This is a genomic window from Enterobacter genomosp. S (assembly GCF_001631805.1).
Lineage (GTDB): Bacteria > Pseudomonadota > Gammaproteobacteria > Enterobacterales > Enterobacteriaceae > Enterobacter > Enterobacter quasihormaechei.
In genome coordinates this window covers 517,361-575,031 of sequence record NZ_LVVA01000012.1, presented here as the reverse complement: position 1 = coordinate 575,031, position 57,671 = coordinate 517,361, and the positions used below count along the sequence as shown (strand labels likewise).

The 57,671-nt window shown below is 57.1% G+C and carries 48 protein-coding genes and 1 pseudogene (1 of these 49 cut by a window edge); 24 read left to right on the top strand and 25 right to left on the bottom strand.

All coding sequences use genetic code 11. The features are described 5' to 3' along the window. Positions 1-282: 282 nt before the first annotated feature. Together A3466_RS10305 and oqxB are read left to right on the top strand one after the other, a co-directional pair. Positions 283-1,458, top strand: a complete 1,176-nt coding sequence (locus A3466_RS10305; RefSeq protein WP_063450501.1) for an efflux RND transporter periplasmic adaptor subunit — start codon at positions 283-285, stop codon at positions 1,456-1,458. Positions 1,459-1,481: 23 nt separating this feature from the next. Beyond that, on the top strand, positions 1,482-4,634 hold the full coding sequence (gene oqxB / locus A3466_RS10300; RefSeq protein ID WP_063450500.1) for a multidrug efflux RND transporter permease subunit OqxB: 3,153 nt from the start codon (positions 1,482-1,484) through the stop codon (positions 4,632-4,634). 64 nt (positions 4,635-4,698) lie between these two features. On the opposite strand, the gene A3466_RS10295 is transcribed toward oqxB, so the two are convergent. From A3466_RS10295 to A3466_RS10285, 3 genes are all read right to left on the bottom strand, one after another. Then, entirely contained in the window at positions 4,699-5,178 is a 480-nt protein-coding gene (locus A3466_RS10295) for an RrF2 family transcriptional regulator (protein WP_063450499.1), read from the bottom strand. A gap of 153 nt (positions 5,179-5,331) precedes the next feature. After that, the gene (locus A3466_RS10290; protein WP_063450498.1) at positions 5,332-6,720 is read right to left on the bottom strand and encodes a sensor histidine kinase; all 1,389 of its coding nucleotides are present in this window, start codon (positions 6,718-6,720) and stop codon (positions 5,332-5,334) included. After that, entirely contained in the window at positions 6,720-7,397 is a 678-nt protein-coding gene (locus tag A3466_RS10285) for a response regulator (RefSeq protein WP_063450497.1), read from the bottom strand. The genes A3466_RS10290 and A3466_RS10285 overlap by 1 nt, the downstream gene beginning before the upstream one ends. A gap of 203 nt (positions 7,398-7,600) precedes the next feature. On the opposite strand from A3466_RS10285, the gene A3466_RS10280 reads away from it, so the two are divergent. Continuing rightward, positions 7,601-8,437, top strand: a complete 837-nt coding sequence (locus tag A3466_RS10280) for a MipA/OmpV family protein (protein WP_063450496.1) — start codon at positions 7,601-7,603, stop codon at positions 8,435-8,437. 111 nt (positions 8,438-8,548) lie between these two features. Here A3466_RS10280 and A3466_RS10275 read toward each other — a convergent pair whose 3' ends face one another. Continuing rightward, positions 8,549-9,016 (bottom strand): DUF6130 family protein, encoded by a 468-nt coding sequence (locus A3466_RS10275; protein WP_063450495.1) that lies wholly within the window; start codon positions 9,014-9,016, stop codon positions 8,549-8,551. A 156-nt stretch (positions 9,017-9,172) separates the two neighbouring features. Continuing rightward, entirely contained in the window at positions 9,173-9,343 is a 171-nt protein-coding gene (locus A3466_RS23695; RefSeq protein WP_064910267.1) for a YfgG family protein, read from the bottom strand. 368 nt (positions 9,344-9,711) lie between these two features. Between A3466_RS23695 and A3466_RS10270 the strand changes: the two genes are divergently transcribed. Beyond that, on the top strand, positions 9,712-11,952 hold the full coding sequence (locus A3466_RS10270; RefSeq protein ID WP_063450494.1) for an EAL domain-containing protein: 2,241 nt from the start codon (positions 9,712-9,714) through the stop codon (positions 11,950-11,952). 4 nt (positions 11,953-11,956) lie between these two features. On the opposite strand, the gene ppx is transcribed toward A3466_RS10270, so the two are convergent. The 4 genes from ppx to purM all read right to left on the bottom strand — a co-directional run bounded on the left by ppx (position 11,957) and on the right by purM (position 17,439). Beyond that, entirely contained in the window at positions 11,957-13,495 is a 1,539-nt protein-coding gene (gene ppx / locus A3466_RS10265) for an exopolyphosphatase (RefSeq protein ID WP_063450493.1), read from the bottom strand. Positions 13,496-13,498: 3 nt separating this feature from the next. Next, positions 13,499-15,559, bottom strand: coding sequence for a polyphosphate kinase 1 (gene ppk1, locus A3466_RS10260; RefSeq protein ID WP_006811494.1), 2,061 nt, complete (start codon positions 15,557-15,559; stop codon positions 13,499-13,501). Positions 15,560-15,763: 204 nt separating this feature from the next. Next, positions 15,764-16,405, bottom strand: a complete 642-nt coding sequence (gene purN, locus A3466_RS10255; protein WP_063450492.1) for a phosphoribosylglycinamide formyltransferase — start codon at positions 16,403-16,405, stop codon at positions 15,764-15,766. Next, positions 16,402-17,439, bottom strand: coding sequence for a phosphoribosylformylglycinamidine cyclo-ligase (purM, locus tag A3466_RS10250; protein ID WP_063450491.1), 1,038 nt, complete (start codon positions 17,437-17,439; stop codon positions 16,402-16,404). Before purM ends, purN begins: the two co-directional genes overlap by 4 nt. Positions 17,440-17,705: 266 nt before the next feature. On the opposite strand from purM, the gene A3466_RS10245 reads away from it, so the two are divergent. From A3466_RS10245 to A3466_RS10230, 4 genes are all read left to right on the top strand, one after another. Then, positions 17,706-19,136 carry a 6-phospho-beta-glucosidase gene (locus tag A3466_RS10245; protein ID WP_063450490.1) on the top strand — a complete coding sequence of 477 codons (1,431 nt, stop codon included), beginning with the start codon at positions 17,706-17,708 and terminating at the stop codon, positions 19,134-19,136. A 217-nt stretch (positions 19,137-19,353) separates the two neighbouring features. Further along, positions 19,354-19,980: a uracil phosphoribosyltransferase gene (gene upp / locus A3466_RS10240; RefSeq protein ID WP_040074548.1), complete on the top strand. Its 627-nt coding sequence runs from the start codon at positions 19,354-19,356 to the stop codon at positions 19,978-19,980. Positions 19,981-20,062: 82 nt separating this feature from the next. Beyond that, on the top strand, positions 20,063-21,352 hold the full coding sequence (gene uraA, locus A3466_RS10235; protein WP_063450489.1) for a uracil permease: 1,290 nt from the start codon (positions 20,063-20,065) through the stop codon (positions 21,350-21,352). 96 nt (positions 21,353-21,448) lie between these two features. Continuing rightward, entirely contained in the window at positions 21,449-22,150 is a 702-nt protein-coding gene (locus tag A3466_RS10230) for a DnaA inactivator Hda (RefSeq protein ID WP_211482948.1), read from the top strand. On the opposite strand, the gene A3466_RS10225 is transcribed toward A3466_RS10230, so the two are convergent. From A3466_RS10225 to celB, 3 genes are read right to left on the bottom strand one after another with little or no spacing between them, the layout of a single operon-like run. Next, a complete protein-coding gene (locus A3466_RS10225; RefSeq protein ID WP_063450488.1) occupies positions 22,151-23,599 on the bottom strand; it encodes a leucyl aminopeptidase family protein in 1,449 nt (482 codons plus the stop codon). Beyond that, positions 23,599-24,555, bottom strand: a complete 957-nt coding sequence (locus tag A3466_RS10220; RefSeq protein WP_063450487.1) for a N(4)-(beta-N-acetylglucosaminyl)-L-asparaginase — start codon at positions 24,553-24,555, stop codon at positions 23,599-23,601. The genes A3466_RS10225 and A3466_RS10220 overlap by 1 nt, the downstream gene beginning before the upstream one ends. Before the next feature lie 3 nt (positions 24,556-24,558). Beyond that, on the bottom strand, positions 24,559-25,878 hold the full coding sequence (gene celB, locus A3466_RS10215; protein ID WP_063450486.1) for a PTS cellobiose transporter subunit IIC: 1,320 nt from the start codon (positions 25,876-25,878) through the stop codon (positions 24,559-24,561). A gap of 147 nt (positions 25,879-26,025) precedes the next feature. On the opposite strand from celB, the gene A3466_RS10210 reads away from it, so the two are divergent. After that, entirely contained in the window at positions 26,026-26,850 is an 825-nt protein-coding gene (locus A3466_RS10210; protein WP_063450485.1) for a helix-turn-helix domain-containing protein, read from the top strand. Here A3466_RS10210 and arsC read toward each other — a convergent pair. Together arsC and bepA are read right to left on the bottom strand one after the other, a co-directional pair. Next, the gene (arsC, locus tag A3466_RS10205; RefSeq protein WP_063450484.1) at positions 26,847-27,203 is read right to left on the bottom strand and encodes an arsenate reductase (glutaredoxin); all 357 of its coding nucleotides are present in this window, start codon (positions 27,201-27,203) and stop codon (positions 26,847-26,849) included. The genes A3466_RS10210 and arsC overlap by 4 nt on opposite strands. A 13-nt stretch (positions 27,204-27,216) precedes the next feature. Next, a complete protein-coding gene (gene bepA, locus A3466_RS10200) occupies positions 27,217-28,680 on the bottom strand; it encodes a beta-barrel assembly-enhancing protease (RefSeq protein ID WP_063450483.1) in 1,464 nt (487 codons plus the stop codon). 220 nt (positions 28,681-28,900) lie between these two features. Between bepA and A3466_RS10195 the strand changes: the two genes are divergently transcribed. Next, on the top strand, positions 28,901-29,965 hold the full coding sequence (locus tag A3466_RS10195) for an AI-2E family transporter (RefSeq protein WP_003860546.1): 1,065 nt from the start codon (positions 28,901-28,903) through the stop codon (positions 29,963-29,965). Between the two features lie 82 nt (positions 29,966-30,047). Here the strand turns inward: A3466_RS10195 and bcp are convergent, their stop codons facing one another. Together bcp and A3466_RS10185 are read right to left on the bottom strand one after the other, a co-directional pair. Further along, positions 30,048-30,518: a thioredoxin-dependent thiol peroxidase gene (gene bcp, locus A3466_RS10190; RefSeq protein ID WP_063450482.1), complete on the bottom strand. Its 471-nt coding sequence runs from the start codon at positions 30,516-30,518 to the stop codon at positions 30,048-30,050. Then, positions 30,518-31,087, bottom strand: coding sequence for a glycine cleavage system transcriptional repressor (locus tag A3466_RS10185; protein ID WP_046619006.1), 570 nt, complete (start codon positions 31,085-31,087; stop codon positions 30,518-30,520). The genes bcp and A3466_RS10185 overlap by 1 nt, the downstream gene beginning before the upstream one ends. A gap of 145 nt (positions 31,088-31,232) precedes the next feature. Between A3466_RS10185 and dapA the strand changes: the two genes are divergently transcribed. The 6 genes from dapA to ypfH all read left to right on the top strand — a co-directional run bounded on the left by dapA (position 31,233) and on the right by ypfH (position 37,690). Then, a complete protein-coding gene (dapA, locus tag A3466_RS10180) occupies positions 31,233-32,111 on the top strand; it encodes a 4-hydroxy-tetrahydrodipicolinate synthase (protein ID WP_063450481.1) in 879 nt (292 codons plus the stop codon). 16 nt (positions 32,112-32,127) lie between these two features. After that, positions 32,128-33,162: an outer membrane protein assembly factor BamC gene (bamC, locus tag A3466_RS10175; protein WP_063450480.1), complete on the top strand. Its 1,035-nt coding sequence runs from the start codon at positions 32,128-32,130 to the stop codon at positions 33,160-33,162. Between the two features lie 109 nt (positions 33,163-33,271). Beyond that, entirely contained in the window at positions 33,272-33,985 is a 714-nt protein-coding gene (purC, locus tag A3466_RS10170) for a phosphoribosylaminoimidazolesuccinocarboxamide synthase (protein WP_001171626.1), read from the top strand. Positions 33,986-34,105: 120 nt separating this feature from the next. After that, positions 34,106-34,975 carry a KPN_02809 family neutral zinc metallopeptidase gene (gene ypfJ, locus A3466_RS10165; protein WP_063450479.1) on the top strand — a complete coding sequence of 290 codons (870 nt, stop codon included), beginning with the start codon at positions 34,106-34,108 and terminating at the stop codon, positions 34,973-34,975. Beyond that, positions 34,975-36,921 carry a tRNA(Met) cytidine acetyltransferase TmcA gene (locus A3466_RS10160; protein WP_063450478.1) on the top strand — a complete coding sequence of 649 codons (1,947 nt, stop codon included), beginning with the start codon at positions 34,975-34,977 and terminating at the stop codon, positions 36,919-36,921. The genes ypfJ and A3466_RS10160 overlap by 1 nt, the downstream gene beginning before the upstream one ends. 73 nt (positions 36,922-36,994) lie before the next feature. Beyond that, on the top strand, positions 36,995-37,690 hold the full coding sequence (gene ypfH / locus A3466_RS10155) for an esterase (protein WP_063450477.1): 696 nt from the start codon (positions 36,995-36,997) through the stop codon (positions 37,688-37,690). A gap of 64 nt (positions 37,691-37,754) precedes the next feature. Here ypfH and A3466_RS10150 read toward each other — a convergent pair whose 3' ends face one another. The 3 genes from A3466_RS10150 to A3466_RS10140 are packed head-to-tail and all read right to left on the bottom strand — an operon-like array spanning position 37,755 to position 39,464. After that, on the bottom strand, positions 37,755-37,952 hold the full coding sequence (locus A3466_RS10150; RefSeq protein ID WP_000383991.1) for a YpfN family protein: 198 nt from the start codon (positions 37,950-37,952) through the stop codon (positions 37,755-37,757). 24 nt (positions 37,953-37,976) lie between these two features. After that, on the bottom strand, positions 37,977-39,104 hold the full coding sequence (gene dapE / locus A3466_RS10145; protein ID WP_063450476.1) for a succinyl-diaminopimelate desuccinylase: 1,128 nt from the start codon (positions 39,102-39,104) through the stop codon (positions 37,977-37,979). A 3-nt stretch (positions 39,105-39,107) separates the two neighbouring features. After that, entirely contained in the window at positions 39,108-39,464 is a 357-nt protein-coding gene (locus A3466_RS10140; protein ID WP_063450475.1) for an ArsC family reductase, read from the bottom strand. A 387-nt stretch (positions 39,465-39,851) separates the two neighbouring features. Between A3466_RS10140 and ypfM the strand changes: the two genes are divergently transcribed. Then, on the top strand, positions 39,852-39,911 hold the full coding sequence (gene ypfM / locus A3466_RS23140) for a protein YpfM (RefSeq protein ID WP_102751470.1): 60 nt from the start codon (positions 39,852-39,854) through the stop codon (positions 39,909-39,911). Between the two features lie 108 nt (positions 39,912-40,019). Here ypfM and acrD read toward each other — a convergent pair whose 3' ends face one another. Beyond that, positions 40,020-43,133, bottom strand: coding sequence for a multidrug efflux RND transporter permease AcrD (gene acrD / locus A3466_RS10135; protein WP_063450474.1), 3,114 nt, complete (start codon positions 43,131-43,133; stop codon positions 40,020-40,022). 141 nt (positions 43,134-43,274) lie between these two features. Next, a complete protein-coding gene (gene narQ / locus A3466_RS10130) occupies positions 43,275-44,969 on the bottom strand; it encodes a nitrate/nitrite two-component system sensor histidine kinase NarQ (protein ID WP_063450473.1) in 1,695 nt (564 codons plus the stop codon). A gap of 152 nt (positions 44,970-45,121) precedes the next feature. Here narQ and aegA point away from each other — a divergent pair. The 3 genes and pseudogenes from aegA to A3466_RS10110 all read left to right on the top strand — a co-directional run bounded on the left by aegA (position 45,122) and on the right by A3466_RS10110 (position 48,911). Continuing rightward, positions 45,122-47,099: pseudogene (gene aegA / locus A3466_RS10120) on the top strand (formate-dependent uric acid utilization protein AegA). A gap of 67 nt (positions 47,100-47,166) precedes the next feature. Further along, on the top strand, positions 47,167-47,757 hold the full coding sequence (nudK, locus tag A3466_RS10115; protein WP_063450471.1) for a GDP-mannose pyrophosphatase NudK: 591 nt from the start codon (positions 47,167-47,169) through the stop codon (positions 47,755-47,757). A 110-nt stretch (positions 47,758-47,867) separates the two neighbouring features. Next, positions 47,868-48,911 (top strand): DUF1176 domain-containing protein, encoded by a 1,044-nt coding sequence (locus tag A3466_RS10110; RefSeq protein ID WP_063450470.1) that lies wholly within the window; start codon positions 47,868-47,870, stop codon positions 48,909-48,911. A 93-nt stretch (positions 48,912-49,004) separates the two neighbouring features. Here the strand turns inward: A3466_RS10110 and tkt are convergent, their stop codons facing one another. Both tkt and tal read right to left on the bottom strand, forming a co-directional pair. Next, positions 49,005-50,993, bottom strand: coding sequence for a transketolase (tkt, locus tag A3466_RS10105; RefSeq protein WP_063450469.1), 1,989 nt, complete (start codon positions 50,991-50,993; stop codon positions 49,005-49,007). 19 nt (positions 50,994-51,012) lie between these two features. After that, positions 51,013-51,963 carry a transaldolase gene (tal, locus tag A3466_RS10100; RefSeq protein ID WP_063450468.1) on the bottom strand — a complete coding sequence of 317 codons (951 nt, stop codon included), beginning with the start codon at positions 51,961-51,963 and terminating at the stop codon, positions 51,013-51,015. 286 nt (positions 51,964-52,249) lie between these two features. Between tal and maeB the strand changes: the two genes are divergently transcribed. Continuing rightward, positions 52,250-54,529, top strand: coding sequence for an NADP-dependent oxaloacetate-decarboxylating malate dehydrogenase (maeB, locus tag A3466_RS10095; protein ID WP_063450467.1), 2,280 nt, complete (start codon positions 52,250-52,252; stop codon positions 54,527-54,529). Positions 54,530-54,593: 64 nt separating this feature from the next. Here the strand turns inward: maeB and hemF are convergent, their stop codons facing one another. After that, complete coding sequence (hemF, locus tag A3466_RS10090) at positions 54,594-55,493, bottom strand: oxygen-dependent coproporphyrinogen oxidase (RefSeq protein WP_063450466.1); 900 nt, start codon at positions 55,491-55,493, stop codon at positions 54,594-54,596. Then, complete coding sequence (amiA, locus tag A3466_RS10085) at positions 55,493-56,368, bottom strand: N-acetylmuramoyl-L-alanine amidase AmiA (RefSeq protein ID WP_063450465.1); 876 nt, start codon at positions 56,366-56,368, stop codon at positions 55,493-55,495. The genes hemF and amiA overlap by 1 nt, the downstream gene beginning before the upstream one ends. 212 nt (positions 56,369-56,580) lie before the next feature. On the opposite strand from amiA, the gene A3466_RS10080 reads away from it, so the two are divergent. From A3466_RS10080 to A3466_RS10070, 3 genes are all read left to right on the top strand, one after another. Continuing rightward, entirely contained in the window at positions 56,581-57,006 is a 426-nt protein-coding gene (locus tag A3466_RS10080; protein ID WP_003861292.1) for a GNAT family acetyltransferase, read from the top strand. Beyond that, positions 56,993-57,442, top strand: coding sequence for a DUF2919 domain-containing protein (locus tag A3466_RS10075; protein WP_063450464.1), 450 nt, complete (start codon positions 56,993-56,995; stop codon positions 57,440-57,442). Before A3466_RS10080 ends, A3466_RS10075 begins: the two co-directional genes overlap by 14 nt. 63 nt (positions 57,443-57,505) lie before the next feature. Further along, on the top strand, positions 57,506-57,671 hold the start of the coding sequence (locus A3466_RS10070) for an RpoE-regulated lipoprotein (RefSeq protein WP_063450463.1). Its footprint extends 410 nt past the window's final position; 166 of the gene's 576 nt are visible here — the first part of the coding sequence; its start codon is at positions 57,506-57,508; its stop codon lies off the right edge, out of view.

The following is a 57,671-nucleotide window of genomic DNA, read 5'->3' as shown; positions in this document are numbered from 1 at the left end:
AAGTGGTCCGTTTTTGCATAAATTGCAAGTATTATTGTTACATTTAAATCCCTTCTAAAAACAGGTTATTTACCTTCACCGCAAATAGCACATAAAGTGCAACAATTATTCTTGCACTTAATTAAGCGCCTTCCTACAATCGCCGCGATAGTGTATTCACAACTGTTACAGTTTTGTGGCGATGAACGACACAAATGGCCTTCAGCCAGACCGGACAAAGGAAGTGGCGCGGCGCCTCCCGCTGCGTCTTGCCCGGCGGCTACAATAACCGGAATAAAAATAATGAGCCTGCAAAAAACCTGGGGCAACTTTCATCTGAGCGCGATGGGGGTGATATTACTCTCCGTGCTGCTGGTCGGGTGCGATGACAGCGTCGCGCAAAATGCCGCGCCGCAGGCGCCCGCCGTCAGCGCCGCTGACGTGGTTGTGAAATCCATTAGCCAGTGGGACAGCTTTAACGGTCGCATTGAGGCGGTGGAAAGCGTCCAGCTGCGCCCGCGCGTCTCCGGCTACATTGATAAAGTGAATTACACCGACGGCCAGGAGGTGAAAAAGGGCGAGGTGCTGTTCACGATTGACGACCGAACCTATCGTGCCGCGCTGGAACAGGCGCAGGCGGCGCTGGCGAGAGCCAAAACGCAGGCCAGCCTGGCGCGAAGCGAGGCTAACCGGACCGATAAACTGGTCAACACTAACGTGGTTTCCCGTGAAGAGTGGGAGCAGCGTCGTTCGGCCGCCACCCAGGCGCAGGCCGACATTCGCGCAGCGCAGGCGGCGGTTGATGCCGCGCAGCTTAACCTGGACTTCACCAAAGTGACCGCGCCCATCGATGGCCGCGCCAGCCGTGCACTGATCACCAGCGGTAATCTGGTCACCGCCGGCGACAGCGCCAGCGTGCTCACCACCCTGGTTTCGCAGAAGACGGTTTACGTCTACTTCGACGTGGACGAGTCAACCTACCTTCACTATCAAAACCTTGCCCGCAGCGGGCAGGGGGCGTCCAGTCATCATACGGCGCTGCCGGTGGAGATCGGCCTGACCGGTGAAGAGGGTTATCCCCACCAGGGCAAAGTGGATTTTCTTGATAATCAGCTCACACCGAGTACCGGAACGATCCGCATGCGCGCCCTGTTAGATAACGCGCAGCGTCAGTTCACGCCGGGTCTTTTTGCCCGCGTGCGCCTGCCGGGCAGCGCGGAATTTAAAGCCACGCTTGTTGACGATAAAGCGGTGCTGACCGATCAGGATCGTAAATATGTTTATGTCGTTGATAAAGAGGGAAAAGCGCAGCGTCGCGATATCACGCCCGGGCGTCTGGCCGACGGTTTACGCATCGTACAGCAGGGACTGAATCCTGGGGATAAAGTCATCGTCGATGGGTTACAAAAAGTGTTTATGCCGGGTATGCCGGTTAACGCGAAAACCGTTTCCATGACCGCCAGCACCGCCCTCAACTGATCCCTTACCTGAGAATCCAACCCATGGACTTTTCCCGTTTTTTCATCGACAGGCCGATTTTTGCCGCCGTACTGTCGATTCTGATTTTTATCACCGGATTAATCGCTATCCCGCTGCTGCCGGTGAGCGAATATCCTGACGTCGTCCCGCCAAGCGTGCAGGTACGCGCGGAGTATCCGGGCGCCAACCCGAAGGTGATTGCCGAGACCGTGGCGACGCCGCTGGAAGAAGCGATCAACGGCGTTGAAAACATGATGTACATGAAGTCCGTTGCGGGTTCCGACGGCGTGCTGGTGACCACCGTCACCTTCCGTCCAGGTACCGACCCGGATCAGGCGCAGGTTCAGGTGCAAAACCGGGTAGCGCAGGCTGAGGCGCGTCTGCCGGAAGATGTGCGGCGTTTGGGCATCACCACTCAGAAGCAGTCCCCGACGCTGACGCTGGTGGTGCATCTGTTTTCGCCCGGCGGTAAGTACGATTCACTGTATATGCGTAACTACGCCACGCTGAAGGTGAAGGACGAGCTGGCGCGCCTGCCCGGCGTGGGGCAGATTCAGATTTTCGGCTCGGGCGAATACGCGATGCGCGTCTGGCTGGATCCGAACAAGGTGGCGGCACGCGGGCTGACGGCCTCGGACGTAGTGACGGCGATGCAGGAGCAGAACGTGCAGGTGTCCGCCGGACAGCTTGGTGCCGAACCGCTGCCGAAAGAGAGCGATTTCCTGATCTCCATTAACGCTCAGGGCCGGCTGCATACCGAAGAAGAGTTTGGCAATATTGTCCTGAAAACAACGCAGGATGGGACGGTCGTCCGCCTGCGCGACGTGGCGCGCATAGAGATGGGGTCTGGCAGCTATGCGCTGCGTTCACAACTCAACAATAAAGACGCGGTCGGGATTGGTATCTTCCAGTCTCCCGGGGCAAACGCCATCGATCTGTCTAACGCGGTGCGTGCGAAAATGGACGAACTGTCCACCCGTTTCCCGGATGATATGAAATGGGCGGCGCCTTACGACCCGACCGTTTTCGTTCGCGATTCCATCCGCGCGGTGGTGCAGACGCTGCTGGAAGCGGTGGTGCTGGTCGTGCTGGTGGTGATCCTGTTCCTGCAAACCTGGCGGGCGTCGATCATCCCGCTGATCGCGGTGCCGGTATCTGTCGTGGGCACGTTCAGTATTCTCTATCTGCTGGGCTTTTCGCTTAATACCCTGAGTTTATTCGGGCTGGTGCTGGCGATTGGTATCGTGGTGGACGATGCCATCGTGGTGGTTGAGAACGTCGAGCGAAATATTGAAGAGGGGCTCGCCCCGCTTGCGGCAGCGCATCAGGCTATGCGGGAAGTGTCCGGGCCGATTATCGCCATAGCGCTGGTGCTGTGCGCGGTGTTTGTGCCGATGGCATTCCTCTCTGGCGTTACCGGCCAGTTCTACAAGCAGTTTGCAGTAACGATAGCCATTTCAACGGTGATCTCCGCGATCAACTCGCTGACGCTCTCGCCAGCGCTGGCCGCGCTGCTGTTGAAGCCGCACGGCGCGCCAAAAGATTTCCCGACCCGGCTTATCGATCGTCTGTTTGGCTGGATTTTCCGTCCGTTTAACCGCTTTTTCCACCGCAGCTCGACCGGCTATCAGGGGCTGGTGGGCAAAACGCTTGGCCGACGCGGGGCGGTATTTGCGGTTTATCTGCTGCTGCTTTGTGCTGCGGGCGTGATGTTTAAAGCCGTACCCGGCGGGTTTATTCCGACGCAGGATAAGCTGTACCTGATCGGCGGCGTGAAAATGCCGGAAGGCTCGTCGCTGGCGCGTACCGATGCGGTGATCCGCAAAATGAGCGAAATCGGTATGAATACCGAAGGCGTGGATTATGCGGTTGCGTTTCCTGGCCTGAATGCGCTCCAGTTCACCAATACGCCGAACACCGGGACGGTATTTTTTGGCCTGAAGCCGTTTGACCAGCGTAAACACTCTGCGGCGGAAATTAACGCGGAGATCAACGCGAAAATCGCGCAAATCCAGCAGGGCTTCGGCTTCTCGATTCTGCCTCCGCCGATTCTGGGGCTGGGACAGGGATCTGGCTATTCCCTGTATATTCAGGATCGCGCAGGTCTGGGTTATGGCGCCCTGCAAAATGCGGTGAACACCATGTCCGGTGCAATTATGCAGACGCCGGGGATGCACTTCCCCATCTCAACCTATCAGGCTAACGTTCCGCAGCTGGACGTGCAGGTCGACCGTGATAAGGCGAAAGCGCAGGGCGTGTCGCTCACCGATCTGTTCGGTACGCTGCAAACGTATCTGGGCTCGTCATACGTAAACGACTTTAACCAATTTGGCCGCACCTGGCGCGTGATGGCGCAGGCCGACGGGCAGTTCCGCGACAGCGTGGAAGATATTGCGAATTTACGTACCCGCAATAACCTCGGCGAAATGGTGCCGATCGGCAGCATGGTGAATATCAGCACCACCTACGGGCCGGACCCGGTGATCCGCTACAATGGTTACCCGGCGGCGGATCTGATTGGCGATGCCGACCCGCGCGTGCTCTCGTCCACGCAGGCCATGACGCAACTGGACGCCATGTCTAAACAGGTCCTGCCGAACGGAATGAATATTGAATGGACGGACCTGAGCTTCCAGCAGGCTACGCAGGGCAGCACGGCGCTGATCGTCTTCCCGGTCGCGGTACTGCTGGCGTTCCTGGTGCTGGCGGCGCTGTATGAGAGCTGGACGCTGCCGCTGGCGGTGATCCTCATCGTGCCGATGACCATGCTCTCCGCGCTGTTTGGCGTCTGGCTGACCGGGGGCGATAACAACGTCTTCGTGCAGGTGGGTCTGGTGGTGCTGATGGGGCTGGCCTGTAAGAATGCGATTCTTATCGTAGAGTTTGCCCGCGAGCTGGAAATGCAGGGCAAAGGCATTATGGAAGCCGCGCTGGAAGCGTGCCGCCTGCGTTTACGCCCGATTGTGATGACCTCTATCGCCTTTATTGCCGGGACGATCCCTCTCATCCTCGGCCACGGCGCGGGTGCCGAAGTGCGCGGCGTCACCGGGATCACCGTGTTCTCCGGTATGCTGGGCGTGACGCTGTTTGGTCTGTTCCTGACGCCGGTCTTTTACGTCACGTTGCGTAAGTTCGTGACGCGCGGCAAAGCGGAAAGAGAAGTGTTGCCTGCGTAGGACGTAGCAGACAATTAAAACCGTCTTCACTGTGAAGGCGGTTTTTTTCGCCGTCCGTAAAGGATTAAGGCGCTTTTTTATGCTGCGTACAGATTTCCGGCACCGGATCGCACCCGCTGGTGTCGGCTTTTTTTACCTCTTCCAGCGCGCTGACGACGGTATGGCGCGCTAAAACCTCCAGCGAAGCCTGCTCCGCTTCATCAGCAATGGATTTGAAATACCAGCAGGCGTTGGCGCTGACCACGCAGCGGGCCGGGACGTCAGGACGGGACGCCCACAGCTTTTTATCTTCCGTGACGGAGAGGTAGATATCACGCAGGGTAATCTCTTCCGCCGGGCGGCCAAGGTGAATAGAGCCGTTGCGGCCAAGCGTGGAGACAATAATACCGTCGCGAGCGAGCGGAACCATTAACTTGCGGATAAAGCTCGGATTCGCCTCCAGGCCGTAGGCCAGGATTGCACTCGTCGAACGTTCACCCGATTGCTCCGCCATCGCTACGCTGAGAACCATCTGCAAAGCTGTCGGGAAGCGGTAATCTAGCATTTTTCTGTCCTGGGTCGCGGTGAATCTTGTTCTTTTTGGCACCGCAGAGGTGAATAATCAATAAGTAACAATATAACAAATACGGTAATTTTATTGAAGCAATCTGCGGCATGCGAAAAATAACGCTGTCGTGCGGGAGCGCCGCGTTTCCGTTCATGCGAACGCGGGGGGCGGAAAGTCAACGGTCACCATCAGGCCACCTTCTGCTGACGTGCTCAGATTGACCCTGCCGTTGTGCTGCTGCGTAACGGCTTTGACGATGGCAAGCCCTAAGCCACTCCCGCTCTGGATCTGATTGGGATCGCGGAAAAACCTGTCGAACACCCGCTCCCGTAGTTCAACCGGAATGCCGGGCCCCGCGTCGGAGACGCGCAGCTGAGCGGAAGTCTCTCTCGATTGCAGCTGCACCTCTATGCGTCCCCCCTCGGGGCTGTACTTCACGGCATTTTCGATCAAATTGTCGATCAGTGACACCAGCCGTTCCCGGATGCCTGCGATCCGGATTTCATCGTCGGCGAAAAACTCAAGCTCAATACTGCGCGCCGACGCCAGCGGCTCCAGGGCCGCCATGCGCTCCTGAATAAGCGTTGTCAGCGGTACAGGCTCCCTGACCATGTCGATGTGCGCTTCGCTGTGCTGCATCAGCAGAAGCTGATTGACGAGACGAGCAGCACGGCTATTGCTGCGAACAATGCCTGCAAGCAGCTCCTGCTGGCTTTCGCTGATGACCCAGGACTGCAACGCTTCGACGTTGATCCGCATCGCGGCCAGAGGTGTTCGCAGCTCGTGTGCGGCATCGGCAATAAAAATTCTCTCCCTTTCGGCGCTTTCCCGCACCCTGGCGAGAAAGTCATTAATCGCGTCCACCGTCTGGCGAAGCTCCCTGTGCCTCGGGACGGACTTTAAAGGAGAGAGATCGTCCGGCGTGCGCAATGAAATTTCATTCACCACCCTGTTCCAGGGGCGCATCGCGATGCGGATTGACAGCCACGCCGGAAACAGAAGAAAAGGGATACATATCATCAGCGGCATGACGTAGTAGCCGCGCGAGTTCAGGTAGATAAAGAAATTCCAGCTCCCGGCCGGGGTGAAGAGGGTGACTTCCACGTCGGAGCGCGCGGATTTGAGCGTACGGCTCGTCCAGGCGTGGTCCTCAGTCTCGACACGCTGCATTTCCCCCAGGCGGCTATTTTTCACCTCCGTTGGCGCGCCAGGCGATGAATAAATAACCTCATTATGCTTGCGAACAATGAGGTTGATGGACAGCTCCGGATCTTCGCCGCCGCCATATCCCTCCCGCAGCGCCTTGCTGAACGCTGCCAGCACAACATCACGCGCCTGCGGGCGATCGTCCATGCTCTCGACAAGGGAAAAAACGGTTTCGTAAGTCTCACTGCCCGTGAGGATCGGCGGGCTGCGCAGGTCCTCCAGCAAAATGAAGGTCAAAAAAAGACACCACAGCAGCGTAAGCAGCAGCATCTGGGCGACCATCATTCGCCTGACCAGCGTAGGGAGCCTGAGGTGATACCAAACTTTACGCATCAGCCTGCCGCCTTCTGAACCGGTACGGTATCAATAACGTACCCAACGCCTCGCACCGTTCGCACAAAGCCCTCGCCAATCTTTCGCCGGAGGTTACCCATATGCACGTCGAGCGCGTTGCTGAGGTTTTCTTTTGTGCCGAATATTCTTTCTTCCAGATAACTCCGCGTAAGCACGCGGTCGGCGCGTAGCATTAAGGTTTCAAGCAGCGCATATTCACTGGCCGTCAGCTCTACGTGACGTGCGCTTACGGTCACGCGACGCGTCGGCACATGAAGCGATAAACCGCGAATTTCGATTGCTTCATTCTCAAAGCCATAGCTGCGCCGCGCAAGGGCCCGAACGCGCGCCAGCAGCTCGGCGAGAACAAAAGGTTTGACCAGATAGTCGTCAGCACCTGCATCCAGCCCGCACAGGCGGTCCTGTAGCGTGCCCCGCGCCGTCAGGATAATGACGGGGACGCCCTTAAGCTGTTGACGCAGGCGCGTCATCAGGCTCATGCCATCACCATCGGGCAGCCCCAGGTCGAGCAAAATAAGTTCCGGCACGCAGAGCGCAAGCTGATGCAGCGCATCCTCTTTGCGGCGTACCCATATAACTTCAAATCCCTGATCTGCAAGGGCGATACGTACGCCATTGCCGAGATCCAGGTCGTCTTCAATGAGGAGAATTTTCACATTAGTCACTGTATCAACAGAGAATGAAGAACAACTGAAGAAAAAACGGTAACAGGAATTATTCAGTGTTTACAGCACGTTCACGTGCTTCAGCATTTCTTCATTTACGGCTCATTAGAACCTCAGGGTGGGTATTCAGAATGTTCGTTCTGGCGTTTAACACCGCTTGTATCGTAATTATCTGAATCCAAAGGGCTTCTTTAATGAGAAACATCAAACTGCGTCATAGTTTCCCCCGTTCACGCATCGGTTGCAGCATGAAAAGCATCCTGCCGGGGGCCGTCCTGGCGTTACTGGCCGCCCCGGCGCTGGCGGCAGAGCAGCCTCAGGGCAATGTGTTAACCCTGGGGGGCGGCGTCGACGTTGCGCCACGCTATTCCGGTTCGGATAAGAGCCGCGTCACGGCGGCTCAGGTGGTTGATTACGCTATGGCGAATGGTTTCTTTGTCAGCACCACGCGGGGGATCGGCTACGGCAACAGCTTTGGCAACCTGAACTACAACGCTGCGCTGAGCTATCGCGCAGGACGTAAGGATCGCGATGTAAGCAGCGATTCGATCGCCTCCGGCAGCGATTACCTGCGGGGTATGGGTGACATTAAAGGCTCAGCTATCGTTGTGCCCGGGCTTGAATACAAGGTGACCGACTGGCTTAACGTGCAGATGCAGGCTGAGGTTCCGGTTTCGGAGAGAGACAACGGGGACGCTGTGCATTTCGGCATTGCCAGCCCGCTTTATACATCTCCAAAAAATACGGTAACGCTGGCGCTGACCGGCAGTTGGGGTTCCAGCAAGTTTATGCAAACGTACTACGGCGTCAACGCCGACCAGTCGGCCGCGTCGGGATTTGCCCGACATGAAGCCGGAGCCGGAATATATGCGTATTCGCTGAACCTGGACTGGACCCATAAGCTCACCTCTCGCTGGAGCCTGCTTGCCGCAGCTGGCGTTACGCAGCTGACGGGCGATGCAGGCGATAGCCCGATTGTTCAGCGTAAAACGTCCCCTACGGGAAGCCTGAAGGTGGCATATAGCTTCTGATGGTTAAGCGAGGGGGAAGGGGCATTGTGACTAATTAATATGATTGCGCACATTGCCCCGTGCCCCAGCAGCGCCGCTGTTAATACAGACAATGCTTTCATAACAGGCTCCTTAAAAGTGATGAACCGCGGCGTGTGGCGGCACGGTGAATTCAACGGTTTTATGGTCGATGGGCTTATGGGTCGGGTCGGCAACGATGAGGGTTACCTTGTGTTTCCCGGCGGGCAGCCCGACCAGGATCACCGGCTCGCCGCTGGTATCAGCCCAGTGCCAGGGCGCGTCATCCACCACAACGTGAATATGGCCAATACGCGGAGTGACTTTCAGCGCGTCGGGTCCAAATACAGGTTCAATGCGCAGGTTTTCGACGCGGTACTGAATAAAGACCGCACCTTTACTCAGCGGTCCCGCCAGCGGCGGATCGACGATCAGTTTTGCGGGCGGCTGGGGTTTTTCCAGCGGCGCTACGGCGGCAGGGCCATTAACCTCAGCGGCGCTCAGGCTATCCAACGGTGCGGCCAGTGCGCCAGCAAATGACGTCAGCGCAAATACAGGAAGCAGGAAATATCGACGCATCATCTGTGTCTCTCCTCATCAGTTTATTATGGCGAGGGATACAGAAGACCATTTTTATGTATCGGGGATGTTTGCTTTTGCGGGCGTTTTGTACCGGTTTGTCAGCGTAGCGCTCGGGATACAGTGCGATACAGTTTGTCTGCCGGGAACGAACAAGCGTTAGCGCTCGGGCGTATCCACCACAAGACCTGATTGCTGCGACTGAATTTTGTCCTGATGGTGATACCAGGCGCCGATGGAGGAATAAACAAAGCGGCCAAAGAAAAACATGAAGCTGATGAGCAGTATGATGCGGGTCATCCGGGTGTTGAATCGATGTCGTTTTCGCATACGCGTAGCCTGACTCACTTTATTTTTCCTGAGTATACCCTTTTGGGCGATGCGGCTATTAAGGCACAGCTGCAAGTCAGGGTCAATTCTGTGGAATGTAAAATACCGTCAATGCTTACATTAATTTATGTTATTAAAAACAACGCATTTATTTATCGCCTTGATAATTACAGGAAAAATAGTCAAAGAAAACGTAAGAAAGTTTATTCAGATAATTTAATTTGATTTAGGTCAACGGAATCCCGCCGCTGGTATTTAAAATCCTTCCTCCACAGTGCTTGCCAGGAATTTTCCAGGCAACTTATACGTCAGGTTGGATGCCTGTCTTCACTTACCCTCCGGAGCGCAAGGGTTGTAAACGAGCATCTATGAATATTCAGCACATCCTGAAGCAAAATAAAGACCGCTGGTGGGCACTTCCTCTTATTTTACCCGTCGTGTTACTCCCGGTTCTGAGCGTGGCTAATACCTTAACGCAGCTGGGCGAGGGTATCGTTGCGCTCTATTATTTACCGCTCTCTTTTCTGCTGACGCTCATGCTGTTCTTTGGCATGGAGGCGCTCCCCGGCATCGTGGTGTCGCTGTTTTTACGCTATTACCCTTCCGTTGGGCTGTATGAAACCGTGGCCGGCATTCTGCATTTTATCGTTCCCCTGGTGCTCAGCTGGGGCGGTTATCGCGTGTTTGCGCCCCGACGCAATATGACCGCGTACGGCGACGTGCGCCTGATGGGGCAGCGTATTTTCTGGCAGGTTTTCTGCCCCGCAACGCTCTTTTTAATACTGTTTCAGTTTGCGGTTTATCTCGGCGTGTACGAAAGTCGCCAAAGCCTGGCAGGGTTAAATCCTTTCAACATCCGTACGCTCATTAACTATCAGGCCCTGCTGGTGAGCGGGTTGACGGGCGTGCCGCTTAGCTATTTGCTGATCCGTCTGATTCGCCATCCGCGCTACGTCAAAGGGCTGATATCCCAAATTCGCGCGCAAATAGACAAAAAGGTCACCGCCGTTGAGTTCGTGGCGTGGTTTTTAGCGCTGGGAGGGCTGCTGGGCATGCTTCTGCTGCCCATGAACATCAACAGCTCTATTTTCAGTACGAACTATACCTTGTCACTGCTGATGCCCGTCATGCTCTGGGGCGCGATGCGCTTTGGCTACAAGCTGATGTCGATTATCTGGACGCCGGTCCTGCTGGTGTCGATTCATTATTATTATCACTACATTCCGCAGTATCAGGGCTATGACATTCAGCTGGCGATTACCTCCTCCAGCTATCTGGTCTTTTCATTTGTCGTCATTTACATGTCGATGCTGGCGACACGCCAGCGCGCCATCAATATTCGTTCCCGCAGTCAGGCGTTTCTCGATCCGGTTGTGCATATGCCGAATCTGCGGGCGCTGTCGCGCGAGCTGGCCAGTAACCCCTGGTCGGCGCTCTGCTTACTGCGCGTGCCCGAACTGGAAGTGCTGGGGCGTAATTACGGCGTACTGCTGCGCATCCAGTATAAACAGCAGCTGGCGCAATGGATAAATGGCACCCTTCAGCCAAATGAGCGCGTCTATCACCTCACCGGGTATGACATGGCGGTGCGTCTGGATGCGGAGTCGCATCAGCAGCGCATTGAGACGCTGGACGAGCACATCAAGCAGTTCGTTTTTATCTGGGATGGTATGCCGGTACAGCCTCAGGTCGGCGTGAGCTACTGCTATGTACGTTCACCCGTCAATCATCTCTATCTGGTGCTGGGGGAACTGGGCATCGTGGCCGACCTCTCCCTCTCCACCAACCATCCGGAAAATCTTCAGCAGCGTGGGGCCGTTCATTTGCAGCGTAGTCTGAAAGATAAGGTGGCGATGATGAGTCGTTTGCAGACAGCGCTAGAGCAGGATGCCTTTACCCTGCTGGTTCAGCCGGTTCGCGGGCTGCGCGGCGATCGTTACCACGAGGTGCTGCTGCGGATGCGCGACGATAACGGTGCGCTGATCTTTCCCGAGCAGTTCCTGCCCATAGCACAGGAGTTTGGCTTATCGTCGCGTGTGGATTTATGGGTACTGGAGCGTACGTTGCGTTTCCTGGCGCAGCACCGTCAACGTCTGCCGGGCCAGCGCTTTGCGATCAACCTTGCACCGTCTACCGTCTACCGGGCTCAGTTCCCGCTCGAGGTGAGCCGCCTGTTAGCGAAATATGCCGTTGAAGCGTGGCAGCTGATTTTTGAGGTGACCGAAAGCAGCGCCTTTGGTCATGCGGATCGGGCGGAAACTAACCTCAGAAAATTACAAAAAATGGGGATACGGATCGCCATTGATGATTTTGGCACCGGCTACGCCAGCTACGCGCGGTTAAAAAGCGTGGACGCTGACATCCTCAAAATCGACGGCGGCTTTATTCGCAATATTGTCAGCAACAGCCTGGATTACCAGATTGTGGCCTCCATTTGCCATCTGGCCCGGATGAAGAAAATGCTGGTGGTGGCGGAATACGTGGAAACAGAAGAGATACGTAGCGCGGTGCACGCGCTAGGTATCGATTATGTGCAGGGCTATCTGATTGGGCTGCCGGTGGAGCTTGAAACACTGCTCGAAACGCAGCCTTCTCAGGAAAGCGCCTGAGCCTTTACGCGGCTGCCTCAGAGCTCTCTTCTTCAATCTTCAACAGCCAGCCGGTGACCGCTTCCCAGTACTGCTGTTCTTTTTCCAGATCCAGCAGAACCAGCGCGTTCTGGCTGAACCAGTCGTGCGGGAAGCTCAGCGTCCAGTGATGGTCGTCCGTTTTCAGCTTCAGCGTCGGCGGCGTGGTGGTTGCCTGACGCTGGTTATTAAGCAGCACGCCAAGGCGCAACAGCTGAATCAGCGGCAGGAACTGCTTTTTCTTGAACAGCGTAAAGCGCGGCAGATCGTCGAGCTTAATGGCTTTGCGGTGATAACGCACCAGCGTCGCCATCATGGTTTGCTGCTCCTGGTTGAAGCCAGGCAGATCGCTGTTTTGCAGAATATAGGCTGAATGACGATGCATCCCGCTGTGGTTGATGTTCAGCCCCACCTCGTGCAGCATCGCGGCCCATTTTAACAGCGCGGCGAGCTGCGGGTGCGCCAGCTTCGGATTCTGCTCTTCCCACTGCTCGTACATCTGAACCGTGGTTTCCAGCACCCGTTTCGCCTGCTCGCGGTCGATGTTGTACTGGTTCGCCAGGCTCTGCGCGGTGCGGCTGCGAATATCCTGATGACGGAAGCGGCCTTCCATCTCATACAGCACGCCTTCGCGCAGGGCGCCGTCAGACAGGCGCAGCTCTTTGATCGCCAGCGCGTCAAACACGCCGCACAGGATCGCCAGCCCCGGCACGAACACCACTTTACGTTCGTCGGACAGGCCCGGCAGACTCAGGGCGTCGAAGCTCTTATGCTTAAGCACCTCTTCGGTGAGTTTTACCAGGCGCTCAGGCGTAATAAACCCGTCTTTTTCACCCATCGCCAGCAGCACTTCGTGGGCGGCTTTAATTGAACCCGATGCCCCCAGCGCCACGTTCCAGCCCTGAATACGGTACTGCCAGGCCAGGTTTTCCAGTTTTTGTACGGCGGCCATGCGCGCGCGCTGGAAGTTTTCACGAGTGATTACGCCGCCCGGGAAATACATCTGCGCGAAGCTGACGCAGCCCATACGGCGGCTTTCCACCAGGCGCGGCTCGAAGTCTTCGCCAATCACCAGTTCGGTTGAGCCGCCGCCGATATCAATCACCAGCTTGCGGCCTTTTTCCGGCTGGGTATGCTCCACGCCCATAAAAATCAGGCGTGCTTCTTCGTTACCGGAGATGATCTCAATCGGGTAGGGGATGACCTTTTCCGCGCGCTTCAGAAACTCCGGCGCGTTCAGCGCCTGGCGTAGCGTATGCGTCCCGACGATGCAGACGCTGGAGGGCGAAAAGCCTTGCAGACGTTCTGCGAACAGCGACAGGCAGTTTAGCCCGCGCTCCATTGCCTCTTCGCTCAGCATGTTACGCGCATCAAGACCATCGGCCAGATGCACGCGCTGTTTCAGACGACCGATGATCTGCATCGCGCCATCCACCTCGCGGGCGATGACCATATGGAAACTGTTTGAGCCAAGATCGACCGCAGCGAACTCCTGCGGGCGTGGGGTATTATCGTTTATTGGCATAGGTTAATCGGGTTGCTCAAGTGATTTGATGTAATCGTAAATCGCCAGCTGCGACCGGACTTTTCGGCGATTGCCGCGCGGTACATAGCGATTACTGAGTTCTTTGTCGATATAACGTGCTTTCACCGTATCGCTGAACAGGATCTCGATAATGTCCAGAATACGCTGCTTAAGGCGGGGATCCAGCAGCGGCGCCGCCACTTCAATACGGTAATCTATATTACGCGTCATCCAGTCGGCGGAAGAGAGATATACGCGCTTATCACCGGCGTTATCGAAAATATAGACGCGATCGTGTTCAAGGTAGCGATCCACAATGCTGATCACGCGAATGTTGTCGCTGATGCCTTCCAGTTCCGGGATGAGCGAGCACATGCCGCGAATGAGCAGATTAACCGGCACGCCGGAGCTGGAGGCCGCGTACAGGCGGTCCACCAGGCCTTTGTCCACCAGGTTGTTGAGCTTCAGCGTGATGCCGGACGACAATCCGTTCTGCGCGTTGGCAATCTCTTTGTCGATCATATCGTACAGCAGGCGGCGCGAGTTCTGCGGGGACACCAGCAGGTAGTCGAAGCTAACCGGGCGGTACGGGTTCTCAATGAAGTTGAACACCCGACGCACTTCGTTGGTAATGCGCGCATCGGCCGTCAGCAGCGAGTAGTCGGTGTAAATTCGCGCGGTTTTCTCGTTGAAGTTACCGGTGCCGATATGGGCATAACGCACCACGTCGTCGCCTTCTTTACGGGAAATCAGGAACAGCTTGGCGTGAATTTTCAGCCCCGGCGCGGAGAAGATGACGTGCACGCCCGCTTCCGTCAGGCGGCGCGCCCAGTGGATGTTCGCCTCTTCGTCGAAGCGTGCCTGTAGCTCAACCACCACGGTCACTTTCTTGCCATTGTGCGCCGCGTGGATCATCGCGTCGATGATGCGGGAATCCTTCGCCACGCGATAGATGTTGATTTTAATCGCCAGCACGTTCGGATCGAACGAGGCCTGACGCAGCAGCTCCAGCACGTGTTCAAAGGTGTGATACGGATAGTAGAGCAGCACATCGCGCTCGCGGATGGCGTCGAACCCGTTGCGGAACTTATCGAACCAAATATGGCGCAGGCGCGGCAGCGGCTTGTTCACCAGGTTGGCTTTGCCAACGTTTGGGAAGCCGATGAAATCTTTAAAGTTGTGGTAACGCCCGCCGGGGATAATGGAATCGTAGCGGGAGATGGTCAGCTTATCGCGCAGCATTTCCACCATCGCGTCCGGCATATCGCGCTGATAAACAAAACGCACCGGCTCTGCGGTCAGGCGCTGCTTGAGGCTGGAGGACATCAGCTCCATCAGGCTGGCCTCCATCTCGTGCACCAGATCGTACTCGGCGTCACGGGTCATCTTCATCGAGTAGGCGTTTAGCGCGTCGTAATCGAAGAAGCCTTTGAAGATATCGTCAAGGCAGTAACGCAGGATGTTATCCAGCAGAATCATCGGTTTACGTCGACGCGGCGTTTCCGGTGGCAGATTCACAAAGCGCGGAACCTTATCGGACGGAATTTCCAGCAGCGCATAGTTGATGGTTTCACCGCGAATGATTTCCACTGCCAGATAGGTGTAATCATCTTTCAGGAACTGCACCAGATCGGTTTCACGGTTGATCAGAATCGGGGTAATGTGCTGGCGCAGATAATGTTTGAAATAGTGGCGAAGCCAGTTTTGCTGATTCGCGGAGAGCTGACGTTCGTTGATCAGGAAGATTTGATTGCGTGCCATTTCCAGCAGCAGCTCGTTATAGAGGCCATCAAATTCTTGATCGGCTTTCATGACGCGAGACTGGATTTTTCCAAGCAGATGCCGCGAGTGGGAGTTTAAGCCCTGTTCTTCACTGATGATGATTCGGCGCTTCAGTTCGGCAAAGCGAACCTTATAGAACTCATCCAGGTTGTTGGAATAGATGCCTAAAAAACGCATGCGCTCAATCAGCGGGTTGCTTTTATCGGCCGCTTCCTGAAGTACACGTTCGTTGAATGCTAACCAGCTTAGCTCTTTCTCAATGTATAACTTTTCCTGACCCATTACAGCTCACACTCCAGTTCAATCACAGGACGTGGTAAATCCGTCTCGTCCTTATTATGGCGAGCATTTCCACGATATGTCCAACAGTGCCAGAAAAGTATGACAGTTATTTTTTTTGTTGGGGATTTTAGAGGGTTGGAGAAGGGAATATCGGGTAATGCACTCTGTCGGTCGGGTAAGCGCAGCGCCACCCGACAGAACAGACTACTCTTCGGCCGCATAACCCTGCGGGGGCAACTTCACGCCGTCCAGCCAGGCTGCGCCGTTGCGCATCTCCAGGCGTCCATCGACAAACCAGCTTACCACCAGGGGATAAATGGCGTGCTCCTGCGTCTGTACGCGTTCGGTCACGTCGTCTTCGCTGTCGCCGGCAAAGACCGGCACTTTCGCCTGCAAAATCACCGGACCGCCGTCCAGCTCGTCGGTGACGAAATGCACGGAGGTACCGTGCTCCTCATCGCCGTTCTCCAGCACCTGACGATGGGTGTGCAGGCCGGGGTATTTTGGCAGCAGGGAAGGGTGAATATTGAGCAGCCGACCGGCGTAGTGTTCAACAAACGCCGGGCTCAGGATGCGCATATAGCCTGCCAGCACCACGAGGTCGGGCGCGTAGGCGTCAATTTCCTGCACCAGTTCGCGGTCAAACGCTTCACGGCCCGCAAACTGACTGGCTTCCAGCGCGTGCGCGGGAATACCGGCTTCCCGCGCGCGCTCAAGGCCGAACGCATCGGCCTTGTTGCTGAATACTGCCCGAATGGTGCCACTGATTTTCTTCTGTTTGCAGGCGTCTATGATGGCCTGCAAATTGCTTCCGTTGCCGGAAATAAGCACCACGATGTTTTTCATTCAATGACCACACGCTGTTCGGAATCGGACGCTTTAATCGTACCGATTTTCCACGCGTTTTCACCTTTTTCTGTCAGCAGCTTAACCGCTTTATCCGCTTCGCTTGCCGGCAGGGCGATAACCATGCCCACGCCGCAGTTAAAGGTGCGGTACATTTCGTGCGAGCTTACGTTGCCGGCAGTTTGCAGCCAGTTGAAGACGGACGGCCACTGCCATGAGGAGGCGTCGATTACCGCCTGGGTATTGTCCGGCAGCACGCGCGGAATGTTTTCCCAGAAGCCGCCGCCGGTCAGGTGAGCGATGGCGTGAACGTCGACGTTCTCAATCAGCGCCAGCACGTTTTTCACGTAGATGCGGGTCGGGGCCAGCAGATGATCGGCCAGCGGTTTGCCGTCCAGCTCGGTGGTCAGCGGGTCGCAACCGCTTACTTCGAGGATTTTACGCACCAGAGAGTAGCCGTTAGAGTGCGGGCCGCTGGAAGCCAGCGCAACCAGCACATCGCCGTCAGCCACTTTGCTGCCGTCGATAATTTCTGATTTTTCTACCACGCCAACGCAGAAGCCTGCGACGTCATAATCTTCACCGTGATACATGCCGGGCATTTCAGCGGTCTCACCGCCGACCAGCGCACAGCCGGATTGCAGACAGCCTTCGGCAATGCCGTTAATGACGCTGGCTGCGGTGTCCACGTCCAGCTTGCCGGTCGCGTAGTAATCCAGGAAGAACAGCGGCTCAGCGCCCTGTACCACCAGGTCGTTGACGCACATCGCCACCAGATCGATACCGATCGTATCGTGACGCTTAAGATCCATCGCCAGGCGCAGTTTTGTCCCTACACCATCCGTACCCGAGACCAGCACAGGTTCACGATATTTTTGCGGCAGCGCGCACAGTGCGCCGAATCCACCCAGGCCACCCATCACTTCCGGGCGGCGGGTTTTTTTCACCACACCTTTGATTCGGTCAACCAGCGCATTACCTGCGTCAATATCAACACCGGCATCTTTGTAGCTGAGAGAAGTTTTGTTGGTCACGGCTCAAGTCCCCACGCGATTGCATAGCTAGTAAGAAAAATCGGCGCAATTCTAACAGTCCAGGCAAACGTTTGCGAGCCTATTCTGGGCGCGAAGATCTTTTTTTCTCAGTGGCCGGTAAAGGGCGACAAACTTGACTCTGTTCACGAAAATGAAACCGGTTTCTGCGATCTGCTTGCAACGGCTTTCCCCTTTGCACATCATCAAACTGAAACCGGTTTCTGTAACTGTTTTTGCAGAAAATAACGCAGAATGAGGGAAAGCGAATGTCAGGATTCAAAGCAGATTTTCTGTGGGGTGGGGCCGTTGCAGCTCACCAGCTTGAGGGCGGCTGGAAAGAGGGCGGTAAGGGCGTAAGCGTTGCCGACGTCATGACCGCGGGCGCACACGGCGTGCCGCGTGAAATCACCAACGGCGTGCTGGAGGGGAAAAACTACCCTAACCATGAGGCCATCGATTTCTACCACCGTTATAAAGAAGACATCAAACTCTTTGCCGAGATGGGGTTCAAATGCTTCCGTACCTCTATCGCCTGGACGCGTATCTTCCCGAAAGGCGACGAGCTGGAGCCGAACGAGGCGGGCCTCAAATTCTATGACGATCTGTTCGACGAATGCCTGAAGCACGGCATTGAACCGGTTATTACGCTTTCCCACTTCGAGATGCCTTTCCATCTGGTGACGGAGTACGGCGGCTGGCGCAACCGTAAGCTGATCGACTTCTTCGTGCGCTTCGCGAAGGTCGTTTTTGAGCGTTACCAGCACAAGGTGAAGTACTGGATGACCTTTAACGAGATCAACAACCAGGCCAACTTCCACGAAGACTTTGCGCCGTTCACCAACTCCGGGCTGAAATATGCGCCGGGTGAAGACCGCGAGCCGGTCATGTTCCAGGCGGCGCACTATGAGCTGGTGGCCAGCGCCCTGGCGGTTAAGGCGGGCCGCGAGATCAACCCGTCGCTGCAAATCGGCTGCATGATTGCCATGTGTCCCATCTATCCGCTGACCTGTGCCCCGGACGACATGATGATGGCGATGAACGCCATGCATCGCCGCTACTGGTTCACCGACGTGCACGTGCGCGGCAAGTATCCGCAGCATCTGCTCAACTACTTTGAACGTCGCGGCTTCGCGCTGGATATCACCGAAGAAGATAAGGCGGCGCTGACGCAGGGCTGCGTGGATTACATCGGGTTCAGCTACTACATGTCTTTCGCCACCAAAGCGACGGCAGATAATCCGGCGCTGGATTACGACGAGAGCAAGAGTCTGGTCTCCAACCCGTACGTGCAGAAATCCGACTGGGGCTGGCAGATTGACCCTGTCGGGCTGCGCTACTCTCTGAACTGGTTCTGGGATCACTATCAGCTGCCGCTGTTCATTGTTGAAAACGGCTTTGGCGCGATCGACGTGCAGGAGAGCGACGGCACGGTAAACGACCAGTACCGCATTGATTATCTGTCTGCACACATCCGCGAGATGAAAAAAGCGGTGGTGGAAGATGGCGTCGATCTGATGGGCTACACCCCGTGGGGCTGTATCGATCTGGTCTCTGCCGGCACCGGTGAAATGAAGAAACGCTACGGCTTTATCTTTGTCGATAAAGATAACGAAGGGAACGGCACGCTTAACCGCAGCAAGAAGAAATCGTTCGACTGGTATAAGCAGGTGATTGCCAGCAACGGCGATAACCTCTAATTGTCGGGTGGCGCTAACGCTTACCCGACCTACAATACACGTAGGCCCGCGTAAGCGCAGCGCCACCGGGCAAGATCCCGCACCCAAGCCGGAGCCCTGCCTCCGGCTTTTTTGTTTTTGATTGATGTACGTCAAGCAAGTTGGGTATGGCGCAATCCGAAAAAAGCGGTATAATCCCGCGATTTTTTTGCGGATGCCACCTCAGAGGAGAAAGAGAATGAAGATTGTGGAAGTGAAACACCCACTCGTTAAACACAAGTTGGGCCTGATGCGTGAGCATGACATCAGCACGAAGCGTTTTCGCGAACTGGCTTCTGAAGTGGGCAGCCTGCTGACCTACGAAGCAACCTCCGATCTGGAAACGGAAAAAGTGACCATCGAAGGCTGGAACGGTCCGGTACAGGTTGAGCAGATCAAAGGTAAAAAAATTACCGTGGTGCCAATCCTGCGTGCGGGTCTGGGCATGATGGAAGGCGTACTGGAGCACGTGCCAAGTGCGCGTATCAGCGTGGTGGGTATCTACCGTGACGAAGAGACCCTTGAGCCGGTCCCGTACTTCCAGAAGCTGGTCTCTAACATCGACGAGCGTATGGCGCTGGTGGTTGACCCTATGCTGGCGACCGGTGGTTCGATGATCGCCACCATCGACCTGCTGAAAAAAGCCGGATGCAGCAGCATTAAAGTCCTGGTCCTGGTCGCAGCGCCGGAAGGGATCGCGGCGCTGGAAAAAGCGCACCCGGACGTTGAACTGTATACCGCATCCGTCGACCAGGGGCTGAACGAGCACGGGTACATCATCCCGGGGCTTGGCGATGCCGGCGATAAGATTTTTGGTACTAAATAATCGAATAACGATAAAAAAGCCGACTTTGATAGTCGGCTTTTTTTTGAATAAAAACCAACAATAACACTCAGAGGAAAACACTATGACGCGCCGTGCTATCGGGGTGAGTGAAAGACCGCCGCTTTTACAGACAATCCCGCTTAGTTTGCAGCACCTGTTCGCCATGTTTGGCGCAACCGTGCTGGTGCCAATCCTGTTTCACATTAACCCGGCTACCGTGCTGCTGTTCAACGGCGTCGGTACGCTGCTTTACCTCTTTATCTGTAAAGGCAAAATTCCGGCCTATCTCGGGTCGAGCTTCGCCTTTATTTCTCCGGTACTGCTGCTGTTGCCGCTGGGTTATGAGGTCGCGCTGGGCGGCTTTATCATGTGCGGCGTGCTGTTCTGCCTGGTCTCCTTCATCGTGAAGAAAGCGGGCACCGGGTGGCTGGACGTGATGTTCCCGCCTGCGGCGATGGGCGCCATCGTTGCCGTCATCGGTCTGGAGCTGGCTGGCGTGGCGGCGAACATGGCCGGCCTGCTGCCGGCGGACGGTCAGTCACCGGATTCCAAAACCATCATTATTTCGCTGGTGACGCTGGGCGTGACGGTGTTCGGCTCCGTGCTGTTCCGCGGCTTTATGGCGATTATCCCGATCCTGATTGGCGTGCTGGCGGGCTACGCGCTCTCCTTCGTGATGGGCGTTGTGGATACCACACCGATTGCCGAGGCGCACTGGTTCGCGCTGCCTACCTTCTACACCCCACGCTTCGAATGGTTTGCTATCTTCACCATTCTGCCTGCCGCGCTTGTGGTAATTGCCGAGCACGTCGGCCACCTGGTGGTGACGGCGAACATCGTGAAGCGCGACCTGATCCGCGACCCGGGGCTGCATCGCTCCATGTTTGCCAACGGTTTCTCCACCATCATCTCCGGCTTCTTCGGCTCCACGCCAAACACCACATACGGCGAGAACATCGGCGTAATGGCGATTACCCGCGTTTACAGCACCTGGGTTATCGGCGGCGCGGCAATCATCGCCATTCTGCTCTCCTGCGTCGGTAAACTGGCGGCAGCGATCCAGATTATCCCGGTGCCGGTGATGGGCGGCGTCTCGCTGCTGCTGTACGGGGTGATCGGTGCCTCCGGTATTCGCGTGCTGATTGAATCCAAAGTGGATTACAGCAAAGCGCAGAACCTGATCCTGACCTCCGTTATCCTGATTATCGGGGTGAGCGGTGCGAAGGTGCACATCGGCGCAGCGGAGCTGAAGGGCATGGCGCTGGCGACTATCGTGGGCGTCGGCCTCAGCCTGATTTTCAAGCTGATCTCGGTGATCCGCCCGGAAGAGGTGGTCCTGGACGCGGACGAAAGCGAAAAAGCGCCTCATTGATCGTCATGCCGGGCGACGGATCGCCCGGTTCTCTCCTTGCAGGTTCCGTGTTAAACTCCATTCCGATTTTATGTAAGATCTCTGGTTGAGGTATTTCTGAACGGACCGGCACAGCTCTCTCTGCCACTTTATCTCCCTGACGATGAAACTTTCGCGAGTTTCTGGCCGGGTGATAACCCCTCTTTGCTGGCTGCACTGCAAAACGTGCTGCGCCAGGAACACAGCGGATACATCTATATCTGGTCACGCGAAGGCGCGGGGCGCAGCCACCTGCTGCATGCGGCCTGTGCCGAGCTTTCGGCGCGCGGCGATGCGGTCGGCTACGTGCCGCTGGATAAACGTACCTGGTTTGTGCCTGAAGTGCTTGAGGGCATGGAACATCTCTCCCTGGTCTGCATCGATAATATTGAATGCGTGGCGGGGGATGAGCCGTGGGAAATGGCAATCTTTAACCTCTATAACCGTATTCTGGAGTCGGGCAAAACCCGGCTGCTGATCACCGGCGATCGTCCACCGCGTCAGCTTAATCTTGGGCTGCCGGATCTGGCGTCTCGTCTGGACTGGGGGCAAATCTACAAGCTGCAACCGCTGTCGGATGAGGACAAACTCCAGGCGCTTCAGCTGCGGGCAAGACTGCGCGGCTTCGAACTGCCGGAAGACGTGGGCCGTTTCCTGCTGAAGCGGCTGGATCGCGAGATGCGCACGCTCTTTGATACGCTCGATCAGCTCGATCGCGCGTCCATTACCGCCCAGCGCAAGCTGACCATTCCGTTTGTGAAAGATATTCTTAAGCTGTAGTTATGCCGGGTAAGGCGCAGCCGTCACCCGGCTAAGATCCCCCACCAGGTGCTCCACCAGCAGTGGAATCGGCCTTCCCGACGCCACGCTTCTGCCGTTCTCCCGCCATAGCGCCGTTCCGCTGATATCCAGATGCGCCCACGGGATCGTCGGCGGGCAGAAGTGGTGCAGCAGCCACGCCGCCGACGCGCTGATCGCCGCATTGTTGGTCGGCGTGTTGCACAGATCGGCGATGGCGCTGTCGGTCTGCTTTTTCAGCCGCGCATCCAGCGGCAGCGACCACACCTCGTCACCGCTCCGTTTTCCAGCCCCCGTCAACGCTTCGCGCAGCGGTTCATCCTGCGTCATTAATCCGCTCAGCTCATACCCCAGCGCTTTCACCACCGCGCCCGTTAACGTTGCCATATCAATGATATAGCGGGCCTGCGGGTGCCGCTGGCTGGCCCAGGCGATGGCGTCGGCCAGCACCAACCGGCCCTCGGCATCGGTATTGTTAATTTCAACGGTGGTGCCGTTGCAGGCCGTTGCCACCGTGCCGGGCTGCATCGCCTCCGGGCCGATGGCGTTTTCTGCAAGCGCCAGCACGCCCATGATGCGTACGGGCAATTTCAGCTCCGCAACGGTCAGCATCAGCCCGAGCACGTTAGCCGCGCCGCACATGTCATATTTCATGGTGTACATGCCCGCGCCTTCCTTCAGCCACAGGCCGCCGGTGTCAAAGGTAATACCTTTACCGACATAGCAGCGTACCGGGCCGTCAGAGACACCGTTATAGTGAACAGCCAGCAGACGCGGCGGGCAGGCCGCCCCTTTGCCAACCGCGTGCAGCAGCCCAAGACCCTGCTCAACAATATCCTTTTCGTTCAGCACCTCGCAGCGCAGGGCAGGGTAGGTGGCACACAGTTTTTGCGCCTCTTCGATCATAAACTGGGGCGTACAGCGGTCAGACGGTATATCCGCCAGCCGCCGTGCCGCGACCATGCCGAGGGCAATGGCCTGCTGCTGGCGGAAGATTGTCTCCAGCTTCGCCCGCTGTTCCGGCAGGCAGAGGGCGGTGATGCACGTAAGACGCACCGCGTCGTCCGTTTTCTTCAGCTTCAGATCGCTCAGCCTGTGCGCCTGATTAAAGAGAAATCGCAGCACCTGCGCCAGCACCACCTCGTCGATATCCGTCACGTCCAGCACGATATCGGCGCTGGCGGGGGCGGCAAGCAGCGGCCGCAGGGCAGCGAGCAGCCCTTCGGTCAGGGCGTCATGCCAGAGCGCATCCGGTAGCAGGGTGATGCGGGCAAACGGCGCGCAGCCAAAGCGCGTATCCGCAACGGTGTTTTGCTGGCGCATTTCATCGACAAGCGCGCTTTCCGGTAACAGAGAACTGGCCGAGCGCGCAATCAAATGGCTGTTCGGCTTCGCGTCCGCAAGCGTACTGATAAACTGATACGTAATCATCATGACTCCTCAATGGGCGCGCGGATCCGCGCGGCATAGGCCTGCATCCACGCCTCGTCTACCACGTGATAATGCGTTTTCTCGCTCAGGCGCTCGGTACGAAAAACCGTGAGCGGCTGGCGGGCCGTCGCCACCACAAACGAGAAGGTTTTGATGTTGGTTGCGGCGCCAAACTCGCCTCTGTTGTTCATGCACACCACGGAGAGATCGCCCGCGCGGCCAAAGCGCGACATTAGCCTGTCTTCCAGTTCAAAGACGACCGAATCCGCCGCCTGCTGCGGCGTCATGCCCTGCGCCATCCGACGAACGATTTCGTAGCTGGTGCAGCCTTTCATCAGATCTTCCCCTACGCCCGTAGCGGTGGCCGCCCCGGTTTCGCTGTCGCAGTAAAAGCCGGAGCCGATAATCGGCGAGTCCCCGAGGCGACCGCGTTTTTTCATGAACAGGCCGCTGGTGGAGGTGGCAACGCTCATCGATCCCTGCTTATCGAGGCCGATAACGCCGACGGTGTCGTGTCCGTCGTACGGGCTTAAGCCTTTATCCAGCGTCTCGCGGCAGCGCTTGCGGTAGTGCTGCATGGCGCGATCCGTGAGCATGGTTTTGTCGGTAAAGCCCTGGCTCAGCGCCCACTCGCGCGCGCCCTGGCCGACCAGCAGGCTGTTGTAGCGCTGGCGGCTGAGCGCGTGCGCCACGCGCACCGGGTTGGCGATATCCACCAGGTTCCCCACGGCACCGAACGCCAGCGTGTCGCCGTCCATATACGCCGCGTCCAGCTCCACCTCACCGTTTTCGGTAGGCAGCCCGCCGTAGCCGACGGATTTATACAGCGGGAAGTCCTCCACGGCCGCGACGGCATCAACCACCGCCGCAGCGACCGGTTTTCCCGCCGCCAGGGCAGACGCAGACTCCGTTACCCCTTCAAGCGCCATTCGCCAGGTTGCGATAATTCCCCACATGCTTTACTCCTGTTTTGCAAGGGTGGTGTCGGTTTGCGTCACCGTGGTCAGTTCCGCGGCGCGGTACTGTTTATCCACGATACGCATGAAAGGCAGGTACAGCATGGCGCCAATCAGCAGGTTGATCAGCTGCATCACGCTGCCGCTCAGGTGGCCGGTGACGATAAAACCGCTGATCACCGGCGGCAGCGTCCAGGGGATAAACACCCCGGTGGTGACGGCGACCGCGCCAACCTTCATTGCCGCATACTGCACGGTGACCAGCACCAGCGGCACGAGGTTGAATGGAATAAGCATGATGGGGTTCATGATCACCGGCAGGCCAAACAGGATCGGCTCGTTGATGTTAAACACTGATGCCCCTGCGCCGAGGCGAGCCACTTCACGCATGTTTTTACTGCGGGCGAAAATCAGCATCGCAATCACCAGCGACAGCGTAGCCCCCGCGCCGCCCATCCAGATCATGTCAAAAAACTGTTCCGTGATAATGTGCGGCGGCGTCGTGCCCGCCTGGATCGCGGCGATATTGTCGGTCTGGTTCTCCATCCACAGCGGGCGAATAATGCCGTTGATCATCGAACCGGAGTTAATGCCCACTGACCAGAGAATGGTGATGCTGAATACCGTCATCAGCGCACCGAAATAGGAGGTGCCGTAGTGGCGCACCGGGGTAGCAACCACTTCATAAATAAACTGGTGGATGGTGCTGTAATGGGTGTTTTCGAAGATGATGCGGATGATAAGCACCAGAATCATCACCAGCAGGGCCGGGATCAGCGCCGCGAACGACTCCTGTACCGCCGGAGGCACGCCGTCCGGCATTTTGATGATCAGCTTTTTGCGCTTCAGCCAGCAGAACAGTTCCGTCCACAGCAGGGAACCGATCATCGCCACGAACAGCCCTTTGCTGCCGATCCACTCCACCGGCATCACGGTAATACCGCCGTTTTCCGCCACTTTGATAAAAGGCGTCAGGATCAGAAACGCGACCAGCGCCAGAATGCCGCAGGAGATGCGGTCCTCGCCGTAGTGTTCTGCCAGGCGGTAGGCCACCAGGAAGCTGATAAACAGCGACATGGTCGAGAACACCGCGTTGAACGGGATCTCAATAATCGCGCTCCAGCTGTCACCAAAGGCCTGAGACATAAAATGCTGATAGGCCTGGTTAGGAAAAGAGGAGATCACCAGCAGGATGGAGCCGACGATGATAAACGGCATGAATGAAACGTAGGCCCCACGAATGGCCCCAAGATGGCGCTGTTGGGCTGTTTTCGCCGCCAGCGGCATCAGTTTTGCTTCAAGAAATCCCAGAACATTGTTCATTGTGAACTCCGTACAAGATTGAGGGGTGTGGTTTATGTTATGTCTGTGGATTATCAGTGAAGCGCGGCGCGCGAAAGGTGAAATCGGTCACAAAGCATTCGCTGCTGCATAATAAATCTCATAAGATTAGTTGCGGAGAGAGACGCGATGGAAATCAAACTGCATGCCAACGCCACGACCACGCCGCGTATCCGTCGCTACCTTCAGCAGTCCGATAAAAGCGACAGAGAGCTGGCCACTGAGCTGGGGATCTCGGTCACCACCGTCAGGCGCTGGCGCAACCGTGACCAGGTATCGGATAACCACACTACGCCAAAAGTGATACACAAGGCGTTGAGACAGGAGCAGGCGGCATTGATAAATGCCCTGCGGGATATCACCGGTGCGCCGCTGGATGAGCTGCTGCTGTTGGTGAATGACGGGCTCGGGATCGCCGTTTCCCGCGCGACCCTGAACCGCTACCTCAAGCCGGCTTCGGTAAAACAAAAGGGGGCGTTGTTGCAGGGTAAAAAGGCGCTGAAGGCCGGCATCATGCCGCAGAAACTACTCCTGCATCATCAGCCGCTGTCGCTGCATATGGACGACGGTGGCGAGCAACACCTGCTCTGGGCGCGTGAACCCGTCAGCGGCTGGTGCTACGCCCGGCTTTATGCCGGCGTTTCCCCGCAGTTGTTAACCCACTGGGCGAATGAGGTGCTGGAAGCGTGTCCGGCAGATATTCAATCTGTTGAGACTTTTGGACTGGCGGTGACGCTGCCGGTGCACAGCGTTAGCGTGAAAGCGCACCCGCATCAAATCCGCGCCGTACGGGTCGCGCTGCCGTTACGCGACATCATTCCACGGGTGAACAAAGAACCGATGGGAGAGCTGTTGATTCAACTGTGTGAGTATTACAACCGGGGGAAAGCGCAGAAAAAGCTGGGAGAGCGTACGCCGCAGGCGTTTCTGGAAGCGCTGCGGCGTAACGATTAGACGATCTCGAGCACGTCTTCCGGCGGACGACCGATACGCGCCTTGCCGTTCGCCACCACAATCGGACGCTCAATCAGCTTTGGATTATCGACCATTGCCTGAATCAGCCGCTCTTCAGTGAGAGTTTTATCGTTCAGATTGAGCGACTTATACAGATCTTCTTTCTGACGCATCAGCTCGCGCGCGCTGCCCATATCGAGCATCTTAAGCAGCTGACGGATCGTCTGCGCATCCGGCGGCGTCTCCAGATACAGCACCACTTCCGGTTCGATGCCGTTAGACTTCAGCAGGCTGAGGGTGTCGCGGCTCTTGGAGCAGCGAGGGTTATGGTAAATTTTTACCGCGTCTGTCATGACTTCTCCTTTATTACATCTTCTCGTACGGCTTAAAGCGTTGTTGCAGGCCGCGCAGCTGGTCGATCCGCGCGTCATAGCGGGCCTGTTGCAGGCTGCCGAGCTTCACCTGTGAACTGGCGCTGCTCAACAGGGAAATGGCCTGGTCGAGGCGGCCCGCCAGCGCCAGACCTTCCGCACGCGCAGCCAGCTCCTGATCGCGGTTACCCAGTTGCCCCTGCGCCTGGGCGAGCAGCTCCCAGCCGTTCTGGTCGTCTTTATTGTTAAAGGTGTAGCGGTTCAGAATGGTCACCGCCTCGCCGGGCTGGCCGCCCTGTAAATAAGCGTTCGCCAGGTTAAGCTGCAATACCGGATTGTTACGAAGATCTTTCGCTCCCTTCAGGCGATTAATCGCATCGGTCGCTTTTTTCTGTCCCAGATCGATATCGGTGGCGAGGTCGAGATACCAGGGGTTATTTGGGGCCGCCGCCAGAAGCGGCTGTAGCGCTTTACGCGCTTCATCATATTTGCTGGCCTCCATAGCCTGGAGCGCCTGACCATACTGCGCCGCGTTTTTCTCGCGCACGTTGCCTTTCGCCAGCGCGTCCAGCAGATCGCTGGTGAGCTGATTACGCCCGGAGTTGTACATGCCAAGCGTTCTCACTTTTGCCATGTAGAAATCCTGCGAGGACTGCACAACCACCGGACGCATCTGGTTGGCACGGTTACGCGCATCCGAGAGGCGGCTTTCCGGCAGCGGGTGGGTCAACAGAATTTCAGGGGGACGCGACGAGTAGCGTGCCTGGTCGAGCAGTTTTTCCAGGAAGCTCGGCATGGCCTGCGGGTCAAAGCCTGCACGCTGTAAAACCTGAATGCCGATGCGGTCTGCCTCCTGTTCGTTCTGCTGGGTAAAGCTGATCATCCCCTGACGCGTTCCCGCCAGTGTCCCGGTCAGGGCCGCCATCCCGGCCTGCGGGCTGGCCATCGCCAGCAGAATAGAGCCCAGCGCGCCCACCCACGTTAGCGGGGCGTTACGCTTCTGGTCTTCCATCGCACGCGCCAGATGGCGCTGGGTAACGTGCGAAATTTCGTGCGCCATGACTGACGCCAGCTGGCTTTCGTTATCGGAATAACGGAATAACGCCGAATGCAGCACCACGTTCCCGCCAAAGAAGGCGAAGGCATTGATTTCGTCGTTATTGATTAAGAAGAAGTGGAAGGGCGTTTTTACCGAGTCCGCGTGCGCCACCAGCCGCATCCCCAGACCGTTAATGTACTGGACCAGCAAAGGGTCGTTGATCAGCGGAGCACTGCCTCGCAGCTGGCGAACGTAATAATCCCCCATCTGCATCTCCTGCCCGATGGAGAGCGTGCTTCCTGCCGTGGTGCCCATGTCCGGCAATGAATCTGACGAGTCAGCGAAAGCGGGCAACACCTGGCCGACCGTCACGGCGGCAATCAGTGTCGCAACCAGTGTTTTTCTCAACTGCCTGAACATAACCACTGTCCTGTATGTTGGATGTGCTAATTTGACCGATGAACCCGCATAACGTTCATCTCCGCTGCCCTGCGAGTGTAGCCGTGTTAAGAGATGAAGAAAATCCCATTCATCAGGGTTTTGCGAAACCTGACAGTGAAACAAAAAGGAAAGTCTTTTTTGTGACAGTTAGATACAATTCACCGTCTCACTCCCGCCATTCGATTCAGGGAAGGGTTGTATGCTCGAAATGTTAATGCAGTGGTATCGGCGTCGGTTTAGCGATCCGGAAGCCATTGCTTTACTGGTTATTCTGGTTGCCGGATTCGGTATCCTGTTCTTCTTTAGCGGCCTGCTGGCACCGCTGCTGGTGGCGATCGTGCTGGCGTATCTGCTGGAGTGGCCCACCGCGCGTCTGGAACATATCGGCTGTTCTCGCCGCTGGGCGACCAGCATCGTGCTGGTGCTGTTTGTCGGTATTCTGCTGCTGATGTCCTTCGTGGTCATGCCCATCGCCTGGCAGCAGGGGATCTACCTGATCCGCGATATGCCCGGCATGCTGAATAAACTGTCTGATTTTGCCGCCACGCTGCCGCGCCGCTATCCCGCGCTGATGGACGCCGGGATCATCGATGCGATGGCCGAAAACATGCGCGCCCGCATCATGACCATGGGCGATTCGGTGGTGAAGTACTCGCTGGCCTCGCTGGTGGGGCTGCTGACCCTGGCCGTCTATCTGGTCCTCGTGCCGCTGATGGTGTTCTTCCTGGTCAAAGATAAAGAGCAGATGCTGAACGCGGTACGCCGCGTGCTGCCGCGCAATCGCGGCCTGGCCGGGCAGGTCTGGCAGGAGATGAACCAGCAGATCACCAACTACATTCGCGGCAAGGTGCTGGAGATGATCGTGGTGGGCGTGGCGACCTGGATTGGCTTTGTGATCTTTGGGCTGAATTATTCGCTGCTGCTGGCGGTGCTGGTTGGATTCTCGGTTCTGATCCCGTACATCGGCGCGTTTGTGGTGACCATTCCGGTCGTCGGCGTCGCGCTGTTCCAGTTTGGTCTGGGCACGGAGTTCTGGAGCTGCTTCGCGGTATACCTGATCATTCAGGGGCTGGACGGTAACCTGCTGGTGCCGGTGCTGTTCTCAGAAGCTGTTAACCTGCATCCGCTGGTGATTATCCTGTCGGTGGTGATTTTCGGCGGTCTGTGGGGATTCTGGGGCGTGTTCTTTGCCATACCGCTGGCGACGCTGATTAAAGCCGTGGTCCACGCATGGCCGGATGTGCCGGCGGTGGAAGAGAAGTAGTTTTGCCGGGTGGCGCTGCGCTTACCCGGCCTACTTATTCTTGTAGGTCGGGTAAGGCGAAGCCGCCACCCGACACTCACTTTCAGGCACTTTCTTTCAGCCAGTTCAACACCACGTCGTGGTGATTACTGGTTTTGAAGTTGTCAAACACGTGCTCAACTTTACCGTCAGCGCCAATCAGGAAGCTGATGCGGTGGATCCCGTCGTAGGTTTTGCCCATAAAGGACTTCTCACCCCAGACGCCAAACTGCTCGCAAACCTGGTGGTCTTCATCGGAAAGCAGCGTGAAGTTTAGCAGCTCTTTTTCCGCAAAGCGTGACAGCTTTTCTGGCTTATCGGTGCTGATGCCCAGCACTTCCACACCGACTTTCTTCAACTCATCCATGTTATCGCGTAAACCGCAGGCCTGTACGGTACAGCCCGGCGTCATGGCTTTCGGGTAGAAATAGACCAGAACACGCTGTCCCTGGAAGTCGGTCAAATTTACTTGCTCGCCGTCTTGATCCGGTAAGCTAAATTTCGGTGCGATATCACCGGCTTTCAGTGGGTTCATTACTCAACTCCATCCTGTTCGTGCTGCGAATAATCGACGACGCTTATACTGCCTTGCGCGTGTAATTCTGTACAGAGGGCTTTGAATGCTTGCTCGATATTTGACGCATCCTGTGAGGCAGGGCTGTGGGCGGTAATTTGAATAAACAGCGTCGGGATGGCGTGCTCATCACCCGGCTGCGTGCGGGAAACCAGTTCGGCAATGTTCATCTGATGGCTGTCAAACAGCGCCGTAAAACGTTCAATCAGATGAGGTGAATCAGGCACTTCAACCTGTACCCAGACCGTGGCAGGCAGAGCCGGACGCGGGCGCGCGGTGGTGCGCTTCATCACAATCAGTAAATCCAGCTCTGCGCCCTTCAGCGGCAGGGTAGATTCGATGAGGGTAATGGCATTCCATGTTCCGGAAAGCAGCATAATAAACGTGAACTCTTCACCCAGCATAGCCAGCCGGCTGTCTTCGATATTGCAGCCGCAGCTGCTCACGTGGCGAGTGATGGTATTCACGATACCCGGCCTGTCAGCACCCAGCGCAGTGATAACCAGGTAATGTTGTGATGAGGTTGTCAAACCTGTTCTTCCTTTGCGTGGTTAAGTCTTCCTAAGGAAAGCATAAAAAAAACATGCATACAACCGCCTGAGAGCCTCAGGTCGCTTGCTTTTATTACAGTTCCAAACGTAACATTGAGGCTCTTGTTCGCACAGAGGATGGCTCATGTTCACGGGAAGTATTGTCGCGCTTGTTACACCGATGGATGAAAAAGGTAATGTCTGCCGGTCAAGCATGAAGAAGCTCATTGATTACCATGTCGCCAATGGAACCTCGGCGATCGTTTCGGTAGGGACTACCGGTGAATCCGCAACGCTGAGCCACGACGAGCACGGCGACGTTGTGATGCTGACCCTTGAGCTGGCTGACGGGCGTATTCCGGTCATCGCGGGTACGGGCGCAAACGCAACGGCTGAGGCCATTAGCCTGACCCAGCGTTTTAACGACAGCGGCGTTGTTGGCTGTCTGACGGTCACGCCTTACTACAACCGTCCTACTCAGGAAGGTTTGTTCCAGCATTTCAAAGCCATCGCCGAACATACTGACTTGCCACAAATTCTGTATAATGTGCCGTCTCGTACCGGTTGCGATATGCTGCCGGAAACCGTTGGCCGTCTCTCGAAAGTAAAAAATATTATCGGGATTAAAGAGGCGACAGGGAACTTAAGCCGCGTTCATCAGATCAAAGAGCTGGTTTCAGACGACTTTATCCTGTTGAGCGGTGACGATGCGACCGCGCTGGACTTTATGCAGCTCGGTGGAAATGGCGTGATTTCCGTGACGGCGAACGTTGCGGCGCGCGATATGGCTGACATGTGCAAGCTGGCCGCAGCCGGTCACTTTGATGAAGCTCGCGTGATTAATCAGCGTCTGATGCCGTTGCACAATAAATTATTTGTCGAACCCAATCCGATCCCAGTGAAATGGGCATGTAAGGAGTTGGGGCTTGTAGCAACCGACACGCTGCGTCTGCCAATGACACCGATTACCGACCACGGTCGTGAAATTGTCGCTGGCGCGCTGAAGCATGCCGGTCTGCTGTAAAGTTTAGGGAGATTTGATGGCTTATTCAGTACAGAAGTCGCGCCTGGCGAAGGTTGCGGGTGTTTCGCTTGTTATGCTCCTCGCTGCCTGTAGTTCAGACTCGCGCTACAAGCGCCAGGTGAGCGGTGATGAATCCTATCTGGATTCACCGCCGCTTGCTGAACTTCACGCGCCTGCCGGCATGATCCTGCCGATCCAGAACGGTGATTATAATATTCCGGTCACGAACGGTAGCGGTCTGGTGGGTAAAGCGCTCGATATTCGTCCGCCGGCTCAGCCTCTGGCGCTGGTGAGTGGCGCGCGTACTCAGTTTACCGGTGATACGGCCTCTCTGCTGGTGGAAAGCGCGCGCGGTACCACGCTGTGGCCGCAGGTAGTGAGCGTAATTCAGTCGAAAAATTACACGATTGATAAACGCGACGACGCCAGTCAGACCTTAACCACCGACTGGATTGAGTGGAACCGTCTCGATGAAGATCAGCAGTATCGCGGTCGTTATCAAGTCTCCGTTAAGCCGCAGGGTTATCAGCAGGCGGTTACCGTTAAGCTGTTAAATCTTGAGCAGGCGGGCAAACCGATTGCCGATCCGGCCGCCTTGCAGCGCTACAGCACCGAAATGCTGAACGTGATTGCAGCGGGTCTGGATAAGAACGCCACCGATGCCGCTAACGCCGCGCAGAACCGTAACGGTTCAACGTTTGACGTACAGAGCGGTGCCGATGATACCGGTCTGCCGATGCTGGTGGTGCGTGCGCCGTTTAACCAGACCTGGCAGCGCTTGCCGGCTACGCTTGAAAAAGTGGGCATGAAGGTGACCGACAGCACCCGTTCAACGGGCAGCATCATAGCGACCTATAAGCCGCTGTCCGATAGCGCCTGGCAGGAACTGGGGGCAAGCGATCCGCAGTTGCCTTCCGGTGACTACAAAATCCAGGTCGGCGACCTCGATAACCGCAGCAGTCTGCAATTTATCGATCCGAAAGGACACACGCTGACCCAGTCGCAAAACGATGCGCTGGTCGCTGCCTTCCAGGCCGCATTCAGCAAATAATAGCGAGGGCTGGATAATCCAGCCCTTTTTATTTTCGTGCTACGCAAACGTGTGCGTGGCATAATATGCCCAGTTTTGAATACAAATCATCACACCAGGAGTAATGAAGATGCAGAAGCAAGCTGAGTTGTATCGTGGCAAAGCGAAAACCGTATACAGCACGGAAAACCCGGATCTGTTGGTGCTCGAGTTCCGCAATGATACGTCAGCAGGAGACGGCGCGCGCATTGAGCAGTTCGATCGTAAAGGCATGGTGAACAACAAGTTCAACCACTTCATTATGACCAAGCTGGCCGAAGCCGGTATCCCGACTCAGATGGAAGCGTTGCTGTCCGATACGGAATGTCTGGTAAAAAAACTGGATATGGTGCCGGTAGAGTGCGTTATCCGTAACCGTGCCGCAGGCTCCCTGGTGAAGCGTCTGGGCATTGAAGAGGGTATCGAACTGAATCCACCGCTGTTCGATCTGTTCCTGAAAAATGATGCCATGCACGACCCGATGGTCAACGAATCCTACTGCGAAACCTTCGGCTGGGTAAGCAAAGAGAACCTGGCGCGCATGCAGGAACTGACCTACAAAGCCAACGACGTGCTGAAAAAGCTGTTTGATGACGCGGGCCTGATCCTGGTCGATTTCAAGCTGGAGTTCGGTCTGTACAAAGGCGAAGTGGTGCTGGGCGACGAATTCTCTCCGGACGGCAGCCGTCTGTGGGACAAAGAGACGCTGGATAAAATGGACAAAGACCGTTTCCGCCAGAGCCTGGGTGGGGTGGTCGAAGCGTACGAAGCGGTTGCTCACCGTTTAGGCGTTAAGCTCGACTAATTCGCGCATTTGCCAAAGGATGTTTGCATCCTTTGGCGTCTTATCCTTGTTTACTATGGTAATCCTTTCATTAACCGCCTACGATCATAGCTATTATTAATGGAATAGTTAGAGGTGTTTATGCGCTGGCAAGGGCGTCGTGAAAGTGACAACGTAGAAGACAGACGCAGCAGTGGTGGCGGTGGTCCGTCTATGGGCGGGCCAGGTTTCCGGTTACCCAGCGGCAAGGGCGGTATTATTCTGCTGGTCGTGGTGCTGGTGGCGGGCTACTACGGCGTCGACCTGACCGGTTTAATGACCGGTGAAACCGGGCAACAGCAGCAGTATTCGCAGCGCTCCATCAGCCCGAATGAAGATGAAGCGGCGAAATTTACTTCCGTTATTCTCGCGACGACCGAAGATACCTGGGGTCAGCAGTTCGAGAAAATGGGGCGGACCTATCAGCCGCCAAAACTGGTGATGTACCGGGGCGCAACCCGCACAGGCTGCGGCACCGGGCAGTCCGTGATGGGGCCGTTCTACTGCCCGGCGGACAGCACCGTCTATATCGATCTCTCCTTCTACGACGACATGAAAAGCAAGCTGGGCGCTGACGGCGATTTTGCCCAGGGCTACGTGATCGCACACGAAGTTGGCCACCACGTGCAGAAGCTCCTCGGCATTGAGCCTAAAGTGCGTCAGATGCAGCAGAATGCGTCTCAGGCGGAGGTGAATCACCTTTCCGTGCGCATGGAGCTTCAGGCGGACTGCTTCGCTGGCGTCTGGGGACACAGCATGCAGCAGCAGGGCGTGCTGGAAACAGGCGATCTGGAAGAGGCGCTGAATGCCGCCCAGGCGATTGGGGACGATCGCTTGCAGCAGCAAAGCCAGGGGCGCGTTGTGCCGGACAGCTTTACCCACGGCACCTCCGAACAGCGCTACAGCTGGTTTAAGCGTGGCTTCGACAGCGGCAATCCGTCACAGTGTGATACTTTCGGCAAAGCGATGTGATGCTGGGGTTTGAAGCGCTGGTTAGTCAGCTTCAGCGCACCGGGCACCGCCGGCTGGTGGTGCTCAGCGGCGATGAAGCGTGGACGTTGACCCAGGCGACTACCCTGCGCAACTCGTTACCGGGAGACTGGCTGTGGCTGGAGGAGAACCCGTCTAAGTCCATCAGCGGACTGCTGGGACGTGAATACCTGCACGCCGTTTTTGACGCGCGAGACGGGTTTGACGTCTCGGCCTTCGCCGCCCTCAGCGGGACGCTGCGCGCTGGTAGCCTTCTGGTGCTGCTGGTGCCGCCGTTCGCCGTCTGGGCCGACAGGCCCGACAGGGATTCTCTGCGCTGGAGCGACAGCGCAGAGCCGATCGCCACCCCGCACTTTGTTCACCATTTTTGCCGGACGCTTGCCGCCGATTCGGACGCCATCGTCTGGCAGCAGCACCATTCCCTGCACCTTCCCGTTGCGCCAGATTTCCCCGCCTGGCAGCCCGCCAGCGGTGAACCGCAGCGCGAACAGGCTGAGATCCTCAACGCCCTTCTGACGATGCCGGCGGGCGTAGCCGCCGTTACGGCACCGCGCGGGCGCGGAAAGTCAGCGCTGGCAGGCATGTTGCTCAACGGCATACGCGGGAATGCGGTGGTGACGGCACCGGCCAAAGGGGCGACGGACGTCATCGCGCGTTTTGCTGGCGAACATTTTCACTTTATAGCCCCGGATGCGCTGCTGGCCTCCCCGTTGCAGGCCGACTGGCTGATCGTCGATGAGGCGGCCGCTATTCCCGGCCCGCTGCTCGAGAAGCTGGTGTCGCGATTTGCGCGCGTGCTGTTAACCACAACGGTACAGGGCTATGAAGGAACGGGCAGGGGATTTCTGCTTAAATTCTGTGCCCGGTTCAGCGGGCTGCGGCGTTATACCTTATCAACGCCCGTTCGCTGGGCTGCCGGATGTCCGCTTGAGCGGATTGTGGCGAACGCGCTGCTGTTTGACGATGCGCTTATCGACCGCAAACCGGCAGGCGAAGTATGTTTAAGGTCGCTGGAGCCACGCGCGTGGGAAAGCGATCCGGCGCGCGTGGCAAGCGTTTACGAACTGCTGTGCGCCGCGCACTACCGCACCTCACCCCTCGATTTACGCCGGATGATGGACGCCCCCGGCCAGCACTTTGCCGTTGCGCACGCGGGCGCGGACATCGCGGGCGCGCTCTGGCTGGTGGAAGAGGGGGGATTATCCCCTGAACTGAGCCTCGCGGTATGGGCGGGCTTTCGTCGGCCGCGTGGAAATCTGGTGGCACAGTCGCTGGCGGCGCACGGCGGATCGCCCCTCGCGGCGACGCTTCAGGGCCGACGCGTCAGCCGCATTGCGGTTCATCCCCATCGCCAGCGGGAAGGCATCGGCCAGCGGCTGATCCGCAGCGCCAGCGGAGAAGATTATCTCTCGGTCAGCTTTGGCTTTACCGACGAGCTGTGGCGCTTCTGGCAGCAGTGCGGTTTTGTGCTGGTGCGAATGGGCAGCCATCGGGAGGCGAGCAGCGGGTGCTATACGGCGATGGCGCTGCTGCCGCTAAGCGAGGCGGGGCATCAGCTCTGCGAGCAGGCACATCAACGTTTATGTCGTGATATGCGCGTCCTGTCGGCCCGGAACGGCGAAAAGATCCCGGTGACGGATGCGTGGGAAGCTACCCTTAATAGTGACGACTGGCTGGAGCTGGCGGGATTTGCCTTTGCGCACAGGGCGTTTTCGACTTCGGTAGCGGCGCTGACCCGGTTGTTGTCAGCCGTGGAGATGCCGCTTCCTGCGCTGCGTGGGAAAATGGAAGGGCATACGCACGACGTCGGACGGAAAGCGTTGCTGGCAAAGTTACGCGAAGAAACCGCACAAGCACTTGAAAGGCTTGATTCTCCCCGCAGCCAGCAGCTGAAAGGCGACATTTTGCAATGGCAATTTTTTCAATGACTTCTTCAGTAAAGTGGCATGGTCATTACCCCGCAGAGGCGTAAAATCCTGCTTATCAATTAAGGAGATCGCCATGAAACATGACCATTTTGTTGTGCAAAGCCCGGACACACCGGCTAAACAGTTACTGCTTCTGTTTCATGGCGTGGGCGACAATGCCGTCAACATGGGACAGATAGGCAGCTGGTTTGCACCCGTTTTCCCGCAGGCGCTGATCGTCAGCATCGGTGGCGTGGAGCCGTGCGGCCCGAACGGACGGCAGTGGTTCTCCGTTGAGGGCGTGACGGAAGAGAGCCGTCAGGCGCGCGTTGATGCCGCCATGCCTGCGTTTATCGACACCGTACGCTACTGGCAGCAGCAGAGCGGCGTGGGTGCCGACGCGACGGCGCTGATTGGCTTTTCGCAGGGGTCGATCATGTCCCTTGAGAGCGTAAAAGCGCAGCCGGGGCTGGCCTCCCGCGTGATTGCCTTTAACGGCCGCTTCGCGACGCTGCCGCAAAGCGCGACGACGCAGACCACGATCCATCTGATCCATGGGGGTGAAGACCGGGTGATTGAGCTTTCACATGCGGTTGCAGCCCAGGACGCACTGGTGCGTGAAGGCGGGGATGTGACGCTGGATATCGTGGACGATCTGGGTCATGCCATTGATGATCGCAGCATGCAGTTTGCGCTCGACCATCTGCGCTATACCGTGCCGAAGCACTACTTTGATGAAGCGCTCAGCGGCGGTAAGCCGAATGATGATGATATTGTAGAGTTTATGTGAGTTGTCCCTCACCCCCAGCCTCTCTCCCCTTTGGGGAGAGGGGCAGGGTGAGGGGTGTGCACAATTACTTCTTCTGGTCCTTCTTCGGCCAGTCGTCTTCATCGTCCCACTTGTCGTTAAAATCACGATGTGGCGGAAGATCAGGCTTGTTGGCAAGGAACTTTTTATGGTCAACGCGCTTGAGATCTTTAATCACGTTAAGCAGCACGCCTACCAAAAACACCAACACCAGAATCCACCAGTACTTTGAAAGCCAGTCCATTCGCTAATCCTCTGTAAGCACCCGTCAGGCGACGAGCTGCTCCATAATACGTTGATACATGCGGGCCAGCAGTTGTAAATCCGCTGCGTTCACACACTCGTTGATTTTGTGAATCGTCGCGTTAACCGGGCCCAGTTCGACAACCTGTGCACCCATGCGGGCGATAAAGCGTCCGTCAGACGTGCCGCCCGTTGTCAGCAGCTGTGGCTTAATCTCATTATAGTGCGCAATGGCGTTCACCACCGCATCCACCAGTTTACCGCGCTGCGTCAGGAACGGCTGCCCGGAAAGCCACCAGTCAATGGTATAGCGCAGCTGATATTTCTCCAGCAGCGCAACCACGCGCGCTTTGATCGTTTCGTCGGTCAGCTCGGTGCTGAAGCGGAAGTTAAACTGAACGAAGAGATCGCCGGGAATGACGTTGTTGCTGCCGGTGCCGGCCTTGATGTTGGCAATCTGCATGCTGGTTGGCGGGAAGAATTCGTTACCTTTGTCCCACTCAATGCCCACCAGCTCGTTCAGCATCGGCGCTGCGCGGTGTACCGGGTTATCCGCCAGGTGAGGATAGGCAACGTGGCCCTGCACGCCATGTAGGGTCAAATTACAGGTCAGTGAGCCACGGCGGCCATTTTTCACTACGTCGCCCACCACTTCGGTGCTGGACGGTTCGCCCACCAGGCAGTAGTCCAGGCGTTCGTTGCGCGCCATCAGCGCTTCAACGACCTTCACGGTGCCGTTATGGGCGCTGGCTTCTTCATCAGAGGTGATTAAAAACGCAAGACGGTTTTTATGATTTGGATGCTGGGCGACGAAGCGCTCTGCCGCCACGACCATCGCGGCCAGGGAACCTTTCATGTCCGCCGCGCCGCGTCCAAACAGCATACCGTCGCGGATGGTCGGCTCAAAAGGCGGGTTGATCCAGCGGTCTGCGTCACCCGCAGGAACCACGTCGGTATGTCCGGCAAACGCCAGCGTCTCCCCCTGACCGCGCCAGGCCCAGAAGTTCTGCGTATCGCCAAAATCCATGGGTTCCACGGTAAAACCGATGGCACGCAGGCGCTCAATCATTAGTGCCTGACAACCTGCGTCGTCCGGGCTAAGGGAAGGACGGCGAATAAGCTGCTGAGTCAGCTCAATGACCGGGCATGACATAGACTACACCTCAACGAAAAAATCTGAATAAAGGGTTTCACTGAAACCCAGCAGCATAGGCCGACCTGGCTTGCAGAGCAATGGGCGTTTAATGATTGCCGGCATTTCAAGCATCAGTTTGGCGGCACTGTCAGCGTCATCGATTGTGGCCCGGAGAGCTTCATCCAGCTTACGCCAGGTGGTTCCGCGGGTATTCAGCAGCGCTTCCCAGCCCAGCTCATTGATGGCGGAATGGAGAAACGCCGGGTCAAGCCCGTCGGCACGGTAATCGTGGAAGCGATAGTCAATGCTGTGTGCTTCCAGCCAGCGGCGGGCTTTTTTGATCGTGTCGCAATTCTTAATGCCGTACATCACAACCATGGTGAATCCTTTTGTTCTTTTGTAGATTAAATGTTCAATATTTTCGAAGATATATCCTTAAGTGGAATATACCACATTCGGAATTTTTCGTGATTTACAATTCTCCATAATTCAACGAACAGCTGTAAGCTGAATAGTCTTTCATCTTTTAAGCATAGTTGTCCATTCAGTTTAAATAACCAATAAACTCAGAGGGAAATTTAAAATACTGTCATTTTTCTGACTATTTCAAAATATTGCTGTAGGTCACATAAAATTTATCCGGCAACGCTCATAGTGATCTTAAACCCACTCACATAGCGGGGCGCAATCACAGCAATCGGATAAAGTGGCTTCACAATGATGATACGTTTTCGTAGAATGCGCATAATAATAAGAGAGGTTGTTATGATTGAACGTGAAATGGGGAACTGGAAAGATTTTATCGAAGGCATGCTTCGTAAATAAATTCCGGTCAGAATTGCAAGAGCACTTAATTAACTAAAATAATCATAGTGTGAAAACATCACACAATAAAAAGGCGGCCGATAAAGCCGCCTTTTTTATTTCAACGGGTTATTCCGGCTTATCCTTCAGCGGGAAACGGCGGCGTACCAGCACGAAGAACAGCGGGACGAAATAGATCGCCAGAATCGTCGCGGAAATCATTCCCCCCATGACGCCCGTTCCCACCGCGTGCTGGCTGCTGGAGCCTGCGCCGGAGCTGGTGGCCATTGGCAGGACGCCAAACACAAACGCCAGAGAGGTCATCAGGATCGGGCGCAGGCGCTGACGGCAGGCGTGCAGCGTGGCGGCCATCAGCTCGTGGCCTTTGGCGTTCATCTCGTTGGCAAATTCAACGATCAGAATGGCGTTTTTCGCCGACAATCCGATAACGGTGAGGAGCCCGACCTGGAAATAGACATCGTTTTCCAGGCCGCGCATCCAGGTGGCCAGCAGCGCGCCGATAACCCCAAGCGGCACGACCAGCATCACCGAGAACGGCACTGACCAGCTTTCATACAGCGCCGCCAGGCAGAGGAAGACCACCAGCAGCGAAAGAGCATACAGGGCAGGCGCTTGCGCACCGGAAAGCCGTTCCTGGTAGGACATCGCCGTCCACTCCAGGCCAAAGCCGGTCGGCAATTGCTGAACCAGTTTTTCCATAATATCCATTGCGGTACCGGTACTGACGCCCGGCGCGGCTTCCCCGACAATCTCCAGCGCCGAATAGCCGTTATAGCGCTCCAGACGCGGCGATCCGGTCTCCCAGCGCGACGTTGCGAACGCCGAGAACGGCACCATACCGCCGGTGTTATTGCGCACATACCAGCGGTTGATATCGTCCGGCAGCATGCGGTATTTGGCGGCGGACTGAACGTAGACCTTCTTCACGCGGCCACGATCCATAAAGTCATTTACGTAGCTTGAGCCCCATGCCGTTTGCAGGGTGTCGTTGATATCGTCGATGGAAACGCCCAGCGCCTGCGCTTTACGCTGGTCAATATCCACCTGTAGCTGAGGGCTGTCATCCAGACCGTTATGGCGAACGCGCGTAAGTTGCGGATCGTTCCCGGCCAGCTCCAGCAGTTTATCGCGAGCAGCCATTAATGCGTCATGCCCGGCTCCCGCGTGGTCCTGAAGCTCCATATCAAACCCGGCTGAACTGCCCAGACCGCTGATGGCGGGCGGGCTGCTGGCGAAAACGCGCGCTTCCTTGATTTTGTTGAACGCTTTGGTGGCGCGCTCAATGATGGCAAAGGAGGAGCCGGTTTCGCTGTCGCGCTGATCCCAGTCTTTCAGGCGTACAAACATGCGCGCCACGTTTTGCCCATTACCGCCAGGGCCTGAGCCGACCGTGGAGAAAACGGAGACCACGTTATCTTTTTCCTGGGTATGGAAGTAGTTCTCAATCTTTTCCACTACCTTCAGGGTCTGCTGTTGGGTCGAGCCGCTCGGTAACTGCACGGAGGTAATAAACATGCCGCGATCTTCCAGCGGCAGGAAGGAGGTGGGCAGCCGCAGGAATAAGAAGACCATGCCGCCAAGCAGCAGGACATACACTACCATCCAGCGCATGCTGCGGTGCAGCACCTTGCCCACGCCCGCTTCATAGCGCGCCGCATTACGGTTGAACATGCGGTTAAACCAGCCGAAAAAGCCTTTTTGACCGTGATGCTCACCCTTGTGCAGCGGCTTGAGCAGCGTCGCGCAAAGGGCAGGGGTGAGGATCATCGCCACCAGCACCGAGAGCACCATCGCGGAGACGATGGTGATCGAGAACTGGCGATAAATTGCGCCCGTGGTGCCGCCAAAAAAAGCCATCGGGATAAATACCGCCGACAGCACCATGGCGATACCGACCAGCGCGCCCTGAATTTGCCCCATCGACTTGCGCGTGGCCTCGCGGGGTGAAAGCCCTTCCTCGCTCATAATGCGCTCGACGTTTTCCACCACCACGATGGCATCATCCACCAGCAGGCCGATGGCCAGCACCATGGCGAACATGGTCAGGGTGTTGATGCTGTAGCCAAAAGCATACAGCACCGCAAAGGTTCCCAGCAGCACCACCGGCACCGCAATGGTGGGGATCAGCGTGGCGCGGAAGTTTTGCAGGAACAGGTACATCACGAGGAACACCAGCGCGATGGCTTCGAGCAGGGTTTTCACCACGTCTTCGATGGAGGCCTTAACGAACGAGGTGGTTTCGTAGGCGACTTTATACTCCAGGCCGTGCGGGAAATAGTGCGACAGCTCGTCCAGACGATCTAATACCAGCTGCGCGGTCGCCATTTCGTTGGCACCGGAGGCCAGCTTCACCCCTAGTCCGGACGCGGCATTGCCGTTAAAGCGGCTCAGGTAGTCATATTTTTCCGCACCCATTTCCACGGTGGCGACATCCCCCAGACGCACTTCCGACCCGTCCTGATTCACGCGCAGCGTGATATTGCGGAACTGTTCGGGCGTCTGGAGCAGCGACTGGGCGTTGATGGTGGCGTTAAGCGCCTGTTTATCCACGGAGGGCGTACCGCCCAGCTGCCCCACGGCAATCTGTGCGTTCTGCGATTCGATAGCGTCGGTGACATCCTTGGCGGTCATCTGCACGCTGTTCAGCTTGTTGGGATCCAGCCAGATGCGCATGGAATATTGCGAGCCGTAGGCGTCGATATCGCCTACGCCGTTGATGCGGCTGAGCGGATCCTGGATATTACTGGCGACGTAGTCCGCGATGTCCTGTTTATCCATCGAGCCGTCGGTTGAGACGAAGGCGATGGTCAAAATATTGGTGTCACCGGTTTTACGCACGGTAACCCCCTGGTTCTGCACCGCCTGAGGCAGTTTGCGCAGGGCGGATTGCAGCTGGTTTTGCACCTGCTGCACCGCTTCATCCGGATCCGTGCCCGCCGTAAAGCTCAGGGTGACCGTCGCCTGGCCCGTGGCGCTGCTCTGCGAGGACATGTACATCAGGTTATCGAGACCCGTCATGTTCTGCTCGATAACCTGCGTGACGGTATTTTCCAGCGTCTGCGCCGAGGCGCCAGGGTAGTTCGCCGTGATACGCACGTTGGGGGGAGCGAGGTCGGGGTATTGCTCAACGGGAAGTGATGTAATCGCCAGGACACCCGTCAGACACAACAGGATTGCAAGCACCCAGGCAAAAATGGGGCGATCGATGAAAAAATTCGCCATGAAAAAGTGACCTCGTTATGCAGCACGTCATTATTGTATATTGCCCGCAACACTGTAGCGGGAAGGCGCAGGCCAAACGTGGAGAAATAAAGGAGATAATGTAAATTATCATGCGCTTTTTTCAGCGCGCCTGCTTTCTCGCTATTTTTCAGCCCGATCCGCTGGCGTCCGGAACGTTACGCTGACCTGCGTACCACCCTGCGGCGGCTGGGAAAAGCCTAGCGTCCCGCCGAGCCGTCCCGCGCGTTCGCGCATGATGTTCAGACCATAATGCCCCGGCGGTTCACTGGCATCGCCGATGCCAATACCGTTGTCGCGGATAGTGACCGTGTGCGTGCCGTCCGCAGCGGTGACGCAACTGACGACGATCTCGCTCGCGTCGGCATGTTTAATCGCATTCAGCACCGCCTCACGCACAATCTGTAAGAGGTGCACCTGTTTTTGCGCGTCCAGCGCCAGAGACGAGAGACGGCAGTCGAGCACCAGTTTCGCCCTGGTCTGGCTTTGCAGCCCGTCAAGAGACTCCTGTAGCGCGGCAGGAAGATTGGCGTGATTGAGCGTCAGACGGAAGGTGGTGAGCAGTTCGCGTAGCTGATGCCAGGCGTTATTCAGCTCGCGGGAGAAATCCGTAATGATGGTCTGTGCGAGGGCATTATCGCCCGGCACGGCATGCTTAAGAAGCGTAAGCTGAATACGCAAATAAGAGAGCACCTGCGCCAGCGAATCGTGCAGCTCGCGGGCGATGGTGGCGCGCTCCTCCATCAGCAGCAGCTGCTGATAGTGCTTCTGCGCCTGATTGAAATAGAGCCCCCGGCCCAGCATCGTCGCCACGCTTTCCATTAGCGGCAGGGGAACATCGTCGGTCGTGCTTTGCCAGCGCAGTTCGCCGTACAGGGTATCTTGCATTAACACTGGTAGCGTGTGCATCTTCTCGCCCGGTGTTTCCTGCCCTTCGCACAGCCGCCAGTCGTCGCTGGTACGCAATTGCAGATAATTCATCTGCGTGTATTCATGCACAATCTGCAACATATGCCGGAAGCAGTGGCTGTCTATCTGCCCGGTATTCAGCGCCTGCGAGCATTTGAACAGCATGTCGAGTTGCTGATGCGCTTCATTCAGATGACGGGTTTTTTCGGCAACGGACTGCTCAAGGGATCGATACAGGGTGTGCAGTTCCGCCGACATATGGTTGAAGGCGCGGGAAAGCTGGCCCAGTTCGTTGGGCAGCGCGTTATCCGGCGCGGGGGTGTCGAATTGCCCTTGTTCGATACGCTCGCTCGCCGCCACCAGATTATTCAGCGGCAGCACCACCTGACGCCGGATCCGCCGCAGGGTTAATAGCGCCAGCAGCAAAATGCCCAGCCCGCCGGTCAGCGACATGAAAATGACCAGCTGAATTTTATGTTCGGTGTAGTGCTGAAGCGCCAGCACAAAGGCATCTATCCGGCCAACGAAATCCTCAATGTGGTTCTGATACCACCCGGTGTCGCCGCTGGCGATGCGCTTATCCATCTCCTGCCAGGCAAGGTGGAGCTGCTGATAACGCTGCTTGACGTCTTCCCGCACATACCAGCGGTTTAACTTCTGCAACGCAGGTGCGCTCAGGGTTTTCTGCCAGATCGCGCGGTGTTCTGACAGCGACGGGCTGGCGCGCTGCATCTCGTAGCCCAGGCGGTAGCTCTGCATGCGCAGCGATCCGGCGATGTTAATCGCCTCGGCGTCGCGCTGGCTGCTGGCGAGCGTGACCAGCGCAATGGCGCTGATTAACACGGACAATACAATCATCGAAAAGAAAGCCCGAGCCAGGCTTCCCGAAACGGGGCGTTTAACGGTCACTCATCAGCTTCCTGAATAAAATTGATCTGCCACAGGTTCACTGGAAATAGTTCGGCTTCCTGGGCATTTGAACATTGCGTCGCCATGCCGCTGTGGGTAAATACGATAACAATATAAAGAATAAGGTTATTGAACCAAAAACAGGTATAGTTATGAATCGTTTTATTATGGTCAACGGTCAGGAGTGTATCGGTTGTCGCGCCTGCGAAGTCGCCTGTGTGATGGCGCACAACGGGGAACAGCACGTACTGAGCGAGCGCCATTTTCATCCCCGCATTACGGTCCTTACCTCCGCTACCCGCACTAGCCCCGTCACCTGCCACCACTGCGAAAACGCGCCCTGTGCGCAAAGCTGCCCGAACGGCACCATCACGCAATACAGCGACAGCGTACAGGTGAATCAACAAAAATGCATTGGCTGTAAAGCCTGCGTGGTGGCCTGTCCGTTTGGCACGATGGACATGCTGGTCACCCGGCTGGAGAAACGACCGCGTGAAGGCCTCGGCGCATAAATGCGACCTCTGCCTGGAAAGGCCGCAGGGTCCGGCCTGCGTCGAAAACTGCCCGGCAAACGTGCTCAGGCTGGCTACCCCGGCGGTGCTGGAGAACCTGGCGAAGTCACGGCGCGAGCGCAGTGCAAGGCTGGACGCGCAGCCGTGGCACAGCGAAGCGGTTCAGGCAGAACACCCGCAAACCAAACGGCAGCAGAGGCAAAATACCCCGGCGCGCGGTGAACCGGACAAGCTCAGCCCCGACGTGCGCGCCCGCCATTTTAACGAGATCTCCCTGCCGTTTCGCCCGGAACAGGCGCACCGTGAGGCATCCCGGTGCCTGAAATGCGGCGAGCACAGCATTTGCGAGTGGACCTGCCCGCTGCATAACCACATTCCGCAGTGGATTGAGCGGGTCAGGGCGGGGGACATCGTCGGCGCGGCCGAGCTTTCTCATCAGACTAACTGTTTACCGGAAATTACCGGGCGCGTCTGTCCGCAGGATCGATTATGTGAAGGCGCCTGCACCCTGCGGGATGCGTCGGGTGCGGTGACTATTGGCAATATCGAACGGTATATTTCGGATCGGGCGCTGGAGACGGGCTGGATGCCGGACGTCAGCCACGTCATGCCGGTCGGTAAGCGCGTCGCCATCATCGGTGCCGGTCCGGCAGGACTGGCCTGCGCCGACGTACTGGCGCGCAGCGGCGTCGAGGTCACGGTCTACGATCGTCATCCAGAAATCGGCGGCTTGCTCACCTTCGGTATTCCGGCCTTCAAGCTGGATAAATCCCTGTTAGCGCGGCGCAGAGAGATATTCAGCGCGATGGGTATCCGCTTCGAACTGAACTGCGAAGTGGGGAAAGACGTGTCGATGGCCCAGCTGCAAAACGACTACGATGCCATTTTCCTCGGGGTCGGCACCTACCGCTCCATGAAAGCCGGTATTCCCCATGAGGACGCGCCGGGTGTGTATGACGCGCTGCCGTTTTTAGTGGCGAACACGCGGAACGTAATGAGTCTTGAGCCCGTCGCTGACGCGCCGTTTATCGACACGCAGGGGTTGAACGTGGTGGTGCTGGGCGGGGGCGATACGGCGATGGACTGCGTGCGTACCGCGCTTCGACACGGCGCGGCGAAGGTGATCTGCGCCTATCGGCGGGACGAGGCCAACATGCCGGGCTCAAAAAAAGAGGTCAAAAACGCGAAAGAAGAGGGCGCGGCGTTTGAATTTAACGTTCAGCCGGTTGAGCTTACGCTGGATGCCGACGGCAAGGTCAACGGCGTTCGAATGCTGCGTACCGCGCTGGGCGAGCCGGACGCGCAGGGGCGGCGGCGGCCTGTCCCGGTGGCGGGCAGCGAATTTGTGATGCCTGCTGATGCGGTCATCATGGCGTTCGGGTTTACTCCGCACGCCATGCCGTGGCTACAGGCACAAGGCGTCGACACCGACGATCGGGGGCGTATCAGGGCGTCCGTGGAGAGCCATTATCGCTACCAGACCTCGAATCCGCAGATTTTTGCCGGCGGCGATGCGGTGCGCGGTGCGGATCTGGTGGTCACCGCGATGGCGGAAGGGCGCCATGCCGCGCAGGGGATCATGGACTGGCTTGGCGTGCCGCCGCGCGGCATGCATTAACGCCGACGGGCGACAAAGCGGGCTTCACGGCGTAGTATAAACAGACTCATTTTGCCGTGGAGCCCGTATGTCCCTGAACATTAGCGTTATTAAAGACAAAATCCTTTCTGAAAATTACTTTGTCCTGCGTAACATCACTTACGATCTGACCCGCAAGAACGGGGACGTTATTCGCCACAAACGCGAAGTCTACGACCGGGGCAACGGGGCAACCATTCTGCTGTATAACCGTGAAAAGCAGAGCGTGGTGCTGATTCGCCAGTTTCGGATCGCCACGTGGGTCAATGGCAACGCGGACGGACGTCTGATTGAAACCTGCGCAGGCTTGCTTGATGACGATGAGCCGGAAGTGTGTATCCGCAAAGAGGCCATTGAGGAGACGGGTTTTGAAGTGGGGGCGGTGCAAAAAGTCTTTGAGCTTTTCATGTCCCCTGGCGGCGTCACCGAGCTGGTCCACTTCTTCATTGCGGAATACACCGATGCCCAGCGCACGCACCGGGGCGGCGGCGTAGATGACGAAGACATTGAAGTCCTGGAGATGCCTTTTACTCAGGCTGTCGACATGGTAAAACGCGGCGAGATCCGCGACGGTAAAGCGGTGATCCTGTTGCAGTATCTGCAAACCAGCGGGCTGATGAGCGCTTCGCCGCGAGCGTGATAAGGTGCATTTTAGATAAATCTATCCGATAAATCCGATTGAGCCAGCCCGCCCAGGGCACGAAGATACGCCCCAGATTGACCTTTTCGTTTTCCGGGGCTATGCCATTCATGCGCTACTGCGTTTTCCTTCTCTTCTTCATTTGCGTGCTTCCCGCGCCTCTGGCGTGGGCCGCACCTGCGCAGCAGTCTTTTTCTGACTGGCAGGTTACCTGCAACAACCAGAATTTCTGCGTTGCGCGAAACACCGGCGAGCATCGTGGTCTGGTCATGACGCTGAGCCGCAGCGCGGGAGCCAAAACGGATGCCAGCCTGCGCATCGATCTCGGCGGGCTTTCTACGCCTCCGGTGAAAGAGCCTGACATCGCCCCGCGCCTGCTGCTCGACAATGTTCCGCTTACGTTCGCGTCGAAGCACTGGCAGTTAACCCCCTGGCACCTTAAAACAGACGATACAGGCACCATCACCACGTTTCTGAAAACCATTCAGGAAGGACAGGCGCTGACCCTGCGCGGCGGGAAGCAGACGATCTCCCTGGCCGGTCTGAAAGCGGCGCTGCTGTTTATCGACGCCCAGCAAAAACGGGTCGGCAGCGAAACGGCATGGATTAAAAAAGGGGACAGTCCACCGCTGAGCGTGCCGCCTGCGCCCGCCTTAAAAAAGGTGGCCGTGGTGAACCCGACGCCAACGCCGCTGACTCATCGCGAACTGAACGATCTGCTGGATTACGGTACCTGGCGCATGAACCACAGCCAGTGCTCCCTCGATCCGAACCGACGTGAAGTGCGCGTTACCGCGTTGACCGATGACAAAGCGCTGATGATCATCAGCTGTGAGGCGGGGGCGTACAATACCGTCGATCTGGCGTGGCTGGTGTCGCGTAAAAAACCCTTTGCGGCCAGAAGCGTGAAATTGCGCCTGCCGTTTACCCCGTCCAGCCAGAGTAGCGACATGGAGCTGATGAATGCCAGCTTCGATGAAAAAACGCGTGAGCTGACGACGCTGGCGCTGGGACGCGGAATTGGCGACTGTGGGATCCAGACCCGCTGGCGTTTTAACGGCCAGCGTTTCCGCCTGGTGCGCTACGCGGAAGAGCCAAGCTGTGATAACTGGAATGGGCCAGATGCCTGGCCCACGCTGTGGATCACGAGGTAGTTTTGCCGGGTGGCGCTGTCGCTTACCCGGCCTACGTTTTGGCGATTTGTAGGCCGGGTCAGGCGCAGCCGCCACCCGGCAACGCAGATCGCACTACAGCACGCTCAGCGCCTTCTCCACCACGTTCTCAACGGTAAAGCCGAAGTACGGGAACAGCTTATCGGCCGGAGCGGACTCGCCGTAACCCCGCATGCCCACAATCGCTCCTTTCAGCCCCACGTACTTATACCAGTAGTCGGCAATACCCGCCTCTACCGCCACGCGCGCTGCAACGTTCGAAGGCAGCACCGATTCCCGGTACGCTTCATCCTGCGCATCAAAGATATCCGTTGAAGGCAGAGAAACGACGCGCACCGCGTGACCTTCGGCGGTCAGCTTCTCCGCCGCTTTCACGGTGATTTCCACTTCGGAACCGGTGGCAATCAGGATCACGTCCGGCTTGCCGCCGCTGTCTTTCAGAATGTATCCACCGCGGGCGATATTTTTCACCTGCTCTGGCGTGCGCTCAATCTGCGCCAGGTTCTGGCGCGACAGGATCAGCGCCGTAGGGCCGTTATGGCGCTCAACGGCCAGCTTCCAGCCCACTGCCGCTTCAACCTGATCGCACGGACGCCAGATGCTGAAGTTTGGCGTTAACCGCAGGCTTGCCAACTGCTCTACCGCCTGGTGCGTCGGACCATCTTCACCCAGCCCGATGGAGTCGTGGGTATACACCATGATCTGCCGTGCTTTCATCAGTGCCGCCATACGCGCCGCGTTACGGGCATATTCGACAAACATCAGGAAGGTGGCGGTGTACGGCACGAAGCCGCCGTGGTGGGCGATGCCGTTGGCAATGGCGGTCATCCCGAACTCGCGCACGCCGTAGTGGATGTAGTTCCCGGCAATGTCTTCCTTCAGGGATTTAGAGCCGGACCAGATGGTGAGGTTGCTTGGCGCCAGGTCCGCCGAGCCGCCCAGCAGTTCGGGCAGGATCGGGCCAATGGCGTTCAGGGTATTCTGCGACGCCTTACGGGTGGCGATTTTCGCCGGGTTGGATTGCAGGTTCTCAATCAGGGCCTGGGTTTTTTCTTCCCAGTCCTCCGGCAGGCCGCCGCTCATGCGGCGGGTAAACTCGGCGGCCAGCTCCGGGTGTGCTTTTTTGTAGGCGGCAAATTTTTCGTTCCACGCGTGCTGCGCTTTTTCACCGTCCTCGCGCGCATCCCAGGCTTTGTAGATCTCTTTTGGGATCTCAAAGGCCGGGTGTTTCCAGCCGAGTTTCTGACGGGTCAGCGCCACTTCCTCTTCACCCAGCGCCGCGCCGTGCGCCTCTTCTTTGCCCGCCTTGTTCGGCGAGCCGAAGCCGATGGTGGTGCGGCAAATAATCAGGGACGGTTTATCCTTGACGCTCTGCGCTTCCTGAATCGCTTTTTTCACCGCTTCCGGATCGTGGCCGTCGATCTCGTGAACCACGTGCCAGTGATAGGCCTCGAAGCGCTTCGCCGTGTCGTCGGTAAACCAGCCCTCGGTTTCTCCGTCAATGGAGATGCCGTTGTGATCGTAGAAGCCAATCAGCTTGCCCAGCCCCAGCGTGCCCGCCAGAGAACAGACCTCGTGGGAGATCCCCTCCATCAGGCAGCCGTCGCCCATAAAGACGTAAGTGTAGTGATCGACAATCTCGTGGTCGGGCTGGTTGAACTGTGCGGCCAGCGTACGCTCGGCAATTGCCAGGCCGACGGCGTTCGCCAGCCCCTGACCCAGCGGCCCGGTGGTTGTTTCAACGCCCGGCGTGTAGCCAATCTCCGGGTGGCCCGGCGTTTTGGAGTGCAGCTGGCGGAAGTTTTTTAACTCCTCAAGCGGCAGGTCGTAGCCGGAAAGGTGCAGCAGGCTGTAAAGCAGCATCGAGGCGTGACCGTTGGAGAGAATAAAACGGTCCCGGTCATACCAGGTCGGGTCATTTGGGTTGTGCTTCAGAAAGTCGTTCCACAGCACTTCAGCGATATCAGCCATACCCATGGGGGCGCCAGGGTGGCCGGAATTGGCTTTTTGTACGGCATCCATGCTGAGGGCGCGAATGGCGTTGGCGAGCTCTTTACGGGACATAGTTCACTCCGTGGCAAGGTTAAAGTTTGGCGGCAAGAAGATCTTCGAGTTTGCGCTGGTCGACGGCGAACTGACGGATGCCGTCCGCCAGTTTTTCCACGGCCATTGGATCCTGATTGTGCTCCCAGCGGAATTCCGCTTCGGTCATGGCTTTCGGTTTTGGCAGCACGGTAGAGGTTGGCACCAGCTTGCGGATCACCGTCTCTTCGTTCTCCTGAAGCTTTTTCAGCAGGTCAGGGGAGATGGTCAGGCGGTCGCAGCCCGCGAGCGCGAGGATCTGCTCGGTGCGGCGGAAGCTGGCCCCCATCACGATGGTTTCATAGCGGTGCTGCTTGTAATAGTCGTAGATATTACGCACCGATTTCACGCCCGGATCTTCGTCCACCACGTACGGATCCATCGGCTGTTTTGCCTGATACCAGTCGTAGATACGTCCGACAAACGGGGAGATCAGGAACACGCCCGCTTCGGCACAGGCACGCGCCTGGGCGAAAGAGAACAGCAGCGTCAGGTTGCAGTGGATCCCCTCTTTTTCCAGCACTTCTGCCGCGCGGATACCTTCCCAGGTGGACGCGAGCTTAATCAGAATGCGCGACTTATCGATTCCCTGCTCCTGATAGAGCTCCACCAGGCGGCGAGCCTTGTTAATGCTCTTTTCCTGGTCGAACGAGAGCCGGGCGTCCACTTCGGTGGAGACGCGTCCCGGAATGCTTTTAAGAATTTCCGCACCGATATTGACCGCCAGCTTGTCGCTGGCTTCGGCGACCTGCTGCTCCTGCGTTTTCCCGCGCTGTTTGCCATAGGCAAGGGCGTCATCAATCAGATGACTAAAGTGCGCAAGCCCCGCCGCCTTGAGCAGCAGCGAGGGGTTGGTGGTCGCGTCTTCCGGCTGGTAGTGACGAATCGACTCGATGTCGCCGCTGTCTGCAACCACGGTGGTAAATTGTTTGATGCCGTCTAGCTGGTTCATAATTACTCCTTGGAAATAAAAGAGTTAGTCGAGTGCGTTAGTTCACACTTCTGAGAAAATCATGATGGACTTAACAAAAAAGCATAGCAGACGGGGGAGGCATTGCCCTCTGAGACGGGTAACATGGCTGTTATAAATTGATAACAATTTTTATTCTGCAATGGTGAGAGTTTGGCAGCCTTCAAAGTTTAGGAGCCTGCCTGCGGCGATACTATGCGGCACACCAGGGTGTGTACAGGACCGTCGACATCACCCTTTTTGACCGAAACGTGAAAGGAATAACAAGATGGATGATCAGTTAAAACAAAGCGCTCTCGATTTTCACGAGTTTCCTGTTCCGGGTAAAATCCAGGTTTCCCCTACCAAACCGCTGGCGACCCAGCGCGATCTGGCGCTGGCCTACTCGCCGGGCGTGGCTGCCCCGTGCCTGGAAATCGAAAAAGATCCGCTGGCAGCCTACAAATACACCGCGCGCGGCAACCTGGTGGCGGTGATCTCGAACGGTACGGCGGTGCTGGGGTTAGGGAATATCGGCGCGCTGGCCGGTAAGCCGGTGATGGAAGGCAAGGGCGTTCTGTTTAAGAAATTCGCCGGTATCGACGTGTTTGATATCGAAGTCGACGAGCTGGATCCGGATAAATTTATCAACGTGGTAGCGGCGCTGGAGCCGACCTTCGGCGGCATCAACCTGGAAGACATCAAAGCGCCGGAATGTTTCTATATCGAGCAGAAGCTGCGCGAGCGTATGAACATTCCCGTGTTCCATGACGACCAGCACGGCACGGCGATTATCAGTACCGCCGCCATTCTCAACGGCCTGCGCGTGGTGGAGAAAAATCTCTCAGACGTGCGCATGGTGGTCTCCGGCGCGGGCGCCGCGGCTATCGCCTGTATGAACCTGCTGGTGGCGCTGGGGATGCAGAAACACAACATCGTGGTCTGCGACTCCAAGGGCGTGATTTACAAAGACCGCGAGCCGAACATGGCGGAAACCAAAGCGGCCTACGCGGTTGAAGACGACGGCAAGCGCACGCTTGAGGATGTGATTGACGGCGCGGATATCTTCCTAGGCTGTTCAGGCCCGAAAGTGCTGACCCAGGAGATGGTGCAGAAGATGGCGCGCGCGCCAATGATCCTGGCGCTTGCAAACCCTGAGCCGGAAATTCTGCCGCCGTTGGCGAAGGCGGTGCGTGAAGACGCCATCATCTGCACCGGCCGTTCGGACTACCCGAACCAGGTGAACAACGTGCTCTGCTTCCCGTTCATCTTCCGCGGCGCGCTGGACGTGGGCGCCACGGCAATCAACGAAGAGATGAAGCTTGCCGCCGTTCACGCCATCGCGGAGCTGGCGCACGCCGAGCAGAGCGAAGTGGTCGCCTCCGCCTATGGCGATCAGGATCTGAGCTTCGGCCCGGACTACATCATTCCTAAACCGTTTGACCCGCGTCTGATCGTGAAGATCGCGCCAGCGGTGGCCAAAGCGGCGATGGACTCCGGCGTAGCGACGCGTCCCATTGACGATTTCGATGCTTACGTCGATAAGCTCACCGAGTTCGTCTACAAAACCAACCTGTTTATGAAGCCGATCTTCTCTCAGGCGCGCGCCGACGCGAAGCGCGTGGTGCTGGCGGAAGGGGAAGAGGCGCGCGTGCTGCATGCCACGCAGGAGCTCATCACCTTAGGGCTGGCGAAACCGATCCTGATTGGTCGTCCGAGCGTGATCGAGATGCGTATTCAGAAGCTGGGCCTGCAAATTAAGCCGGGCGTGGACTTTGAGATCGTTAACAACGAATCCGATCCGCGCTTCAAAGAGTACTGGAACGAATACTATTCGATCATGAAGCGTCGCGGGATCACCCAGGAGCAGGCGCAGCGGGCGGTGATAAGCAATACCACGGTGATCGGCGCGATCATGGTTCACCGCGGCGAGGCGGATGCGCTGATCTGCGGCACCATCGGTGAATACCACGAGCATTTCAGCGTGGTGCAGGAGATCTTCGGCTATCGCGAGGGCGTCCATACTGCCGGAGCAATGAACGCGCTGCTGCTGCCGAGCGGTAACACCTTTATCGCCGATACCTACGTTAACGACGATCCAACCCCGGACGAACTGGCGGAGATCACCGTGATGGCGGCGGAAACCGTGCGCCGCTTTGGTATCGAACCGAAAGTGGCGCTGCTGTCGCACTCTAACTTCGGATCATCCAAATCCGCTGCGGCGTGCAAGATGCGCCAGACGCTGGAGCTGGTGCGCGAACGCGCGCCGGAGCTGATGATTGACGGCGAGATGCACGGCGATGCCGCGCTGGTGGAGAGCATTCGTAACGAGCGCATGCCGGACAGCCCGCTGAAAGGCTCGGCGAACGTGTTGATCATGCCGAATGTGGAAGCGGCGCGTATCAGCTACAACCTGCTGCGCGTATCGAGTTCTGAAGGGGTGACCGTAGGGCCGGTACTGATGGGGGTGTCAAAACCGGTGCATGTGTTAACGCCGATTGCCTCCGTGCGTCGTATCGTGAACATGGTGGCGCTGGCGGTGGTTGAGGCGCAGACGCAGCCGCTGTAAGGACGCGTTTGCTTACCCGACCTACGGATTGAGTAGGCCGGATAAGCGCAGCGCCATCCGGCAGTTAAATCCAGTCGCGTACTTTAAGGAACTCAATCAAGGCAGCCTCCGGGCTGCCTTCTTTTGGCGCGTAGCTGTATTCCCAGCGCACCAGTGGCGGCATCGACATCAGAATGGACTCCGTGCGTCCACCGGTTTGCAGGCCAAACAGCGTCCCGCGATCCCACACCAGGTTGAACTCTACGTAGCGCCCGCGGCGGTAAAGCTGGAACTCTCGTTCGCGCACCCCGTAATCGGTATTTTTGCGGCGTTCGACAATCGGCAGATAGGCGTTGGTAAAGCCTTCGCCCACCGCGCGCATAAAGCTGAACGCGGTATCAAAATCCGGGGTATTCAGATCGTCAAAGAACAACCCGCCGATGCCGCGCTGCTCGTCGCGGTGCTTCAGGTAAAAGTAGTCATCGCACCACTTTTTGTATTTCGGGTAAACGTCTTCGCCAAACGGCAGGCAGAGGTCGCGCGCGGTGGTGTGCCAGTGCACGGCGTCCTCTTCAAAGCCGTAATAAGGGGTCATGTCAAAACCGCCGCCAAACCACCAGACCGGATCGGCTCCCGGTTTTTCCGCGATGAAAAAGCGCACGTTGGCGTGACTGGTTGGCACAAACGGGTTATGCGGATGCACCACCAGCGAGACGCCCATCGCCTCGAAGCTTCGCCCCGCCAGCTCTGGCCGATGCGCCGTAGCGGATGCCGGCATTGCCTCGCCATGTACATGGGAGAAGTTGACGCCGGCCTGTTCAAAAATGCCGCCGTTACGCAGCACGCGGCTGCGCCCGCCGCCGCCCGCGTCGCGCTGCCAGGCGTCTTCCTGAAATTCACCGCCGTCTGCGGCGGTCAGTTTCTGGCAAATTTCATCCTGCAACTGCATCAGGAAGGTTTTGACCTGCTGTGCATTGGGTTTCATCAACGTTTCCTGGAGTGCGCTTTTTGGTTATCGAACCAGTTGAAATAACTGATCACCCCGGAGGCGATGGCGTTTGCGATCTTCTGACGAAACGCCTTAGTGCCGAGCAGGCGCTCTTCTTCCGGGTTGGTAATGAACGAGGTCTCAACCAGCACGGACGGAATGGACGGGGACTTCAGCACCACAAACGCGGCCTGCTCGGTGCTTTTACTGTGCAGACGGTGCACAGGCTTGATCCGCTTGAGGATATGCGAGCCGAGCGTCAGGCTGTTTTTGATGGTGTCCGTCTGCACAAGGTCGAACAGCACCTGCTGCAACAGATGATCTTTGTCGGTCGCTTTTTTCCCGGCCACTTCATCCGCGCGGTTTTCGCGGTCGGAAAGGTATTTCGCCATGGCGCTACTGGCGCCGCGGTTGGAGAGCGCAAACACAGACGCGCCGGCGGCGGAAGGGTTCGTAAAACCATCCGCGTGAATGGACATAAACAGGTCGGCGCCGTGCTTGTGGGCGATTTCCACGCGGTCGTACAGCGGAATAAACGTGTCGCCCGTGCGCGTCAGGCGGGCGTCAATACCGTGGCTGCGTAAAATTGCGCGCACATTTTTTGCAATTGCCAGCACGACGTGTTTTTCTTTCGAACCGTTTCGGCCAATGGCGCCGGTGTCGATCCCGCCGTGGCCCGGATCGAGCATGACCAGACGCTTTGCGCCGGCTTTTTTGGTTTTCGGCTTGCTGTGTCCGTTACTGGTTTTGAGCGTGCTCTCTTCTTTTGCCTGAGCCTGCTTTGCGATGCCCGTTAACGTTAAGGCCGCCAGCCCCGCTTTGAGAACCTGACGACGCGATGTGAGTGCTTTTAATGGTTTGAATGTGCTCATGCGGCCTGAATACTAAAAAATGAGGTCCTGGTGTTATATCGTATCGTGTTTACCGTTACGACAGTCCTTATTGAGAATTGTTTTACTTTTCATTTCAATACGTGACAAAGTGACATTATGCCAAATTTTTACACGATTTTCGCTGGTTATTGGCTAAACGCGGCGTTCACGCCATAATCACTGTTTTTAAACCCGAAAAGGCGGTTAATACCATGGAGATACGCGTTTTTCGCCAGGAAGATTTCGAAGAGGTGATCACCCTTTGGGAGCGCTGCGATCTGCTGCGTCCGTGGAACGATCCGGAAATGGATATCGAACGCAAGGTGAATCACGACGTCAGTCTGTTTCTGGTCGCGGAGGTCAACGGCGAGGTGGTCGGGACGGTGATGGGCGGATATGACGGCCACCGCGGGTCGGCCTACTATCTGGGCGTACACCCGGAATATCGCGCGCGCGGCATCGCCAATGCGCTGCTTAACCGTCTGGAAAAGAAGCTGATCGCCCGTGGCTGCCCGAAAATCCAGATTATGGTCCGGGAAGATAACGACGTGGTGCTGGGCATGTATGAACGTCTGGGCTACGAGCACGCGGACGTGCTGACGCTGGGTAAGCGCCTGATCGAAGATGAAGAGTACTGAGATCCACCCGGCTGACTATGACGCGCAGGGCCGCGTCAGGCTGCCGTTTTTATTCTGGTGCGTTTTGCTCCTCCAGGCCCGTACCTGGGTACTGTTTGTGATGGCCGGTGCGTCGCGCGGGCAGGGCGATACGCTGCTGAATCTCTTTTATCCTGACCACGATGCCTTCTGGCTCGGCTTACTGCCGGGCGTACCGGCGGTGGTGGCTTTTTTGTGCAGCGGTAGACGGCATGTAATCCCGCGTCTGTGGCGTGCGCTTCGCTGGCTGCTGATCCTGGCGCAGGTTGTGCTCCTGGTCTGGCAACCCGTGCTCTGGCTGTACGGCGAGCCGCTTTCCGGTATCGGGATTGCGCTGGTGGTTGCGGATATTGTCGCGCTGCTGTGGCTACTCACCCACCCCCGTTTACGCGCCTGTTTTATGCAAGAGTCAGATTAACACGGCACTTTTTGCCGATACCGCACTCCAACAAGCGTTGATTTACTACGTAAGGACGTCTCAATGAAATCGCTGCGTTTACTTTTATGCGCTCTTCCGCTGGCGTTAACCGGCTGTTCCACGCTCTCCTCCATCAACTGGTCTGCGGCCTATCCGTGGAACTGGTTTGGCTCCTCAACGGAAGTGACCGAGCAGGGCGTGGGCAACATCACCGCCTCGACGGCACTGG

Excerpts from the sequence above, each read along its gene's own strand:
- A3466_RS10305 (WP_063450501.1), top strand. The coding sequence starts at position 283 with ATGAGCCTGCAAAAAACCTGGGGCAACTTTCATCTGAGCGCGATGGGG.
- oqxB (WP_063450500.1), top strand. The coding sequence starts at position 1,482 with ATGGACTTTTCCCGTTTTTTCATCGACAGGCCGATTTTTGCCGCCGTA.
- A3466_RS10295 (WP_063450499.1), bottom strand. The coding sequence starts at position 5,178 with ATGCTAGATTACCGCTTCCCGACAGCTTTGCAGATGGTTCTCAGCGTA.
- A3466_RS10290 (WP_063450498.1), bottom strand. The coding sequence starts at position 6,720 with ATGCGTAAAGTTTGGTATCACCTCAGGCTCCCTACGCTGGTCAGGCGA.
- A3466_RS10280 (WP_063450496.1), top strand. The coding sequence starts at position 7,601 with ATGAGAAACATCAAACTGCGTCATAGTTTCCCCCGTTCACGCATCGGT.
- A3466_RS10275 (WP_063450495.1), bottom strand. The coding sequence starts at position 9,016 with ATGATGCGTCGATATTTCCTGCTTCCTGTATTTGCGCTGACGTCATTT.
- A3466_RS23695 (WP_064910267.1), bottom strand. The coding sequence starts at position 9,343 with ATGCGAAAACGACATCGATTCAACACCCGGATGACCCGCATCATACTG.
- A3466_RS10270 (WP_063450494.1), top strand. The coding sequence starts at position 9,712 with ATGAATATTCAGCACATCCTGAAGCAAAATAAAGACCGCTGGTGGGCA.
- ppx (WP_063450493.1), bottom strand. The coding sequence starts at position 13,495 with ATGCCAATAAACGATAATACCCCACGCCCGCAGGAGTTCGCTGCGGTC.
- ppk1 (WP_006811494.1), bottom strand. The coding sequence starts at position 15,559 with ATGGGTCAGGAAAAGTTATACATTGAGAAAGAGCTAAGCTGGTTAGCA.
- purN (WP_063450492.1), bottom strand. The coding sequence starts at position 16,405 with ATGAAAAACATCGTGGTGCTTATTTCCGGCAACGGAAGCAATTTGCAG.
- A3466_RS10245 (WP_063450490.1), top strand. The coding sequence starts at position 17,706 with ATGTCAGGATTCAAAGCAGATTTTCTGTGGGGTGGGGCCGTTGCAGCT.
- upp (WP_040074548.1), top strand. The coding sequence starts at position 19,354 with ATGAAGATTGTGGAAGTGAAACACCCACTCGTTAAACACAAGTTGGGC.
- uraA (WP_063450489.1), top strand. The coding sequence starts at position 20,063 with ATGACGCGCCGTGCTATCGGGGTGAGTGAAAGACCGCCGCTTTTACAG.
- A3466_RS10225 (WP_063450488.1), bottom strand. The coding sequence starts at position 23,599 with ATGATTACGTATCAGTTTATCAGTACGCTTGCGGACGCGAAGCCGAAC.
- A3466_RS10220 (WP_063450487.1), bottom strand. The coding sequence starts at position 24,555 with ATGTGGGGAATTATCGCAACCTGGCGAATGGCGCTTGAAGGGGTAACG.
- celB (WP_063450486.1), bottom strand. The coding sequence starts at position 25,878 with ATGAACAATGTTCTGGGATTTCTTGAAGCAAAACTGATGCCGCTGGCG.
- A3466_RS10210 (WP_063450485.1), top strand. The coding sequence starts at position 26,026 with ATGGAAATCAAACTGCATGCCAACGCCACGACCACGCCGCGTATCCGT.
- arsC (WP_063450484.1), bottom strand. The coding sequence starts at position 27,203 with ATGACAGACGCGGTAAAAATTTACCATAACCCTCGCTGCTCCAAGAGC.
- bepA (WP_063450483.1), bottom strand. The coding sequence starts at position 28,680 with ATGTTCAGGCAGTTGAGAAAAACACTGGTTGCGACACTGATTGCCGCC.
- A3466_RS10195 (WP_003860546.1), top strand. The coding sequence starts at position 28,901 with ATGCTCGAAATGTTAATGCAGTGGTATCGGCGTCGGTTTAGCGATCCG.
- bcp (WP_063450482.1), bottom strand. The coding sequence starts at position 30,518 with ATGAACCCACTGAAAGCCGGTGATATCGCACCGAAATTTAGCTTACCG.
- dapA (WP_063450481.1), top strand. The coding sequence starts at position 31,233 with ATGTTCACGGGAAGTATTGTCGCGCTTGTTACACCGATGGATGAAAAA.
- bamC (WP_063450480.1), top strand. The coding sequence starts at position 32,128 with ATGGCTTATTCAGTACAGAAGTCGCGCCTGGCGAAGGTTGCGGGTGTT.
- purC (WP_001171626.1), top strand. The coding sequence starts at position 33,272 with ATGCAGAAGCAAGCTGAGTTGTATCGTGGCAAAGCGAAAACCGTATAC.
- ypfJ (WP_063450479.1), top strand. The coding sequence starts at position 34,106 with ATGCGCTGGCAAGGGCGTCGTGAAAGTGACAACGTAGAAGACAGACGC.
- A3466_RS10160 (WP_063450478.1), top strand. The coding sequence starts at position 34,975 with ATGCTGGGGTTTGAAGCGCTGGTTAGTCAGCTTCAGCGCACCGGGCAC.
- ypfH (WP_063450477.1), top strand. The coding sequence starts at position 36,995 with ATGAAACATGACCATTTTGTTGTGCAAAGCCCGGACACACCGGCTAAA.
- A3466_RS10150 (WP_000383991.1), bottom strand. The coding sequence starts at position 37,952 with ATGGACTGGCTTTCAAAGTACTGGTGGATTCTGGTGTTGGTGTTTTTG.
- dapE (WP_063450476.1), bottom strand. The coding sequence starts at position 39,104 with ATGTCATGCCCGGTCATTGAGCTGACTCAGCAGCTTATTCGCCGTCCT.
- A3466_RS10140 (WP_063450475.1), bottom strand. The coding sequence starts at position 39,464 with ATGGTTGTGATGTACGGCATTAAGAATTGCGACACGATCAAAAAAGCC.
- acrD (WP_063450474.1), bottom strand. The coding sequence starts at position 43,133 with ATGGCGAATTTTTTCATCGATCGCCCCATTTTTGCCTGGGTGCTTGCA.
- nudK (WP_063450471.1), top strand. The coding sequence starts at position 47,167 with ATGTCCCTGAACATTAGCGTTATTAAAGACAAAATCCTTTCTGAAAAT.
- A3466_RS10110 (WP_063450470.1), top strand. The coding sequence starts at position 47,868 with ATGCGCTACTGCGTTTTCCTTCTCTTCTTCATTTGCGTGCTTCCCGCG.
- tkt (WP_063450469.1), bottom strand. The coding sequence starts at position 50,993 with ATGTCCCGTAAAGAGCTCGCCAACGCCATTCGCGCCCTCAGCATGGAT.
- tal (WP_063450468.1), bottom strand. The coding sequence starts at position 51,963 with ATGAACCAGCTAGACGGCATCAAACAATTTACCACCGTGGTTGCAGAC.
- maeB (WP_063450467.1), top strand. The coding sequence starts at position 52,250 with ATGGATGATCAGTTAAAACAAAGCGCTCTCGATTTTCACGAGTTTCCT.
- hemF (WP_063450466.1), bottom strand. The coding sequence starts at position 55,493 with ATGAAACCCAATGCACAGCAGGTCAAAACCTTCCTGATGCAGTTGCAG.
- amiA (WP_063450465.1), bottom strand. The coding sequence starts at position 56,368 with ATGAGCACATTCAAACCATTAAAAGCACTCACATCGCGTCGTCAGGTT.
- A3466_RS10080 (WP_003861292.1), top strand. The coding sequence starts at position 56,581 with ATGGAGATACGCGTTTTTCGCCAGGAAGATTTCGAAGAGGTGATCACC.
- A3466_RS10075 (WP_063450464.1), top strand. The coding sequence starts at position 56,993 with ATGAAGAGTACTGAGATCCACCCGGCTGACTATGACGCGCAGGGCCGC.